Genomic DNA, 57,671 nt, shown 5'->3' on the forward strand with positions numbered 1-57,671 from the left:
GCTCGGCGTCGACCCGCACGATGGTCAGGCCCATTTCAGTATGACGCTCGGCACCCATGTGGCCCGGCATCTTCTTGCCCTTGATGACGCGCGACGGATCGGTACCCGGGGAGATGGAACCCGGCTTCCGGTGCCGCGTGTTACCGTGCGAAGCCGGACCACCGCCGAAACCGTAGCGGTGCACGACGCCCTGGAAGCCCCGGCCCTTGGTGGTGCCGGTGACCTTCACGAGCTCGCCCGCTGCGAACATTTCGACCGTGACCTTCGCGCCACGCTCCAGCGCCGTCTCCCCAGCAGGGAACGAGCGCACGATCTGCGGGGCGTAGGTCAGGCCCGACGCCTTGGCGTGACCGACTTCGGCCGCCGTGGCGCGCTGCGCCTTCTTCTCGCCCCATCCGAGCTGCGACTGCGACGCGCTCACCTGCAGCACGTGGCACGGTCCAGCCTCGATCACCGTGACCGGCACCGCAGTGCCGTCTTCGGCGAACACCCGCGTCATGCCGAGCTTCCGGCCAATGATTCCCGTAGCCATGATCAATCGACCTTGATCTCGACGTCTACGCCGGCTGGGAGATCCAGCTTCGTCAGCGCATCCATCGTCTGGGGACGGGAGTCGTGAATGTCGAGCAGACGCTTGTGCGTCCGCAGCTCGAACTGTTCACGGCTCTTCTTGTCGACGTGCGGGGACCGCAGCACGGTCCAGCGCTCCATCTTCACGGGCAGCGGAATCGGGCCCGATACCTGGGCGCCGGTCTTTTCCGCCGTGCGCACGATATCCGCCGCGGCCTGATCCAGCACCACGTGGTCGAACGCCTTCAGGCGGATCCGGATTTTTCCAGCCATCACTTAGTCCTTTCGTTTGCTCATCATGACCAGGGATTGTCCCGGGTCACTGCCGCTTCGCTCCATTTCGGAGCTTGTATGTGCCGCCCTGGGGCGGCACGGTTCCAGCCTTCCAGAGATCGGGCTGCGCGAGCGCAGCGCCACTCCGATGGTGCGTCGCGCGAGCGCGACGCCTACTTCAGGATCTTCGTGACGACGCCGGCGCCGACTGTGCGGCCGCCTTCGCGGATCGCGAACCGCAGCCCCTCGTCCATCGCCACCGGGATGATCAGTTCGATCGTCATCTGGATGTTGTCGCCCGGCATCACCATCTCCACGCCCGCCGGCAACTCGCACGCGCCCGTCACGTCCGTGGTGCGGAAGTAGAACTGCGGCCGGTAGCCCTTGAAGAACGGCGTGTGACGGCCGCCTTCATCCTTGCCCAGCACGTAGACCTCGGCCTCGAACTGGGTGTGCGGCTTCACCGACCCCGGCTTCGCCAGCACCATCCCGCGCTCGATTTCCGCCTTTTCCACGCCGCGCAGCAGCAGGCCGACGTTGTCGCCCGCGACACCCTCATCCAGCAGCTTGCGGAACATTTCGACGCCCGTGACAATGACCTTCTTCTCGGCGCCGAAGCCGACCAGCTGCACTTCTTCCTGCACCTTCACGCGGCCACGCTCGATACGCCCCGTCGCCACCGTGCCACGACCCGTGATCGAGAAGACATCCTCGACCGGCATCAGGAACGGCTTGTCGGTCTCGCGCACCGGCTCCGGGATGTAGGTATCCAGGGCGTCGTACAGCTCGTCGATCTTGGCCACCCACACCGGGTCGCCCTCGATCGCCTTGATGGCCGAGCCCCGGATCACCGGCGCATCGTCGCCATCGAACTGGTACTGGCTCAGCAGCTCCCGCACTTCGAGCTCGACCAGGTCCAGCAGCTCGGCGTCGTCGACCAGGTCGCACTTGTTCAGGAACACCACCACCTTCGGCACGTTGACCTGGCGCGCGAGGAGGATGTGCTCACGGGTCTGCGGCATCGGGCCGTCGACCGCGCTCACCACGAGGATCGCGCCGTCCATCTGCGCGGCACCCGTGATCATGTTCTTCACGTAGTCGGCGTGGCCCGGGCAGTCGACGTGCGCGTAGTGGCGATTCTTCGTCTCGTACTCGACGTGCGAGGTCGCGATCGTCAGGATCTTCGTCGCATCGCGACGCCCCTGCGACGCCGAGGCCTTCGCCACTTCGTCGTACGAGATGTACTTGGTGCCCCAGCCGCGATCGGCCGACACCTTCGTCAGCGCGGCCGTCGTCGTCGTCTTGCCGTGGTCAACGTGGCCAATCGTGCCAACGTTCACGTGCGGCTTGGTCCGGTCGAATTTCGCCTTGGCCATTTCTACGATCTCCAAAACTGCGTTGTGGTCTTCGTCAGTATGGGCGCCGCTCGCGGCGCCCGTACGTTGTGTTCCGTGTTACCCGCTGCTCCGGGTTACTTCGCCGCCGCGTTCTTCGTGATGATCTGCTCGGCGACAGCCTTCGGCACTTCTTCGTAATGATGGAACTGCATCGTGTACACGGCGCGACCCTGGGTGGCGCTGCGCAGCGTGGTCGAATAGCCGAACATTTCGGCCAGCGGCACCATCGCCGTCACGACCTGCGACTCACCGCGCTGGTTCATGCCGCCAACCTTGCCGCGACGCGACGACAGATCGCCGATGACTGCCCCGAGGAAGTCTTCCGGGCAGACCACTTCGACGTCCATGATCGGTTCGAGGATCACGGGGCCGGCCTGACGCGCCGCCTCCTTGATGGCCATCGAGCCGGCAATCTTGAATGCCATTTCCGACGAGTCGACATCGTGGTACGAACCGAAGACCAGCTGCGCCTTCACGTCGACCATCGGATAGCCGGCCAGGATGCCGTTCTCGAGCGCTTCACGCATACCGGCCTCGGCCGGCTTGATGAATTCGCGCGGGACGGTGCCGCCGACGATCTTGTCCTCGAAGGTGAAGCCCGTGCCCTGCTCGCCCGGCATGATGTTGATGACGACGTGGCCGTACTGACCCTTGCCGCCCGACTGCCGGATGAACTTCCCTTCGACATCATCGACGCGCTTGGTGATCGTCTCGCGGAACGCGACCTGCGGACGACCGACATTGGCCTCGACCTTGAACTCGCGGCGCATGCGGTCGACCAGGATTTCCAGGTGCAACTCGCCCATGCCGGCGATGATCGTCTGCGAGGTCTCCGGGTCGGTCCGCACGCGGAACGTCGGATCTTCCTCGGCCAGCTTCTGCATCGCGATCGCGAGCTTGTCCTGGTCGGCCTTCGACTTCGGCTCGATGGCCACGTCGATGACCGGCTCCGGGAACTTCATCCGGATCAGGATGACCGGATTCTCCGGATCGCACAGGGTATCGCCAGTGCGGGTTTCCTTGAGGCCGATCGCTGCGCCGATGTCGCCGGCGAGCACTTCGCTGATTTCTTCGCGCTTGTTCGCGTGCATCTGGAGCAGGCGCGACGTGCGCTCACGCTTGTCCTTGCTCGCATTGTAGACGTAGCTGCCGGCCTCGAGCTTGCCCGAGTAGACGCGGAAGAACGTCAGGCGGCCGACGAACGGGTCGGTCGCGATCTTGAAGGCGAGCGCGGCGAACGGCTCATCGTCGGACGGATGCCGCTCGATGACCTTGGTCTCGTCGTGCAGGTCGTGGCCGACGATCGCCGGGATGTCCATCGGCGACGGCATGTAGTCGATGACGCAATCGAGCAGTGCCTGCACGCCCTTGTTCTTGAACGAGGCGCCGCAGAGGACCGGGACGAACTGCATGGCCATCGTGGCCTTGCGGATCGCGCGGTGAATCTCGTCGATGTTGAGCGTCTCGCCGCCGAGGTACTTCTCCATCAGCTCGTCGTCGAACTCGACCGCGGCCTCGATGGCCTCGTGACGCGCCAGCTTGGCGGCCTCGAGGAACTCGGGCGGGCAGTCGACGACCTTGAACTTCTTCCCCATCGTCGAGTCATCGAAGATGTACTGACGGAGGGTGAGCACGTCGATGTGACCGGTGAAGGTCTCGCCGGAGCCGACCGGGAGCTGCAGCGCGAAGGCGCGGCGGCTGAGGCGGTCCTTGATCATCGCCAGGCAGCGCTCGAAATTCGCGCCGACGCGGTCCATCTTGTTCGCGAAGATCATCCGCGGCACGCCGTAGCGGTCGGCCTGCTTCCAGACGGTCTCGGTCTGCGGCTCGACGCCGGCGACGGCATCGAGGAGCGCGACCGCGCCGTCGAGCACGCGCAGCGACCGTTCCACTTCGACGGTGAAGTCGACGTGGCCCGGGGTGTCGATGATGTTGATGCGATGCTCGGCGCCGGTACCCTGGGAATCGCTCTCGCCATGGCGGGTCCAGAAGCACGTGGTCGCGGCCGACGTAATCGTGATGCCGCGCTCCTGCTCCTGCTCCATCCAGTCCATCGTGGCCGCGCCATCGTGGACTTCGCCAATCTTGTGGCTCTTGCCCGTGTAGTACAGGATCCGCTCGGTCGTAGTCGTCTTACCGGCATCAATGTGGGCCATGATGCCGATGTTCCGGTACAGTTCGAGCGATGTGTGACGCGCCATAAGCAGCCTTTTCCCCAGCGAAAAAGCGGGGCGACCGGGCCGGGCCCCGAAGGGCCCGCGGTATCGCTCCGCGCCAGTCCGGGGCGAACCCCGAGACTAGGATGTCACATGGACATCCCGGCGATTGTCGAAGGCATCAGAGGTGGGAGGCGGACTGCCGCTCACGTGACACCGATTTAACTACTTCAGCGATGATCGTCGAGCGATCACCGCGTGATCAGACCTACCAGCGGTAGTGAGCGAACGCGCGGTTGGCCTCGGCCATCCGGTGCGTGTCTTCCTTCTTCTTGATGGCGTTGCCCTCGCCCTTGCTGGCCAGGATCAGTTCCGCCGCCAACCGCTCCGCCATCGTCTTCTCACCACGGGCCCGCGCAAAGCTGATCAGCCAGCGCATCGCCAGCGCCGTGCGGCGCTCGGGACGCACTTCGACCGGCACCTGCAGCGACGCACCACCAACGCGACGGCTCTTCACCTCGACCGCGGGCTTGGTGTTGTTGACTGCCTGCTTGAAGACCGCCACACCCGGCTGACCGGTGCGCTCTTCAATCATGTCCATTGCCTTGTAGAAGATCCCCTCGGCGAGGCTCTTCTTGCCGTCGTTCATCAGGTTGCTGACGAACTTCGACACCGTCTGGCTGTCGTAGCGCGGATCCGGTGGAACGGTGCGCTTCACCGCAGAATTGCGACGGCTCACTTCTTACCTCCCTTGCCCGTAGCAGCCGCGCCGGCCTTCGGGCGCTTGGCGCCGTACTTGGAGCGGCTCTGGCGACGGTCGTTCACGCCGGCGGCGTCGAGCGTGCCGCGGAGGATGTGGTAGCGCACACCCGGCAGGTCCTTCACACGGCCACCACGAATCATGACGATCGAGTGTTCCTGCAGGTTGTGACCTTCACCCGGGATGTACGCGATCACTTCGATCCCGTTCGTCAGGCGCACCTTGGCGACCTTCCGGAGAGCCGAGTTCGGCTTCTTCGGCGTGGTGGTGTACACGCGCGTGCACACGCCCCGCTTCTGCGGGTTTCCCTGAAGATGCGGCGCCTTGCCCTTGTAGATGGGCTCTGAGCGGCCGTGACGGAGGAGCTGGTTGATCGTCGGCATACACCCGTTCGTTTGAAAGCCTGGGTCCCAATCCCAAAAAAGTTGGGTTTGGCGACAGATCTGCAAGATACTGGCGTACTTACGGCAGGTCAACCCGGCCTAAAGCCTGAGACTAGAGATGAGCGACTAGAGACTAGAGGAGCTCAGAGCCGGCGTGGATTTATCGCCAAGGACGGCTTTCTCTAGTCTCCAGTCGCTCATCTCTAGTCTCTGTGCGCAAAACGGCGCCCCCTTGCGAGGAGCGCCGTTTCACTACGAAACGCAAACTACCGCGTTCAGGCTTCTACTTCTTCCGTGGCAAGTACCACTTCCAGCGGCACTTCCTCGATCGGCTCCGGCGGCGGCGGGGGCTCGAAGCCCTCGGGCGGCTGGATCTCGAGGTCGACATACCGGTAGTGACCGGTGCCGGCAGGAATCAGGTGGCCGATGATGATGTTCTCCTTCAGCCCCTTGAGGTCGTCTCGCGCCCCGCGGATAGCCGCATCGGTCAGGATCCGGGTCGTCTCCTGGAAGGAGGCGGCCGAGATGAACGACTGCGTGGTCAGCGACGCCTTGGTGATGCCGAGGAGGACCGGTTCCGCCGTCGCCGGCGCACCCTTCCGCTTCATCACCCGCTCGTTCTCCTCGCGGAAGCTGAGACGATCCACCGTCTCGGCGTCGAGGAAGGTCGTGTCGCCCGGATCGGTGACGCGGACCTTCTGGAGCATCTGGCGCACGATCACACCGATGTGCTTGTCATTGATGCGCACACCCTGCAGGCGATAGACCTCCTGCACTTCGTTCAGCAGGTATTCCTGCACCGCGCGCGGACCCTTGATCTGCAGGATCTCGTGCGGCGACACCGGGCCTTCGGTCAGACGGTCACCAGCGCGAACGCGGTCACCCTCGTGCACCCGGAGGTGCTTGCCGGCCGGCACTTCGTACACCCGCGCTTCCATATCCTCCGGCACGGTGCCGTCGGGAGCGGTCGGGAAGACGTAGATCTCGCGCTTGCCGCGCTTGATCTCGCCGAACTTCACCACGCCGTCGATTTCCGACATCGTTGCCGGATCCTTCGGGCGACGCGCCTCGAAGAGTTCGGCCACGCGCGGCAGACCACCGGTGATGTCGCGCGTCTTGTAGGCCTGACGCGGAATCTTCGTGATGGTGACACCCTTCGACACCTTGACCGGCGGCGAGAGGAAGACCGTCTTGTCCTTGCTCTCCTTCTTCGTCTTGCTCGGCCACGCCACGTTGATCGGATGCTCAGTGACCTTGAACTGCTCCGACCACGGGTTGGCTTCCGGCGGCATGTTCATGGCGCGCGAGACCGGATCGGTCGGCGAACCAAGAATGATGCGTGACCCTTCGGCCAGCGTGTACTCCTGCGGATCCTTGCGGTTCGCCTGGTACACCAGCACCGACGGATGCAGCTCGCGATCCGGGTCGGTGACGACGACGACCGAGCGGAGTCCGGTGCCTTCGTCGAGTTCTTCGCGCAGGGTGACGCCCGGCACCAGGTCCTTCCAGCGCAGTTCACCATCGGTCTTGATGATGCTCGGTGCGTTGTACGGGTCCCAGGTGTAGAGAATGCTTGCGCGCTTCTCGTTGTCGCCCTTGGTGCCGAGCTCCCCTTCCTTGACCTGGAGCAGTGCGCCTTCCGGGACGGCGTAACGATTGAGCGCCCGCTTGTGATCCTTCGGGTCGACGATGACGATGCCGGCCTTGGTTTCTTCGGTGGCCGATTCCGTCTCGCGCGTCAGCGCGATACGGATCGACGACTTGATGCCGTCTTCGTACTCGACATCCACGTCGGCCCACTCGAGGTCGCTGGTGTACGTCACCAGACCATCGGTACGGGCGCGACGCTCGGCCTCTTCGGCGATGCGCGACGAGGTACCACCGATGTGGAAGGTTCGCAGCGTCAGCTGCGTACCCGGCTCACCAATGGACTGCGCCGCGAGAATGCCGACCGCTTCGCCCAGGTCCACGACTTCCATCGTGGCCAGGTTGCGGCCGTAGCACATCCGGCAGACACCACGCTTCGACTCGCAGGTGAGCACCGAGCGGATCTTGACCTTCTCGATCCCGGCGTCGTCGATCTTCTGCGAAATTTCCTCGTCAATCGGCTGGCCAGCCTGCACCAGCATCTTCGGATCGCCGAACTCGTCGAGCTCGTGCGGATCGGTCACGTCGTCGGCTGCCACGGTGCCGAGAATCCGGTCACGCAGCGGCTCGATGATGTCCTCGCCTTCCTTGAGTGGCATCATCTCGAGACCCATCACGGTCCCGCAATCCTCTTCCGTGATCGTCACGTCCTGCGCCACGTCGCAGAGACGACGCGTGAGGTAACCGGCGTCGGCCGTCTTCAGTGCCGTGTCGGCGAGACCCTTGCGGGCACCGTGCGTCGAGATGAAGTACTCGAGCACCGTGAGTCCTTCACGGAAGTTCGACTTGATCGGCGATTCGATGATTTCGCCGATACCGCCGGTGAGCTTCTTCTGCGGCTTCGCCATCAGGCCGCGCATACCGGCGAGCTGACGGATCTGGTCACGCGAACCACGGGAACCCGAGTCGTACATCATGAAGACCGGGTTGTAGCCCCCGCGCGACTTCCGCATATGGGCAAGCATTGCCTCGGCCACGTCGTTGTTCGCGTGGGTCCAGGCGTCGATGACCTTGTTGTAGCGTTCGCCGAAGGTGATCTGACCGGTGTTGTAGGCCTTCTGGAAGCGCTCGACGCGCTTCTGGGCCTCGGCCAGCAGTTCGACCTTCTCCGCCGGAATCTGCAGGTCTTCGATACCGATCGAGATACCACCACCTGTCGCGAACTCGAAGCCGAAACGCTTGAGGCGATCGAGGAACTCGACCGTCTCGCGCAAGCCGGCACGACGGTAGCTCTGCAGCACCGTCTCCGAGAGCTGCTTCTTCTTCATCAGCTCGTCGCGGAAGCCCAGCTCGGCCACCACGCGACGCGGCACGATGTTGTTGAACAGCACCCGGCCCACGGTGGTCTTGACCCACCGCGAACGGGCGTCGAGCGATTCCGAGGGCGGCACGAACCAGAAGTGGATCGCCGTCTGGTGGAGCACGGTGCCGTGCAGCAGCGCCATCTCCAGTTCGGCAATCGACGCGTAGTACTGCGCGTCCTTCCAGAGCTTCGCCTTCACTTCCTCGAGCTTGGGGCCGGTGACACGCATCGCCTCTTCGAAGCCCGCAGGGAGCTTGGTGAGGAAATACGATCCGAGCACCATGTCCTGCGACGGCTCGGCCACCGGACGACCGTCCGACGGCTTCAGGATGTTGTTCGACGACACCATCAGCACGCGGGCTTCGAGCTGCGCCTCGAACGAGAGCGGCACGTGCACGGCCATCTGGTCGCCGTCGAAGTCGGCGTTGAACGCCGCGCAGACGAGCGGGTGGATGCGGATCGCCTTGCCTTCGACCAGCTTCGGTTCGAAGGCCTGGATGCCCAGGCGGTGCAGCGTCGGTGCGCGGTTCAGCAGCACCGGGTGGTCCTGAATGATCTCCTCGAGGATCTCGTACACCTCGGGGCTCTCACGCTCCACAATCTTCTTGGCGCGCTTGACGGTCTCGGCAATACCCTTCTCCACCAGCTTGTGGATGATGAAGGGCTTGAAGAGTTCGACTGCCATCGTCTTCGGGAGACCGCACTGGTGCAGGCGGAGCTCCGGACCGACGACGATGACCGAACGACCCGAGTAGTCGACGCGCTTGCCGAGCAGGTTCTGGCGGAAGCGACCCTGCTTCCCCTTCAGCATGTCGGAGAGCGACTTCAGCGGACGCTTGCCGCGACCACGGATCGCCTTCGAGCGACGGCCGTTGTCGAACAGCGCGTCGACCGCTTCCTGCAGCATCCGCTTCTCATTCCGGAGAATGACTTCCGGCGCGCGATGCTGGATCAGCTTCTGGAGACGGTTGTTCCGGTTGATGACACGCCGGTACAGGTCGTTCAGGTCGGACGTGGCGAAGCGCCCGCCGTCGAGCGGCACCAGCGGCCGCAGGTCGGGCGGGATCACCGGGATCACGTCCATGATCATCCACGCCGGGTCATTGGCAGACTCGCCATTGTCACCCGAGCAGAGGAAGGCGTCAACAATCTTGAGGCGCTTGAGCATCTGCTTCTTGCGGTGCTGCGAGGTCTCCACCGCGACGCCAGCCCGGAGTTCCTCGGCCAGGGTCTTGATGTCGAGTCCCTTGAGCAGCTCTCGCACGGCCGGCGCGCCGATCTCGGCACGGAAGGCAGTGTCGCCCTCCTGCGCGGCCTTGCTCCGCATCGTCAGGTACTCGTCCTCGTCGAGCAGCTGCTTCTCCTCGACTTCCTGCTTGCCGGCATCGAGCACGATGTAGGACGAGTAGTAGAGGACGCGCTCGAGTTCCTTGAGCGTGATGTCGATCAGGTTGCCCATCGGCGACGGCAGCGTCTTGAAGAACCAGATGTGCGCCACCGGCACGGAGAGCTCGATGTGACCCATCCGCTCACGACGCACCTTGCTCAGCGTCACCTCGACGCCGCAGCGATCACAGATCACGCCACGGTAGCGGATGCGCTTGTACTTCCCGCAATGGCATTCCCAGTCCTTGACCGGACCGAAGATGCGCTCGCAGAAGAGGCCGTCCTTTTCCGGCTTGAACGAGCGGTAGTTGATCGTCTCGGGCTTGGTGACCTCGCCCCAAGACCACCAGTACCGGGAGCCCTGCAGCTCCAGGCGCTCGCGTTCCTTCGGATCGCGCGGGCCCCGGATCTCCTCGGGGCTCGCAATCCGGATGCTGATGTAGTCAAAGCTCGAGCTCTTGGGCTCGCGGCCGCTGCGGAAATCGATCATGGTCTTACTCCTCGCCCGCTTCGGTGGTGCCGAGCGTGACCTTCAGGCCGAGAGCCTGCAATTCCTTCACGAGTACGTTGAACGACTCGGGAATGCCGGGCTCAGGCAGGTTCTGCCCCTTCACGATGGCTTCGTACACGCGGCTGCGGCCGTTCACGTCGTCGGACTTGACGGTGAGCATCTCCTGCAGGACGTGCGCGGCGCCGTAGGCCTCGAGGGCCCAGACTTCCATTTCGCCGAAGCGCTGGCCGCCGAACTGCGCCTTGCCGGCGAGCGGCTGCTGCGTCACGAGCGAGTACGGCCCGATGGACCGGGCGTGGATCTTGTCGTCGACCAGGTGGCTGAGCTTCAGCATGTAGATCGTGCCGACGGTCACGTCACCCTTGAACTCCTGACCGGTGCGCCCGTCACGCAGGCGCGCCTTGCCAGCCGGCGTGAGCCCGGCGTGACGGATCAGCTTGTCGACTGCTTCACCGATGACTTCGCCCGTGGCCGAACCGCCAATGGCCGCGGCCAGCGTCTCGAGCCCCATCCCCTTGAGGAAGGTGGCATCGTCGCCCTTGGCCTGCGCCGCCAGCGCCTTGCGGGCCGTCTGCAGGTGCGCCTTCTCGTCACCTTCTGCTTCGGCGATGAGCGCATCGTGCATCGTCATTTCGGTCTCGACCTGCGACCGCTCACGCTTGACGAGTTCAGCCGCTGCGGCATCGAGGAACTTCTCGACTTCCTTCGCCAGCGCGGTGGTGCTCTTCGAGGCGCCCTTCATCCACAGCGCTTCGACACCGGTCGCATCAAGCAGGTGGCCGACGTGGTGCGCCGAACCCTTGAGGTCCTTCACCAGCGCTTCGATGGTGCCGACATCAGGGGACGGTGCCTCGACCGGCAGGCGCAACGCCGACCCGGCCCAGCTGAGCCCGGCCAGACGGAGCAGCACGCCGATTTCGTTCTCTTCGGCGCCGCGGAACACCGGCGTCTTCGCCTTGAAGCCGAGAATCCGGCCGCACCAGCCGAGGTGCGTCTCGAGAATCTGCCCGACGTTCATGCGGCTCGGCACGCCGAGCGGATTGAGCACGATGTCGACCGGCGAACCATCCGGAAGGAACGGCATGTCCTCTTCCGGCACGATGCGCGCAACGATGCCCTTGTTACCGTGACGACCGGCCATCTTGTCGCCGACGGAAATCTTGCGCTTCTCGCCGATGTACACCTTCACCAGCTGAATCACTCCCGGCGGGAGTTCATCGGGCTGGAGGATCTTGTCGATCTGGTCTTCGGCCTTCTCTTCCACCTTCGCGCGTTCGCGCGTGGCGGCATCGAGCGTGGCGCGAATCTTCTCGTTGGCGTGCTTGTCGGCCACGCGCAGCGTCTTGAGGTCGACATCGCCCAGGTCGATCGACTCGAGTGACCCCTTGCTGAGCTTGAAGCCCTGCGGCTTCAGCTCCTCGACGGTGCCGGCCTTGAGCATCAGCCCGACTTCCTGACCTTCGAGCTTCTCGGTCAGTTCCTCGAGCATCGCCTGCGTGATGCGGGTCTTCTCCTCGGCCTCGTGCCGGCGGACATCGCCGATCCGCTCGCCGCGGTCCTTGTCGACAACCGGACCTTCGACGCGCGAGAAGATCTTGACGTCGATCACGGTGCCCTTCATCCCGGGCGAGACCTTGAGCGACGAATCCTTCACGTCCTTCGCCTTCTCGCCGAAGATCGCCGTCAGCAGCTTCTCTTCCGGTGACAGCTCGGTCTCACCCTTCGGCGTGATCTTGCCGACGAGGATGTCGCCCGGCTTGACGTGCGCGCCGATGCGGATGATCCCGCGCTCGTCGAGGTCGACCAGCGCCTCGTCGGAGACGTTGGGGATTTCCCGCGTGATTTCTTCCTGGCCGCGCTTGGTGTCGCGGACGTGGAGTTCGAGCTCCTGGATGTGGATCGACGAGTAGACGTCGTCCTTGACCAGGCGCTCGGAGAGCACGATGGCGTCTTCGAAGTTGTGGCCGTACCACGGCATGAACGCGACCAGCACGTTCGAGCCGAGGGCCAGTTCACCGGCCTCGGTGGCGGCGCCGTCGGCGATGATCTGGCCGGCGGTGACCCGCTCACCCTGCTGCACCAGCGGACGCTGGTTGATGGCGGTGTCCTGGTTGGTGCGCCAGAACTTCTTGACCCGGTACCGGTCGATCCGCGCGAGGCGGCCAAGCGGCATCGTGGCATCGGTGCCTTCGACGCCGGCGTCGATGATGATTTCGTCGGCCGTGACGCGAGTGACCACACCGCCACGACGGGCGAGGATCACGGCGCCGGAGTCGACGGCGACCTTCTGCTCGTGCCCGGTGCCCACCGTCGGCGCCTGCGGGAAGAGCAGCGGCACCGACTGGCGCTGCATGTTCGAGCCCATCAGCGCGCGGTTCGCGTCGTCGTGCTCGAGGAACGGAATCAGGGCGGCGGCGATGGAGACCAGCTGCTCCGGCGCCACGTCCATGTAGTCGATGCGGGCCGGCGGGAGCAACGGATAGTCGTCGCCCTTACGGGTCAGCACCAGTGAATCGACGAACGAGCCGTCGGCCTTGAGGCCGGCGTTGGCCTGCGCCACGGCGAAGTCTTCTTCGTCGGAGGCAGAGAGCCAGTGCAGTTCGCCGGTGACCTTGCCGGCCTTCACCACGCGATACGGCGTCTCGATGAAGCCGAGCTCGTTGATGCGCGCGTAGGTCGAGAGCGACGTGATCAGGCCGATGTTCGGTCCTTCCGGCGTCTCGATCGGGCACATCCGGCCGTACTGCGAGTAGTGCACGTCGCGGACTTCGAAGCCGGCGCGCTCACGCGTGAGGCCGCCAGGTCCGAGGGCCGAGAGACGACGCTTGTTGGTCAGCTCGGCGAGCGGGTTGGTCTGATCCATGAACTGCGACAGCTGCGAGCTGCCGAAGAACGCCTGGATGACTGCCGACACCGTGCGGGCGTTGACGAGGTCGTCGAGCGAGATCTTCTCCGGATCGGAGTTGATGCTCATCCGCTCCTTGACGAGCCGGGCCATGCGCGAGAGGCCGACCGAGAACTGGTTGGCGATCAGCTCGCCGACCGACCGGATCCGGCGGTTGCCGAGGTGGTCGATGTCGTCGGTGTAACCGCGACCATCGTGCAGGTCGATCAGGTAGCGCACGATCTGGACGAAATCGTCTTCCGTGAGCACCGTGTGATTCGGATCGACCTTGAGCCGGAGCCGCTGGTTGATCTTGTAGCGACCGACGCGGCCGAGATCGTAGCGCTTCGGATTGAAGAAGAGCTTCTGGATCTGCTGGCGTGCGGTTTCGAGGTTCGGCGCATCGCCCGGACGCAGCAGGGCGTAGATCTGTTCCAGCGCCTCCTGCTCCGAGTGCGTCGGATCCTTGGAGAGCGTGTTGCGGATCAGCGGCGACTCGCCCTTGCCGGCCGGCAGCAGGATCTCGACCTTGGTCACCCCGGCCTTCACCAGCTTGGCGCGGAGCTTGTCGGTGAGCTCGCTGGAGCCCTCGGCCAGGACTTCACCCGTCTCGGGATCGGCCACGGCAAACGCGAGCACGTGATTCGCGCGCTCGCGATTGGAGGTCGGCAGTTCGTCGTCGCGCAGGTCGATCACGGTGTAGCCGGCGAAGACGCGCACCAGCTTCACGCCGACGTGACGCATCGCCAGGAGGCGCTCCGGGGTCAGCTCTTCGCCGAGCTTGCCCAGCGGTTCGCCGCCCTTGTCTTCCGGGTTCGGCACATCGGCCGCGAGCATCGCGCCGACGATTTCACGCCGTTCCTGCCGCGAGTCGGCACGGCCGGTGATGTCGAGCACCTTCTCGGCGAAGAACAACCGGAGGATGTCGGCATTCTGGCCGTAGCCGAAGGCGCGCAGCAGCGCGGTCGCCGGGAACTTCTTCTTCTTGTCGATATGGACGTAGATCACGTCGTGAATGTCGATCGTGAACTCGACCCATGATCCGCGGAACGGGATGATGCGTGCCGAGAAGAGCCGCTGGCCGTTCGGGTGGGTGTCTTCCTCGAAGACCACGCCCGGCGACCGGTGCAGCTGCGACACCACGACGCGCTCGGCGCCGTTGATGACGAAGGTGCCGAGCGGGGTCATGATCGGCAGCTCGCCGAGATAGACCTCCTTCTCGATCGCGTTCTTGAGCCGGCGCTGGCCGTCCACTTCCTCGAAGACGTCGAGGCGGAGCTTGGTGCGAAGGGGCGCGGCATAGGTCATGTCGCGCTCGATGCACTCCTCGACGGAGTACTTCGGCTCGCCCAGCGAGTAGCCCACGAATTCCAGCGAGTACTTCCCGTTGACGTCGGAGATCGGGAAGAGGTCTCGGAAGACCCGCTCCAGCGATACGTCCTGACGGTCCCCGTCCACGTCGTCGGGCACGAGGAGGGACTGGAAGGCCTTGGTCTGGATGTCGAGCAGATGAGGCATGTCCATCGCCCCCTGCATCGACGAGAATGAAATTACCGGCAGCGTCTCAGGCATCGCTACATCCCTTGCAAATGGCGACGGCAGAGCCACGACCCCCACTCCGAGTGGGGGCCGGCTCTGTCGTCATCCGGATTTCGAGGTCGCGTACTGTTGGCATCGCGTCTCACTGAAAGTGACCGTTGCGAAGGGGGGAGATCCTTCGCCGACCGCGAATGCGGCCGGCTCAGGATGACCCCTTCGGGGTCACTTCAGTTCGACGGTCGCGCCCTGATCCTCGAGTCGCTTCTTCATTTCCTCGGCCTCGGCCTTGGACACGCCTTCCTTGACGGTGGAGGGCGAGCCATCGACCAGGTCCTTGGCTTCCTTCAGGCCGAGCGAGGTCAACTCGCGGACGACCTTGATGACGTTGATCTTCTTCTCGCCACCAGCCTTGAGGATGACGGTGAACTCCGTCTGCTCCTCGACCACGGCTGCCGCCGCGCCGCCTGCACCGCCGGCCGGAGCCGCCGCCGCAACCTGCACGTTGAACTTGGTGGTGAACGCTTCGATCAGGTCGGCCAGTTCGAGAACAGTCTTCCCGCCGATCGCGTCGATGATTTCGTCATTGCTGAGCATCGTTGCCATTGTATGTATCTCCGTGTGTTACTGGGCCGAACCGGCCGAGCGCTGTTCGTGGAGCGCCTTGAGGGCGCCAACCACCTGATAAAGGATCCCGTTCAGCGAGCCGGCGAACTGCGCCAGCAACACTTCGCGGGGCGGGATCTCGCCGAGACGCTTGACGTACGCGGGTGCGACGGCCTTGCCGTCAACCCACCCCGCTCGGACCGTCGGCTTTTCGTGCTGCTTCGCGAACTCGCCGATCACCTTGGCGGTGGCCATCGGATCCTTGCCTGCGAAGACAAGGCCGGTGTTGCCGGCAAGATGTTCATCGAGATCCGCGATCTTGTTCGCGGCCAGTGCCCGCTGCGCCAGCGTGTTCTTCACCACGACGTACTTGCCGCCAGCTGCACGCAGCTTGCGACGGAAGTCCGTCATCTTCAGGACGTTGAGTCCGTTGAAGTCGGTGACGAAAATGTCCGGCGACGCCTTGATGTCGGCGGTGAGGGAATCCACCTCCGCCTGACGTTCGATCTTGCTCATCGATACCCCGCCGTGTCGAGCGTCACGCCAGGTCCCATCGTGCTGGTAACCGTGGCAGAGCGCAGGTAGGTGCCCTTGGCTGCTGAGGGCTTCGCCTTGACGATGGTCTCGAGGAAGGCCTGCAGGTTCTCCGCGAGCTGATCGGCAGAGAACGACACCTTGCCGATCGGGGCGTGCACGTTCCCCGTCTTGTCGACGCGGAACTCGATCTTGCCCGCCTTGATTTCCTTGACGGCCTTGGCCACATCCATCGTGACCGTGCCCGCCTTCGGATTCGGCATCAGGCCGCGGGGACCGAGGATCCGGCCCAGCGCACCCAGCTGTCCCATCACGTCCGGCGTGGCGACGATGACGTCGCACTCGAGCCAGCCGTCTTTCAGCTTCTGGAGATACTCGATACCCACGAAGTCAGCGCCTGCGGCCTCGGCATCCTTCGCCCGGTCGCCCTGCGCTACCACGAGCACGCGCACCGTCTTGCCGGTGCCGTGCGGGAGAATGACGGTCCCGCGGACCACCTGGTCGGCGTGGCGCGGGTCAACCCCGAGCCGGACCGCGACATCCACCGTCGCGTCGAACTTCGTGTAGGAGGTCTGCTTCACGAGGTTGACGGCATCCTGCGCCGTGTACTCGCGCCCAGCCTCGACCTTGGCAGCGGCATCGCGATACTTCTTGCCGTGAATCGCCATCAGTCAATGACCTCCAGGCCCATCGAACGGGCCGTGCCGGCGATCATCCGCATCGCCGAATCGAGGTCTGAGGCATTGAGGTCGACCATCTTGATCTCGGCGATCTTCTTGACCTGCGCCGAAGTCACCTTGCCGACCTTGGTACGGTTCGGCGCCGCGCTTCCCTTTTCGATCCCGGCTTCCTTGAGGAGCAGGTTCGGGGCAGGCGGCGTCTTGGTGATGAAGGTGAAGGTACGATCGCCAAAGATCGTGACCACCACCGGAATCACCATGCCGGACTGCGCCTGGGTGCGGGCGTTGAACTGCTTGCAGAACTCCATGATGTTGACCCCGTGAGGGCCGAGCGCAGTACCAACCGGCGGCGCGGGATTAGCCGCTCCGGCCGGGCACTGCAGCTTCACCATGGCTACGATCTTCTTGGCCATGTCGCTCCTTTCACGACGCCCACTGGCAAGGCGGGTCGCCGAATGACGGAACGGTCAGAGACCGATCCTGCCGCCAACACATCCCCGGGCGGTCGCAGGGCGGAGAGGAGATCTCTCCGGGACTACATCCATCATCCATCCTCCACCATCCACACAGGATCATGGATGATGGATCATGGATTTTCTAGCTAGTGGCCCCGCAGCTGGAGGTAATCCAGTTCCACGGTGGTCGGGCGTCCGAACAGCGACACCGAGACCTTCACCTTGCCCTTGTCGGCCAGGACATCCTCGACGACGCCGTTGAAATCGGAGAACGGCCCCTCGGTGATCTCGACCGCCTGCCCGACGAGGAATGGAATCTCCTCTTTCGGCGCAGCATCAGCTTCCGCCTCGGACTTGCCGAGGAGTCGGGCGACTTCGTCATCACGCAGCGGTAACGGGGCCTTGCTGGTCCCGACGAACTTGATCACGCCCTGGATCGAGTTGACCACATGCTGCGCTTCCTGACTCATCCCCATCTGCACGATCACGTAGCCGGGGAACAGCTTCCGCTCGACCGTGACCTTCTTGCCGTTCTTGATCTCGACGACATCCTGCGTCGGGACCAGCGCCTGGGCGACCAGCTTCTGCCCTTCCGGGCGCGGGTCGTCCTGGATCCGTCGTTCGAGCAGCGAGCGCACCTTGTTCTCGTGCCCCGCCGTCGTCTGGATCGCGTACCAGCGATACTCCCCGCCCACTACCGGACTCGTCATCGCGCCAACAGGGCGACGCCGTCGACCAGCAGCTTCTGGAGCAGCCAGTCGAGCACGCCGATGGCGACGCCGAGCATCAGCGAGCCGATGATGACCGCACGCGTCGCCTTGATCAGCTCCGGCTTCGGCGGCCAGCTGACCTTGTCCATCTCGGCGCGCGCTTCGACGAGGAATTCCCGCGTCGCCGCGAGCTTGCCCGCCTTCGGTGCCACCAGTTCGGTTCCGGCCTGCTCAGTCATTCGTCGTCCTCTCGCTAGCCTCGGTGGTGCCGCCCTGGGGCGGCACCGGTATTCGCTGCGTAACTACGTCCTTGTGCTCGACCGACGGTGAGACCGGTGCGGCGCAAGCGCGGCACGACCTCAAATCGAGCGTCGCGCAAGCGCGACGCCTACTTCAGGATCTTCGTGACCACGCCGGCGCCGACCGTGCGGCCGCCTTCGCGGATCGCGAACCGCAGCCCCTCGTCCATCGCCACCGGGATGATCAGTTCGATCGTCATCTGGATGTTGTCGCCCGGCATCACCATCTCCACGCCCGCCGGCAACTCGCACGCGCCCGTCACGTCCGTGGTGCGGAAGTAGAACTGCGGCCGGTAGCCCTTGAAGAACGGCGTGTGACGGCCGCCTTCATCCTTGCCCAGCACGTAGACCTCGGCCTCGAACTGGGTGTGCGGCTTCACCGACCCCGGCTTCGCCAGCACCATCCCGCGCTCGATTTCCGCCTTTTCCACGCCGCGCAGCAGCAGGCCGACGTTGTCGCCCGCGACACCCTCATCCAGCAGCTTGCGGAACATTTCGACGCCCGTGACAATGACCTTCTTCTCGGCGCCGAAGCCGACCAGCTGCACTTCTTCCTGCACCTTCACGCGGCCACGCTCGATACGCCCCGTCGCCACCGTGCCACGACCCGTGATCGAGAAGACATCCTCGACCGGCATCAGGAACGGCTTGTCGGTCTCGCGCACCGGCTCCGGGATGTAGGTATCCAGGGCGTCGTACAGCTCGTCGATCTTGGCCACCCACACCGGGTCGCCCTCGATCGCCTTGATGGCCGAGCCCCGGATCACCGGCGCATCGTCGCCATCGAACTGGTACTGGCTCAGCAGCTCCCGCACTTCGAGCTCGACCAGGTCCAGCAGCTCGGCGTCGTCGACCAGGTCGCACTTGTTCAGGAACACCACCACCTTCGGCACGTTGACCTGGCGCGCGAGGAGGATGTGCTCACGGGTCTGCGGCATCGGGCCGTCGACCGCGCTCACCACGAGGATCGCGCCGTCCATCTGCGCGGCACCCGTGATCATGTTCTTCACGTAGTCGGCGTGGCCCGGGCAGTCGACGTGCGCGTAGTGGCGATTCTTCGTCTCGTACTCGACGTGCGAGGTCGCGATCGTCAGGATCTTCGTCGCATCGCGACGCCCCTGCGACGCCGAGGCCTTCGCCACTTCGTCGTACGAGATGTACTTGGTGCCCCAGCCGCGATCGGCCGACACCTTCGTCAGCGCGGCCGTCGTCGTCGTCTTGCCGTGGTCAACGTGGCCAATCGTGCCAACGTTCACGTGCGGCTTGGTCCGGTCGAATTTCGCCTTGGCCATTTTTTCAAATCTCCGCTACTGCGTGGTGATCTTCGTCGTTATGGGCGCAGCATGCTGCGCCCCTGCTACGTCATTCCGAATCGCGTCATCAACATCTCGTTGACACAACGCGCCGGGCACGCGGAAACTGTCCGCCGGCCCGGCGTGGTTGGACGCCGCTGCGTCCGATACTTCAACAACGTGGTCGGTGGACTGGCCACGCGACCGGGCTCTCAGAGCTCGCGATCGGGATTGAACCGATGACCTCATCCTTACCAAGGATGTGCTCTACCAACTGAGCTACGCGAGCAACCCACAGAGCGGGCGACGAGACTCGAACTCGCGACCCTCAGCTTGGAAGGCTGATGCTCTACCAACTGAGCTACACCCGCAATCCCGCGTTGCCTTCTTCCGCCTTCAAACCATGGTGGGGGTAGGATTCGAACCTACGTAGGGCGTAGCCCGGCAGATTTACAGTCTGCTGCCATTAGCCACTCGGCCACCCCACCGCGTTCTGCCCTTCCGAGCCACGTCACCTGCTCACTGGAGCTGACGGCGGGAATCGAACCCACAACCGCCTGATTACAAATCAGGTGCTCTACCAGATTGAGCTACGTCAGCCAAAAAGCCCGGTCCCCCGGCAGACACCCAAGTTACTGGAGGCTCAAGTCAGCGTCAACGGGGGAGTTACGGCGGGAAAAGGGTGATGGGTCACGGGTCATGGGGAAGGAGGGGCCGCGCTGTCATCCTGAGCGGAGCCCGCGAAGCGGGCGAAGTCGAGGGAGCCTGAACTCCGCCCCCTCGCTTCGCTCAGGGTGACACAACGACCCCCTTCCCCGTGACCCATCACCCATCACCCTTTCGCGCTTCAACTCCTCACCAGTCCCGCGCTTCCATCACGATTATCACGCGTTTCCCACCCATTTTGGGCCAAAAGTGCCCGAATTCGATCAGATTCGGCGAAATTCTTCGATTTCTTTGCCGCCAGTCGCCGCCCGGCCCACGCCATCGCCCAGCTTTCCGCGGCGGCCGGGTCAGCGGGAGGCGCGTCGGCCAGGTCGCCCTCGTCCGCCGTGGCCTCGATCCGGGCCGAGCCGACCTGATTCGGCAGGACCTGAAGTACCCCGGTCGCCCGCTCCCAGGCCGAGCGGAAGCCGGCGGTCGGTTCGGCCCCGCTGTCGAGGAGCCGGTTCCCCTCCCGTGCCGCCTCGAAAAGGGCGGCCAGGGCCCGCGGCGCGTTGAGGTCGTCATCCATCGCGGCGGTAAAGTCATCGTGGAGGCGTTCGCCCGCCCGCTCGAACTCGGCGCTCGCCCCGTTGGGCACCACGGCCAGGCGCCCGGCAAACTCCCCGAGACGGCGCGACCCTTCCTTCGCCGCGTCGAGCGCCTGATCGGTGAAGTCGAGTGCCTGACGATAGTGCGTCGTCGCGAAGAGCGTCCGCACCGTCCCGGCGTCGACCCGTTCCTCGCGGAGGTCGCGTGCCGTGAGGATGTTCCCGAAGCGCTTGGACATCTTGGTCCCCGACATCGTCAGGAACTCGCCGTGCATCCAGACCCGCGCGAAATCGCGCTGCCCGGTGTGGGCGCAGCTCTGGGCGATCTCATCCTCGTGATGCGGGAAGATCAGGTCGACCGCGCCGGCGTGAATATCGAGCACGTTGGTGCCGAGCTGCTTGTCGATCAGGTCGAGCGCCATCGCGGAGCACTCGAGGTGCCATCCCGGGCGGCCGCGGCCGAACGGTGTATCCCACGCGGCGCTCACCGCCTCGTCTTCGGGACGCACCGCCTTCCAGAGCACGAAGTCGCGGGCATCTTCCTTGGCGTACTCGTCGGCGCTGACTCGGCCGCTCGCACCGGTCTGCAGTTCGCGCATATCGAGATGCGAAAGCTTGCCGTAGTCGGGAAAGCGTTCGATCGAGAAGTAGACCGAGCCGTCATCGCCCTTGTAGGCGTTGCCCTTTTCCAGCAGCGACTCGACCAGCGCGATCTGTTGCGCGATGTAGTCGGTCGCCCGCGGATAGGCCTGCGCCGACAGGATGCGCAGATAGTCGCGATCGGCGAAGAACGCCTCGATGTACGGGATCGCCAGCTCGCCGATGGAGATCCCCTTGGCGCCGGCCCCCTTGATCATCTTGTCGTCAACGTCGGTGAGGTTCATCACGTGGAAGACGTCGTAGCCACTCGCCATCAACCAGCGCCGCAGCATGTCCTCGAAGAGGAAGGTGCGGAAATTCCCGATATGCGCGTAGTTGTAGACCGTGGGGCCGCAGGTGTAGAGCGACACGTGCGGGGCGTTGAGCGCGACGAACTCGTCGGTCGAGCGCGTCATCGTATTATAGAGTCGCAGTGTCATGCCCCACCTGCCGCTGCAATGTCTGTCGCAATGTCGTCGCCGCCCGTCGGCGCGCTGCTCCCCGGCCCGCTGTGCTTCACGTGCACCATCCGCTGGGGATACGGAATGTCGATCCCTTCGTGATCGAGCCGCACCTTGATCCGGCGGCGGAACTCGCGCGCGACTTCCCACTGCATCCCCGGCTGCGTGCGCAGCATCACCCGGATCGACACCGCGTTGTCGCCGAGCGACTGCACGCCAACCACCTCGGGTGGTTGATCGAACTTGACGCCGTGCACCGTGTCGGCTCCGAGCTTTGCCGCCTCATCGCGGATAATGTCGAGCGCGAGATCGACATCGGCATCGTAGCCAATGGCTACATCGACCACGGCTCGCGACCAGCCGCGAGTCTTGTTGGTGGCCGTGGTGATCTGGCCGTTAGGAATGATGTGCACCGCGCCATCGATGTCGCGCAGCATTACCACGCGCAGCGTCATCCGTTCGACGGTACCGGTCTTGCCTGCTGCCTCGATCACATCGCCCACGGCGAACTGGTTCTCGATCAGGATGAATGTTCCCGCAATCACATCCTTCACCAGCGACTGCGCCCCGAACGAGAAGGCGAGGCCAAGGATACCGGCACCCGCGAGCAACGGGGTGATATCAATGAAGAGGCGCAGGGTGAGCAGCAGGCCGAAGATCAGGATCAGGACCTTGCCGACACTCCGGAGTAGCTGAGCGACGGTCTGGGCGCGCTTCTCCTGATACGACAGCCGCGAGTCATCGCCATCATCGGCGTGGATCACGATCCGTCGGGCAATCAGCTTCACCAGCTGCCACGTCCCGTAGGCGAGCGCCCAGATGAGCACGAAACCGAGCGCCGTCGAACGCGCCTTGACGAGGTCGGCGCCGAAGAGGCGGAGGAATCGTTCGACCGAATCCTGAATATCGAGGAGCGAGCTGCCGAGGAGAGCCTTCATGGCTGGCAACTTGGGGGAGGTTGCGGGGTGGGTCAACTCTGCTGGGTCAGGGGGTGAACATCTCCTGGAGCACCTCCAGCACGTTCCTCTGCACCGCCGGCGTCAGTTTGCCGAGTGGGCGAATCAGACGAGTCCGGTCGACCGATCTCAGGTGGTCAAGTAGTACTCTGCCGGCCTTCCCCTGGAAGCGGCATTCTACTCGGAATGGGGCGGGGCGGGTCCCACTCGTGAGCGGGGCGATGATCACCAGACGACTCTGCCCGTGCATCTCGTCCGGCGACACGATCAGCGCGGGTCGAGTCTTCCTGATCTCGTGCCCGTGCGTTTCGCCGAGCGCGACGAGGTAGACCTCGCCACGCCGGGGGTCGGGGCGGTTTACCACACCCAATCCTCGTCGTCGCTCTCGTTGTTGAAGTAGGGCCAGACCGGTCCGTCATCTCCGGACTCAGCGAGAGCCTTCGCCGCCTCGGCCCACCCTTCCCGCACCCGCTTGACGCGCCGGATCACCAGCTCGCCATCGCGCACCTCAATATCGACCTCATCGCCGAGACCGGCTGCTTCGATCAATGGCTTCGGCAGCCGGATCCCGCGGGAATTCCCGATCCGGATCAGCTTGGCCTTCATTGCGACATCCCTGAGAGAGGTAGTCACAATGTAATTACCTCGGAACGCCGCGGGCTAGGCATCGATCACCCGCGATTTCCGGATCGCCACTCCCTCGGCCAGCAGCGTCGCGAGCGCTTCCTCCACGGTGATGTCGACCAGGGGCACCGCGGCCCGGCCATCGGGGAGTGGCAGCAGCACCAGTGGGGCGATGCGGGGAGTAACCGGAGCGGACACGGCGAGTTCGAGGAGGAGGAGTCGGCGGCGAGACATGAAGCAACGGAAACGCCCCGACGAGTGCGATGACTCGTCGGGGCGCCGCCGCGGGGAACCAGTAAACGCGAGTCAGGGTCGCGGTGCGGCTTCTCCCGGTATCGGCGCCTGGTCGGTGGTCACGGTGAGGCCGAACTCGTCGTGACGAATTTTGCCGCCTTCCCAGCCGGCCCAGCCGAGGATGCCGGCGGTGACGACGAGACCGAGAAGCACGCCGTAGGTCGCGGTGCGGTGTGGTGGCTTGCCACCGCGCGCCATCACCAGCACGGCGAGGGCGAGGACGCCCGTGGCAATCGCCGCGATCTCGGCCTTCTCGGCGACTTCTTCGTGCTCGTGGATTCGTTCACGCGAGACCCAGGCATACTTGGCGTCCTTGACCTCGTCTTCGGCCTTGCCGCCGGTGAGGTCAACGACCCAGGTCGCCGCGCCCATTACGACGGTAGCGAGGAGGGCGAGGCGAACCATCGCCTCGTTGAGCCTGGCGAGGCCCCAGAGAAGCAGGATGGCGACCATCGGCACGCCGATGATCGGGATGTGATTGAGGAGGACGTGCCAGTGGGCGGCGTTGATCATCATTGGACGGTCCGGTAAGAGGGACGGGTTCGGGGCTAATGCAACGCTATTTCTGAACAGGACGCTGCCGAACGAGGGTAGCACACGATGAGTGAAGAAACAGGAGCACTTGGCATGAAGACTCCTTTGCTGACGTCACCGCAGCAGAAGCGGTACCGTCCGCCTCAGGGTAACGCCGGCCTTCCGGTCCCGGACTACAACCTCCAGCCGGTAAGCGCCCTTGTCGAGCCGCGAGATGTCGAGTTCCCGAAGCGACTCATTGAGGCTGGCCTCCAGCGACCCGGTGGAGCGCACCTCGAGCGACGGCTTGTCGGATGGCTTCTCGGTGAGGTAGAGCGCGATCGTCGTCTCCACCTCGGCACGCCGTGCTTCGCTCAGGATCTGCCAGTAGAGCGACACCGGTTCCTTTCGATTGAACGTGCCGAGCGAAGCCACCGGAACCTTGCCACTGGGGCCTGTCCAGACCTGACGTTGCTTCGGCGCCCCGAGGATCAGGTCCGACATTTCCAGCGTTCCTGCCACGAGCGAGGGCATTCTGGTTCCCCATCGTCCTCCGGCACGAATGGAGTCTTGCCGGATCATCAGACTCCACGATGAGATGGCGGCGCCGGTCGCTGCCTCGATCAGTCCGTTCACTCGGGCATCGGGGCCCGTTCCTGCGGGAATTCTGAGCCGACGAAGTTCTGTAGTATCGATCCATCGTTCGGCGTTCTCGTCCCACTGGCGCAGTTCAATCATGAGCGTTGCCACCGAGCTCGAATCAACGAGCAGGTCGCCGGCCCGGACTGACCAGGGGATCACCGCCACAAGGCGTCCGTCCTTCCATTCACGCTGGAGCCGGGCCGATGTTTCCAGGCCGTGAGCAAACCGACGGGAATTGTCATCCTGTGTCGTCGCCAGCTTGATGAAGGCGGCATCCTCTGTGCGGATGCGTTCGAGGTGCTCCGCCTCGACCGCCCGCCCACCCATCCGCTCGGCGTTCTCCGAAGTCGTGGTCAGGAAGCAGCGATACGTGTCGAGGCCACAGAGGTACGAGCCGAGCACGCCTTTCACTAGCCTGGTCGGCTTCGTCGTCGCGGTAAAGGCCTCAGGTTCAAACTGCAGCAGCAGGCGCGATCCGCCGATGTCATATTGCCACACGGTCCGGCTGTTGGTTCCGAAATACTCCAGCTGCTGTTTTTTCAAGGAAGGGCGCACGGTGTCGATCCCGCTCCACTCACGGGTATTTCCAGGGGCTCCAAGCCGCATCCACACCGTGGCCCGGTCATCATAGAAGCCGGTCCACCGTTCCGTCGGGCGGAGCAGATCGGCGTGAATGAGGCCGGGCTCCCAGAACATCGCGAAGTTCCCCGGGACGCGACTCTCTGGCGTCGCGGGATACAGAAATTTCAACTGTCCCTTGCGAGACACGGCGAGACGAAAGTGGGCGATGACGTAATCGAGTCGGGCGAAGTGTTCCACCAGACGACTTCCTGAAGGGCGCGCGTCGCGAATGTCACGCAACGCGAACGTGTTCAGCACCCAGCGCTGACGCGACGAATCGGGGAGCGTCTGCCATTCGTCCCATTCATCGGGCTCCACGAACCACTTCAGCTGCCAGCCGACTTCGTCCCATGAGCCACGATCGTGCGCGGAGTGCAGGGCTTCGTGGAGTCGCAGAAGGGCCTGGGTCGTGTCGGCCGTTCGCGCGGCCGCACGCGCCAGGTAGAGCTGTTGCCAGGTAGAGTCGACCCCGGCGGCGAGCGCAGCTTGCGCACACGCCGCGGCACGCGCCGGCTTCCCGCCGCGCTCGCTCAGATCCACACAGCTCCGGGCTGCTGCCGCCGATGCAGTCCCGGGGCCTACAGCACCCGCGAGGGCCACCGCGACGGAATCAAGCAAGGGCGAGAGTTCGGCGTCGTACGCGAGTGCGCCGAGAATCTCCGCCCCGAATGCTGAGGGTGCCAGGGCGAGCCCACGAAGGAGCGCGCGCTCCGATCCGGCAGTCCAGCTGTCCCCCAATGGCATCAGGAAGCCCGGCCGTGAAATCGTCTCCAGCGCGGAGAGTCTGGCCCGCACGCAGGCGAGCGAGATCAGGACCCTGGCGTCTGCGGTCGGCCCGTGGTCGGCGAGAGTTCCCTCCTCCTTCAACAAGGCGCCCTGAGTTCCCAGCGCTCCACAGAGGGCCACAATTCGTTGATTGTAGCGTGGGATCTCGTCGCGGATGCCGAAAGCTGGGGCGAGGAGTTGCGGGGTCAGGATGTCCGGCCCGCGTTGCGCCAGGAGGTTGCCGGCCAAACCCACGCCAAGCACCAGATAGAGCACGAGCAGCTTGAGTCGTCCGCCGATGTGGTAGCTCACGGCACCACCAGCCGTTGGGTCCGCTCGACTTTCACCGTCGGACTCAACTCCGCTGTCACCCGCAATTCATACGAGCCGCTCTTGAGCGACCCGATCCCGACACGCTGCGTTCGGAATGCGCGCGCCGTGGGCGGCCGATCGACAAACCGCACCGTCACCGCTGGCGCGACACCGTCCTTGCCCACTTGCGTCACCGTGACCGTGAGGGGAACGTCGCGCCCGGCCGCGCCGCTCAGGATGTAACCGAGGCCCACGAACTTCGCGCGTCCAGGGGAGAGCGCCGGGGAGAGCCGAACGGGATTGCCCTCGATTGCGGTCGGTGCACCCTGTTCGCCATCGGGGAGGAGCACCAGGTCGGAGATGTCCATCGGCGCATCGGGATCGCCGATCACTAGCCCGCTGTGTGAATACTCGGCGCCCACGCGGCCGGCGCTGTCGGAGACTATCATCTTGACTTCGTAGGCACCACCTGGAAGCGGCACCTCGAGCAGCGCCGTGAGATAGCCGTCGAGATTGGAGCCATTGCCAAGGGCTGGCAACCGGAAATGTCGCATCGTGTCGATCGACACGACCCATTCCTTCGCGGCGTTGCGCACCCGTAGTTGCCAGCGCAATGAGAGGTGGCTCGAATCTTCGGCACCGTACCGCGTCAGGTCGCGCAGCGAAATGTCGAGGGCAGCCGTCAGCATCCCGGGCTGGCGGCCCAGGCCCACAGCGGAGGCCGCCAACCGCAACTTGTTGTCGAACCGGCTCGGCGCGCCGTCGTGACTCGCGAGGAATGCCTGATCTTGCGCGGCCAGCTCCTTGACCCGGACGATGCGTTCCTGCGAAAGCGACTTGAGAGATTTCCGGGCCTCGAGCACGCAGTAGAATGCGGCAAGCTGACAGGTCGCCATCCAGTCACCAGTGCTCAAACTGGTCGCAAACATTCCGGACAATACGCGATCCAGCCTGGCAAAGTGTGCGAGGGCGGGCCGCTCGCGGAGGGTGTAGAGCCACGACTCGGTGCCCGATGCCTGAGTGCCGGGGTAATTCGCTCTTGCCGGCGGCTCCCCGTGCCGCAGGTAGGTCAGACCGCGATCGTCCAGAAGTCGGCCGCGGAGGTCGAGACCGCCCAACGAGCAAAAGGGGGTCGGGGCACCACCATCAGCCGTGTTCCCCTGTTCCTTGCAGGCCGCCAGCACGGCGGTTCTGTCGGCCGGAAGCTTTCGCAACAGCTCGTCCCGGTCGGCAACGCGATAGTGCTGGAGCACTACGCGCCATCGCCGCGCGTGCTCCGCGAAGCGGGCGCCAGCGAAGTGACCGTCCTCGAAGTCGCGATCGAGCCAGAATCCCTCCACCCACCTGGCGCGTTCGCTGAACGGGAGCGCCACGAATGCCGCTGAATCGGAGCTGCCACCGACAAGCGCGAGGTCGCGGGCGACCCACTGCTGGTGCTCCCCACCGCCCGAATCGGCGCTGGCTGCGGCATAGAGACGCGTCGCCTCCCGAGCCGACCCGGCGTTCGCCTCGACGAATGCCAAGAGGTAGTTCCGTTCGCCGCTGGTGAGCACTTGTGGCCCTGCGCGCGTGATGAGTGCGTGTCCCTCGCCCGCGTCTCCCTGTTCAAGCGATAGCTGGAGGCGAAGGCGTTCGAGTTGCCGCTGCACCGCAGCGGGAAGCCCCCCTCGGACGAGGGCGCCATTCACACCGGCAAGCTCGCGCTGCGCAGTTGCCCACACCCTGGGATAGGGGACGATCAGATCAAGATCAGCGATGGTCGGTGCGAATGCTGAGTCTCGGTCGAAGGAACCGAGGTATGCCTCATAGGTGCGACGACACCAATCGAGAAATTCCCTGGTGTTGACGCCATCGATCGGACCACAGCTGCCACGCTCCGCCTGCAAGGCGCGGGCAAGCGCAAAGCCTCCCCAAGGATTCCGGTAGGCCCAGCCGTAGGAAAGCGACGCGGCGGTATCGAGCACTGCTGCGAGGATGCGCGGTTGCTTGAGCGTCGCGTCGCCGCGTCGATTAGTCGGCAACAGGGCCGTGGCGACGGAAGCATCGGTGAGCGCGCGAAGGGCCGGAGCAGTGCCCAACCACCTTGCCCAGGCTGCAACCGTGTCGGGTGCGGCCTGGGAAACAGCGCGCGCGGGCACAAAGAGGGCGCCCAGCACGACAACGAGAGTAACAACGGAATTGCGGCGGGAAGGAACCATCGGTGCCAGCCTCGTGGGGGAACGGGCAGAACCAGGATTCCACAATGATACAGCGCGTAGGCGCGGAGCGCACTGGAGAGGCGCCTCGCGCGAGAGTAGCAGGGTCGTCCTAGTGCCGAGCCGACACCAGCAGAGGGCGTTCGCGTTGCACGCGTCTTCCCGCCGACTCAATGGTGACAATCAGTCGGTAGCTCCCTGGCTTCAGTCGAGCGAGCGCCAATGACTTGCGCACGCCGTTCACGGCGCCGGAGGAACGCTCGGTTCCCTGGATCCTGATCCCCTCCATAGACTTCGGATCGGAAGACCGAACCTCCACGATGCTGCGATAACTCTCGCGGGGTGGAATGCCGCGTACTTCGTAATACAGCTCCACTGTTCCACCCACCGGCCACGCCCCGAGCGTGTTGAGCGCGAAGAGCCCGGCGAGAGAATTCCAGGGCGTTCCGACGTCAGCAATTCCGGTCACGATGTCGCTCAGCGCAAGGCCGTTGCCACCACTCACAGTCACGCGTTTGGCGAGGGCATACGCTCCCGCGGAGTCGTTCGACTGTTTCGCCCGCACCGCTACTTGCCAATCTCCGCCCATGACCGGCAGCTCGAACCATCCGGCGAGGTGCTCCCCCGCCTTGAGCGAATCATGCCGCATGAAACGACGAACAGTGTCGATCGCGATGGTACTGTCGAGCATGCGATTGTAGGCAACCAGCCGGAAGGTGATCGGATATACCAGCTGCCCCTCAGGGCCAGCGTCTGCGTGGAGCCCGCGTCCGGGAATCGCGAAGGTGACCAGCACTCGACCACTGCCGTCGCCGCCGTCGCCGACGCCGAACGTCTGGACAACAGCATTCCACGGCGTCGTGATCAGGGGCGAATCGCTGTCGGTGCGCGCTCCAACGAGTGCGTCTTCCCGGCTCTGCGCAATCACATCGCAACGGCGGTAGTCCGTCGCTTTGGTTCCGCCACTGAGAGACATCCGGACAGCAGCACCCGCGTATTCGGGGAGGAGCCGAGCGCGCAACGCCCAGTCCTCGGGAAAATCCACCGGCAGGAAACTGGTCATCGTTGTGGGGGCCATATAGCCAAGCGCCTGGCTCCCGCGAAAGTGAATGAGTCGCCAACGTCCATCGATCCAGTAGAGCCACGACTCGTTCTGTTCCATCGAGCGCGCGATGCGCTGGCGCAGGAAGGGAGGCGGAGGCTCCTGCTGCCCGACGCTGACACCGCTGAGTGGCCCCATTCCAACAGCTTTCCCCGCGGGCTCACCGTGCCTGAGGTAAATCACCCCTCGATGGTCGAGGAGCGACTCCCTGGCGCGAATGTCCCCAGGAAGCGTCGGCTGAGCCCGGGCAAGCAATTCGTAGAGCGAGGTCCCGCTACCTGGGCACGGAAGATCGAGGCCCTCGAATCCAAATTCGACACGGGCAAACTGTGCTCGGCGCCAGGGGTCAAGGGCACGATACTGCCCGAGTGCCACGTTCCACCGTCGCAGTTGTTCGAGAAGGCGCGACCCCGGCCTCGCCGCGGCCGCCGCGTCGCGCTCGGCCCAGAACCGGTGGACCCAGGCAAGCAGGCGACCGTCCGGGATCGAATCAAACGTCTGGAGAGAATCAGGATCGAGCATCCAGCCGAAGTCTTGCCGGTAGAGCGCTCGACCTGCCGGAGTGAGTGGAGAGAAACCGGCCCAGTAGGCACGGGTCGCACCGGTCGAGTCGCCGATGGCCGACAGACTTCGCGCGCGCTCCAGTGCGATGCGCGATAGATCTCCGCCGAGCTCGGCACTATGGTCGAAGGCCGCCAGGGCGCTGTCGTTCTGTCCTTCGGCGCGCAGGTGCCGACCCCACACGAGAAGCAGATCGGCTTCCGGTCGATCGCGGTTCAGCATCCGCCCAAGAATCTCGACCTGATTCCGGCGCATCAACCTATCGCCCGACGCCACTGCAACCTCCAGCACGAATCGCCTGGCCGGATCGAACTCCGGGTCCTTGCGAAACGCATCGCGCAGATTGCGCCAGGCGCTCTCCTCGTGACTTTCGCCCTCGAGCGAGCCTTCCGACAACAGGACCGGTGCCCGCGCCTTTGCCAACTCGGCGAATGCTCGCGCGAGGGCAAAGTTCGGCCACGCGCCGAGGTCGGCCCGGCCTGTCAGACGCGAGAGTGTGAAGAGATTCCGTTCGAGGGTTGGGCGATCGTTGGATAGCTGAGAGGTGCGTAGTTCGCGGACGGCCTGCCAGAGCACCAGCTCCGGGCCCTGCACGGGCGGGGTTGGCACCGACGCGACTGCGCTCGGCGTGGTAGCCTGCTGCAGCCGCTCATAGGCAGCATCGAGTCGGGGTGTGGCCACGATGAGTTGGGCAAAGCAGACGAACCCACCTATCAGCATACACACCGGCCTCGTGGGGGGAAACGGGCAGTGCACTATCCAGCAAGCATTTTACCACCCGGCCGACGCAGGCGCGACGGCCGGCACCTCAGAAGCTACTTCCTCGCCCCCGCAATCGCATCCAGCAGTGGCGCCGGATCGAAGCGCACCGGGTCGGTGCACGGCAGGCCGGTCTCCTTCGTGGCGGCTTCGCACGCCGCCCGCGCGGCAGCATCATCAAGATCGTAGGTGTTCATCGCGATGCCGATGACCTTGGTGGGATGCACCGCACCACCGATCTCCTCGTACCACTTCACATACTGCGACAGCGGCGGAATCCGCAGCCAGCTCGCCTGACGATAGTCGCCGATGTATTCGCGCGTCGCCTGGTGACAGAGAATCATCGCATCGGGACAGGAGCCGTGCAGCAGGCCGAGCGTCACCCCGCTGTACCCCGGGTGATTGATGCTCCCCTGCCCCTCAACGAGCACCACGTCGGCACCCTCGGCGCCGCGCACCGTGATCTGCTCGGCCGCACCAGCGATGAAGTCGGCGACGACAGCATCGACACCGATCCCCCACCCTTCGATCATTATCCCGGTCTGGCCAGTCGCCACGAAATTGGTCTTGATGCCGCGCTCGTTGAGCTTTCCCACGAGCTGCAGCTGCGCCGTCATCTTGCCGACGTTGCAGTCAGTGCCCACCGTGAGAACGCGCAACGCCTTGGTCCCCTTCGCCAGGCCGCTCGCAATCGGCAGGTTCGCCGGCGGGCGACGAATATCGGTGATGCTCCGCCCCGCCGCCTTCGCGGCCTCGGCAAGCTTCGGATCATCATTGAGGAAAGTGTGCAGTCCGCTCACAATGTCGCAGCCGGCAGCGAGTGCCTCGCGCAGCCACTCGCGCCACTCGTCGGGGAGGCGTCCGCCCGCCGGCGCGATGCCGATGAGCACCGAGTTCGCACCGTGGTCGAGCCCTTCGCGCATCGAGGCGACGACCGGGATGTCGCCGCCGAAACCGAGCACCTGCTGCGCCGTCTTGCCGGCGTTCTGCCGGTCGAGCACCGCTACCACCCGGTCGGGCTGGTAGCGGATCACCGAGTTTGCGGTCTTCGATGTCATCGGGCCGAAGTCACCATCGGCCACAATCAGGTGACGCAGCACGCTCACGACTTCCCCTCGCCGCCACCCTGGCCGAGCTGCTTCGGTGCCTCGGTGGTGCCGGACTTGAGCGCGCCCATCCGCGCCTTGAGCTCGAGCAGCTGCTGATCCGAAGAGCCGTGGTATTCGAGCTGCTCGAATTCCTTCGCGAGCTTGTCGCCGGTGAACTCTTCCTGCAGTTCGGCCGCCGCGAGCGCCTTGCGCTCGTTGTTCTCGATCTTCTCCTGCATCCGCTCGAACGACTCGAAGGCACTCTTGTCGCCCATCCCCGACAGCGTCTCCTGAATCCGCTGCTGCGCCTCGGCCCGCCGCGCCCGGGCAACGAGGATGTTCTTCTTGCGCTTGGCTTCCTCGATCTTGTCGTTGAGCTGGCGCAGTGACGCCTTGAGCGATTCGGTCTCGCTCTTGCTCTTGACCCAGGTCTCGTGGAGCTGCTGCGCACCTTGCAGCGCCTCGTTGTAGCGCATCAGCGCCTGCTTCGCGAGATCGTCGCGGCCTTCCTGCACCGCGAGCATCGCGCGCCGCTCCCAGTCTTCGGACTGCTTCTTCATCGCGATGGAATCGGCCTCGAGCTTCTTCTCGTCGGCGATGGACTGCGCCACCTGCTGCCGCGCCTTGTCGAGCTGCGTACGCATGTCGACAATGAGTTGGTTCAGCATCTTCTCGGGGTTTTCGGCGCGCGAGATGAGGTCATTGAGGTTCGAACGCATCATCGTGGCGAAACGATCAAAGATTCCCATAACGATTACCTCTCCCCGAACGGCGCGAGTGCGCTCACGTGGGACGCAAGAGCCAGGGCGAGCGAATCGACGCTGGCCTCGAACTCGCTGAAGTCGAGATCGGACAATTCCATGGCATCGGTGAGGACGACGTGATCTCCCTCGATGCCGTACGACCCGTGCACCAGGTCATGGGCGTTGTATTCGAGCAGGCGCCGGCAGAGCTCGGCCGACTTGGTCGCGTCGGCGGGCAGTGGCATCACCCGGACGCGGAGGACCAGCACCGGCGGCGCGAAATGCACCACCAGCTCGGCGTCCTCGGGCGTCTTCACGCGCCACATATCGTGCGCGACCAGCTCGACCGGCAGGTCGAGTCGATCGAGATAGGCCTGCACGTCTTCACGTGATGTCATCGAACTTCCTCCAACCCGGGGGATCCGGGGGTAAGACGGGAAACGTAGTCCGGGCCATAACGGCCCGGCAATCAGGCCGGCGGGTTGCTGTCCTGCTTCGCCAGCAGCCGCTCCGAGAAGTCCACGCGCTCTTCCAGTTCGCCTACCCGGGCACGCAACTCATCGAGTTCGGCGTAGAGCTCGTCGGGCACCTGCGCGACCATATCTTCGGCGTCGATCTGGCTCCGGCCGGCGATCCGGTCGGCGAGTGCCTTGCCCAGCGGGCCGCGGAGCGCGTAGGCGGCGCCGCCGACCGCGATGAACCAGATCGGAATCGAGGCAGGGCCGAGCCGCTGGCTCACCTCGGTCAGTCCGCTGAAGAGAGCGATGACCGTGACGCCTACCAGAATGAATGGCCATCCCGATCCGCGATTTCGCCCGTTATCAACTCCCACGACCCACCTCCTTCATCGGCTCGTTCTGCACCTGCGCCAGCAACCGTTCTGTGAAATCGAGTCGGTCCTCGAGTTCGGCGATCCGGCCAAACGCGGCCTCCACTTCCCCACTCGTCAGTCCGTGCTGCTCCAGATACGCCAGGCGCGACTCGAGGTTGCCCTGCATCACGGCGTCGCCCTGACGATCCCCTTCAAGCATCCCGGCGAGCGCTTTTCCCACCGGGCCACGGAAAATCAACCAGAACAGCCCCATGGCGCCGCTGATGCTGATCATCGCCATGCGGGGGTCGCCCCCGCGGCGCGAGTCCAGCGTCACACTGGCAATGAACGCGAGCCCAGCGAGCCCCATTCCGAGCGCCAGGCCGACGCCAAGGAAACGGGAGAAGCGATTGCCGTTGCTCATTGGCGCTCACCCGGCGGGAGCGCTTCCCGCTCGCGTTGCGAGATCATCCGTTCGGTGAAGTCGAGACGATCCTCGAGCTCGGCCACGCGAGACTGCTCCATTGTCAGTTCGGCGATGCGCGCTTCAAGATCCTCCACCCGCATCGCAAGCTGATCATCGGCCGGGGGATCACCCTCGAGCATCTTGCCGACGGCCTTGCCGATCGGGCCGAACATCAGCGCTGCGAACAGGACGCCCCCCGTCAAGAGTGCGAAGACGGGCATCGGGTTGTCGATGTTGCGGCCTTCATCCATCACGAAGGCGAGATACATCAGCCCCATCGCCGTGACACCGAGCGTGAGCATCAACCCGATTCCGCGCGATCCTCCCTTGTTGCTCACGGCAGCCGCTCCTGTAGCGTAGGATCCACGCGCGCCAGCAGGCGCTCGGCAAAGTCGAGTCGATCTTCCACCTCGGCGAGTCGCGAGAACTGCGCCTCGACCTCTCCAGAGCTCAGGCCGCGCGTTTCCATATTCGAGAGTCGCGCTTCGAGTTCCTCGAGCCGCATCGTGGCGAGATCATCGCGCGGGCCGGCCTCGAGCATCCCCTTGATGGCCTTGCCGACCGGGCCGAAGAGCAGCGAGCCGAAGATCGCCGTGCCCAATGCGAGCACGAAGATCGCCATCCCGTCGACCTCGCGTGGGACCTCGCGATGCATGTAGGGCTCGGCCACAGCGAACACGAACACCAGTGCCATCGCCGAGAGGCCGAGCGCCAGCACCATGCCCATGAAGCGCGAACCACGGCCGCTCACGGTTCACCTGCCGTCATGTGGCCTTCACCCTTGGTGAGCATCCGCTCGGCAAAGTCGAGCCGCTCTTCCACTTCGGAGAGTCGGGTGAACTGCGCCTCGACTTCGCCGGAGGTGAGGTTGCGCTGCTCCATCGATGCGAGTCGCGCCTCGAGATCTTCGACCCGCAGCGCCAGTTCCTCGTCGTGCTCGTCGCCCTCGATCATTCGTCCGAGCGAGCGGCCGAGGGGGCCACGCAGTGCGAACCACGACACGGCACCACCACCGGCGAGCGCCGTGAGGAGGTACTCGAAGCCTCGGCGACCGGGTTCATCGATGGCCCATGCGACGAACACCATGCCCATCACCGCCATGCTGATCGCGATCACCATTCCTGCAATGCGGGAGTTTCGCATACTCACCCCTCCCCTGCCGGGAGTGACGACTCGGTACGAGTGATCATCCGTTCGGCGAAGTCGAGCCGCTCTTCGACCTCGGCGAGCCGGTGGAACTGGGCTTCGACTTCACCCGATGTGAGGCCGCGGGTCTCGAGATCCGCGAGTCGGGCCTCGAGGGCCATGACCCGCTCGTCACCCGGGCCGGTCTTGGCATCGATGCGTCGGGCGAATGCCTTGATGATCGGCCCCATCGCCGACCAGAAGGCAAACTGGCCCAGGCCCATCGCAATCCAGAAGGCCAGATCGCCGATGCCGTCGCCCATCAGGCCCCTCCCTCACGCGGCAAGCGGATGACATCCTCCCGTTGTGCCAGCAATCGTTCAGCAAAGTCGACGCGCTCTTCCAGCTCCTGCATCCGCGCCACCTGCCCTTCGAGATCACCAACGCGCTCGCGCAGGTGATTCACTTCATCAATCAGATTCGGATCCATCGCGCCGGCTTCGTGCCGCCGCGCCCACGCGCGCGCCATCGGATAGAGCAGGATGCAGGCGATGATCGCGACCAGCGACATCACGATGACTGGGGCGAGCCACTCTGGCGGGCCGGCCGAGCCCGTGTCGACGACAATCCGGCCGAGGTCCGGCGGCGGAACGGGGGCCTGTGGTGCGGGAAACTGGATCACGATCCCCCCTGGTGGGCGTCTTCACGCCCCTTGGCGAGCAAGCGCTCGGCAAAGTCGAGCCGTTCGTGGACTTCGAGCAATTCGGCGCGCGCCTGATCGACATCGCCACGCAACTGCTCCATCTCGGCGGAGAGCTCTTCGAACTGTTCGCGAGTGGAGGCACCCTTGTCGGCGCCACTGTTGTGACGAATGGCGTCGGCGATCGCGAGCCCGATCGAACTCTTCGACACCACCACGACGAGTGGGATGCTCAGCGCGATGATCGGAATCAGTAGCGCGTTCATTATTGCCCGCCCCGGGCAGCGGCATCCTGAGACTCGTCGCTGCCCTTCGACAGCAGCCGTTCGGCGAAGTCGACTCGCTCCTGCAGCTCGGAAACATCAGTGCGGAGACGGTCGAGCTCGTCATAGATCTCGTGATCGACTTCGGGAGGCGGGAGCTGCTGGACCCCGTGGCGGAGACGGTCGGCAATGGCCCGACCCAGTGGCGAAAACGACAACCCGACGACGGTCGCCCCACCGAAGATCAGTACAATCGCCAGAATGTCTTCCACGGACGGCCTCCGGATAGAGGGAACGCCCCCATTTACGGGGGCGCCTGCGAGAATGTTTCAGCCAGAAACGACCGGATCAGCTCCCCTTGCGAGGCTTCAGCTGGACCAGCCGCTCACGGGCAAGACGCCTTCCGGTCGGGGTGGCCGCAAGCCCGCCGCCCGCGGTCTCCCGATAGCGGACGTCCATATCGCGTCCGATCTGCCCCATGGTATCGACCACTTCGTCGGCGGGGATCGGGAATTCGACGCCAGCGAGGGCCATCTCGATCCCGGCGAGCGCCATCGCCGCGCCGGTCGCGTTGCGGTAGACGCACGGCACCTCGACCAGACCGCCGAGCGGGTCGCAGACCAGACCGAGGGTACCCTGCATCGTCACTGAGACCGCGTGGATGGCTTGCCACGGTGTGCCACCGAGCAGCTCTACCCCGGCCGCTGCCGCCATTCCTGCCGCGGCGCCGGTCTCTGCCTGACAACCGCCTTCGGCGCCCGAAAGCGAGGCGCGCACGGCGACGACGGCACCCACCAACCCGGCGGTGGCGAGGGCGCGTACCAGGTCAGCATCGGAGACATTGCGGTGCTTCGACAGTGCCAGCAACACGCCAGGGAGCACGCCGGCGCCACCGGCCGTGGGCGCCGCGACAATCACGCCCATCGCGGCGTTGACTTCCTGCACCGCGAGTGCGGCAGCCAGCGCATCGGTGAAGATGGTGCCGGCGAGCGGACCCTTCGCATTGGCGAGCTTGGCGGCGTCGCCACCGACCAGCCCCGACACCGAGTAGAGATCTCCCACCAGCCCGCGCTCTACCGCGCCACGCATCACCGCGAGCGCACGCCCCAGAGAGTGTTCCACCTCTTCGCGGGTGCGCAGCCCTTCGGAGACTTCCGACTGCAACGCCAGCTCACCGAGCGAGATTCCCTGAGCGGTCGCGTCCGTCGCGGCTTCAATCAGCGAGTCGTACATCAGGCCACCCGATCGACGACGCGAATGGTCTTCACCGCCCGCAGGGCGCGGATTCGCTCGACTGCCGCGTCGCTCGGAGGCGAGTCGAGTTCGTAGACGTGAATGGCATCGCCACCCTTCTGCCGCCGCGACACCCGCATGGTGGCGAGGTTGACGCTCTGCTCAGACAGGGCCGTCGCGACGTTGGCGACAATACCCGGCTCGTCGTGCGCGACCACGACCATCGTGGTGTAGGAGCCGGTGACATCCACCGGGAAGCCGTCGATCGCCGTGACGAGGATGCGGCCGGCACCGAGTGACGAGCCGACCATCGTGGCGCTGCGTCCGTCACGCGTCACGGTGATGCGCGTCGTGTTGGGATGGTGGTCGCCGCGCAGCTTGACGTTGTCGAAGGTGATCACCATCCCGGCAGCGGCCGCGGCTTCGAGAGATTCACGGAGCCGTTCATCGTCGGGCTGAAATCCGAGCAGTCCACCGGCGATGGCGCGATCGGTCCCGTGCCCCGTGCCAGTTCGCGCAAAGGAGCCGTGGAGTTCCACCTTTGCTGTATCGGGAGTCCCGCCCACCAGGGCACGAGCGATCAGGCCCAGACGACAGGCGCCGGCCGTGTGCGAGGACGAGGGGCCCACCATGACCGGGCCGATGATGTCGAGCAGTGAGACCATAGGTGTCAGACCAGTTCTGCCGATTGGATTGCTTCCAGCGAGACGCCGATTTCGGTGTCGTCGTTGTGGAGCGGTCGGAGGAAGACTTCGTGCGCCGTGATATGGAGATCGACCACCGTCGGAACGCCGTGCACCTCGGTACCGTCCCGCAGCACCAACTGGACCGGAAGCTCCTGTCCGTTGGCATAGCGCAGGGTTTCGATGATCAGATCGAGCGTCATCGCGAGCTCCTGACAGGGATACTGGTAATGTAGCGGGAAATCGCTCGCCCGGGCCTCAGCCCAGGCCGCTGGCGAGGGCGCGCTTCAGGAATCGGCCGGTGTGGCTCGCTTCGACCAGCGCGACCTGCTCGGGCGTTCCCTGGGCCACGATGTTGCCGCCCCGGACGCCGCCCTCGGGGCCCAGATCAATGACCCAGTCGGCCGTCTTGATGACGTCGAGGTTGTGCTCGATCACCACAACGGAATTCCCCTTCTCCACCAGCCGGTGGAGCACGTCGAGCAGCAACCGGACGTCTTCGAAATGGAGGCCGGTGGTCGGCTCATCGAGGATGTAGAGGGTGCGACCGGTGTCGCGCTTGGCGAGTTCGGTCGCGAGCTTGACGCGCTGTGCCTCGCCGCCCGAAAGCGTCGTCGCGGGCTGGCCGAGATGGAGGTAGCCGAGCCCGACATCGTTGAGCAGTTCCAGTCGCTCGGCGATACGACCCTGGGCCGAGAAGAAGTCGAGCGCGTCCTCCACGGTCAGTTCGAGGACGTCGGCAATGCTCCGCCCCTTGTAACGCACTTCGAGGGTTTCGCGGTTGTAGCGCTTCCCCTTGCACACCTCGCACGGCACGTAGACGTCGGGGAGGAAGTGCATCTCGATCTTCACGAGTCCATCGCCCTGGCACGCTTCGCAGCGACCACCCTTCACATTGAATGAGAAGCGGCCCGGCCCGTACCCGCGGATCTTCGCCTCGGGCAACTGGGTAAAGAGTTCGCGAATCGGTGTGAAGAGCCCCGAGTAGGTGGCCGGGTTGGACCGTGGCGTGCGACCGATCGGCGACTGGTCGATCTCGATGACCTTGTCGATGAGGTCGAGCCCCTCGATCCGCGAGTGCGCACCCGGAAGCACCTTGGCCCGGTAGAAGTGCCGCGCCAGCGACTGATAGAGAATGTCGGTCACGAGGGTCGACTTGCCCGATCCGGAGACGCCGGTCACGGCGACGAAGAGCCCGAGCGGCACATCGACATCGAGCTTGCGCAGGTTGTTCTCGCGCGCGCCCACGACCCGCAGCCGCTTGGCCGGATCGCGTTGACGACGCACGGCCGGTACCGGAATCCGGAGTTCGCCGCGCAGGTATCGTGCGGTCAGCGAATCGGGATGCTTGAGGATCTCGTCGATCGTCCCCTCGGCCACGACTTCGCCACCGAAGCGTCCGGCGCGCGGCCCCAGGTCGACGATGTGATCGGCGGCGCGAATGGTGTCTTCGTCGTGTTCCACCACGATGACCGTGTTGCCGAGATCGCGCAGCCCCATCAAGGTCTCGAGCAAGCGCTCGTTGTCGCGCTGGTGCAGGCCGATGCTCGGTTCGTCGAGAATGTAGAGCACGCCGACGAGGCGCGAGCCGATCTGCGTCGCCAGCCGGATGCGTTGTGCTTCACCGCCTGAGAGCGAACCGGCCGCACGACCGAGCGTGAGATACTCCAGTCCGACATCGCGCAGGAAGGAGAGGCGCTCCACGACTTCCTTGAGGATCGGCCCGGCAATATCCGGATCGACCGCGCCGGCCTTGCCACGACCAACCGGGATCTTCTCGAAGAATGAGACCGCATCATCGACCGAGAGATCAACCACATCACCGATGCTCTGCTTCGCGATGAGCACCGACAGCGATTCGGCCTTGAGGCGCTTGCCGTGGCAGACGGGACACGGCATCTCGACCATGTACCCCTCGAGGTCGTGCCGCACGGCATCGCTTGAGGATTCCTTCCAGCGCCGCTCGACGTTGGTGAGGATCCCCTCCCATTCCCCTTCGACCTCGCGCCCCCGGCCACCTTCGGCGGCATAGGTGAGCTTCTTCCCCGGTGCGCCGTGGAGCAGGATCTTCTGCGCCGCTGCGGGAATCTTCTTCCAGGGCGAGTTGAGATCGAACTTGAAGACCCGTGCCAGCGTCGGCAGGACCACTTTGCGCAGGTAGCCACTCGGCTCGCCCCACGGCAGCACCACGCCCTCGAGGATCGAGATGGTTGGATCACCCAGCACCAGTTCGGCGTTGGGAATGCGCGAGGTGCCAACGCCGTGGCACTCGGCGCAGGCACCGAATGGTGAATTGAACGAGAACTGCCGCGGCTCGAGCTCAGGGAGCGAAAGCCCGCACGTCGGACAGGCGAAGCGCTCGGAAAACATCGTGCTCTTGCCACCCGGATGACGCACCACCTCGGCGACCCCTTCGGCCACACGCAGCGCGGTCTCGAGCGAATCGACCAGGCGCGAGCGATCTTCGCTTCGCACCACGAGACGATCGACGATGACCGCGATGTCGTGGTTCGATCGACGCGCGAGCGCAGGTACATCGGCGAGGTCCATCGTCTCGCCATCGACGCGGACGCGCACGAAGCCCTGCTTGCGCAGGTCCTCGAAGAGTTCGCGGAATTCGCCCTTGCGTCCCCGGACCATCGGTCCGAGCACTTCGATCTTGGTGCCCTCGGGCCAGCCGAGCACAGTGTCGGCAATCTGCCCCGCGGAGGAGCGGGTGATCGGAGTGCCGTCGTTGGGGCAGTGTGGCACACCAGCACGCGCCCAGAGGAGGCGCATGTAGTCGTACACTTCCGTCACGGTGCCCACAGTGGAACGCGGATTCTGACCGGTGGTCTTCTGCTCGATCGAGATCGCGGGCGAGAGTCCCTCGATCGCATCGACGTCGGGCTTCTCCATCAGTCCGAGGAACTGCCGGGCATACGCCGAGAGTGATTCGACGTAACGACGCTGACCCTCGGCATAGATGGTATCGAAGGCGAGCGACGACTTCCCCGACCCCGAGAGGCCGGTGAAAACGGTCAAGGCATTCCGGGGAATCCGGACGCTGACATTCTTGAGATTGTGCTCGCGGGCACCGCGGACGACGAGAAACTCTTCAGCCATAGCCCCGAATGGTAAGGTGGTAGGGGAAACGCGAGCAACGCGGACCCTTCCGAGAAGGCCCGAGCCTTGCTACAAGAGGCCTCCATGCGCCAACGCCCCCCCTCCATGAGAGCCCTCGCCGGGGTCGCGGTCCTGACGGCCTGGGCTGGCACCCTTGTCTGGCTCGGGATCCGCACCACCGGCCAGACGGAAGCCACCACCCTCTCGAATGAGGCGTCGCTGCGGCTTTCTCCCACCGCCGGGTGGTTTGCGGTCTACTCCGGTGACGAACAGATCGGCAGTGCCGGCGTCACCCTCGACACCCTCTCGCCGGGGTACCGGATCAGGGAAACGGTGACGCTCGAGTTGTCGGGCGAGGGTGCCTTTCACCGTGCAACCCGCCTTACCGAAACCCGACTGGGCGCGACCCTCGCCCTCCAGGATGTTCGGTCACGCTACTCCTTTGGCGCCAGGCAGGTCGAATGGACCATCAAGCCCGGGGCAGATTCTGCGGTCGTCGGTTACGGCGCCGGGTCGATCCTCGTCACCGCGCGCTTCAAGCCAGCGACCCCTGGAGTCACCCTGGGGGCGATGCCCTATCGGCTGGCGCTGACCGGTGGCCTGAGTCAGGGTCGGTCGCGCCAGATGCTCCTCTATGGCGGCTGGCCACCTTCGGCCCGGTCTGGACTCATCAAGGTCGGGCGTGATTCGACCGTGGTCTTCGCGGACAGCGCCCAGGCCGACAGTGCCTCAGGACGATTCGTCGAAGCGCACCGCGATTCGGTTCGTGCCACCGAGGTGCTGATCGACTCGCCATTGGGGCCATACCGGCTCTGGGTCGATGCGCGCGGTGGCATCGCCGGCCTCGACTGGCCGCTTGGGGTGCACTGGGTGCGATCCGATTTCGACATTGCGGTGCAACAGTTCCGACGCGATGCGCGCGCCAGGCCTGCCGCCATCACGAATGCACTGGGCCAGCTCTCACCTCTCGCGAGTCCGGGCAACCGACCGGATACGGCAAGCGGCGAGCGCCACTTTCGCGTCGAGCGCCGCGACGGGCGCGCGGTGAGTGGCGTGATGCTGGTCTACCTCAACGGTGGACGGCAGCTGATGCGCGGCGGTGTGCTCAACGTGCTTTCGGTGTCGTTGCCCGGCCCGCGCAGCGCCGGCATCGACCGCACCTACGACCCGCTGGCGCAGGAACAGGCGCCGGAGATCCGGGCACTCGCCAAGGAGATCCTCGCCGGTGAGACCGGCGGCGAGGCGCTGCTGCGCCTGGTGAGTGCCATTCCGAAACTGGCCACCGTTGACACCGCTGTCTCCGCAGCCGACGATGCACTCAGCACACTCATGGCGCACCGGGGACGCCCGGACGGTCTGGCACGGCTCTATGTCGCGATCGCCCGGGCTGGCGGAGTGCAGGCGCGCTACGTCGTCGGCGTCGCGCCCCGAGGGGAGACACTCTTCACCCACGCGTGGGCCGAAGTGTGGGATGCTGCGAACAACTCCTGGTTCGCTGTCGACCCGGTATTCGGGCGCCCCGTGGCAGGCGCAGGATTGATCCGGATCGGCTATGCTGGATCCAGTCACCCGGATGATCTTCGTCCGATACTGGCGCAGGCCAAATTCACCCTACTCGATTCGACGGAGGCGCCGTGATCGTATTGCGCGGCGTAGTGAAGAAGTACGGCTCGTTCGCAGCGGTGAAAGGGATCGACCTCGAGATCACCAAGGGCGAACTCTTCGGCTTCCTCGGCCCCAACGGCGCCGGCAAGACGACGACGATGCGGATGATCGCCGGGATCCTGGCGCCCACGGCCGGCACCATCGAAATCGGCGGGGTCAACCTGCTACGCGATCCGATGGGTGCCAAGGCAAAAATGGGGTTCATCCCCGATCGCCCGTTCGTCTACGACAAACTCACCGGCGCCGAGTTCCTCCGTTTCACGGCAGCGCTCTATGGCGAGGATGGCCCGGATCTCGAGTCGCGGATCGACGAACTGCTGACCCTCTTCGAACTCGACCGCTGGAAGCATGAGCTCACCGAATCGTACAGTCACGGCATGCGGCAGAAGCTGATCATCTCGAGCGCGCTGGTGCACCGCCCCGAGGTGATCGTCGTCGACGAGCCGATGATCGGCCTCGATCCGAAGAGCGCCCGGCTGTTGCGCGAACTCTTCCGCCGTTTCGTCGACCGGGGCGGCACCGTGCTGATGAGCACCCACACGCTCGAGATCGTCGAGGGGTGGTGCGACAGGATCGGGATCATCCGCCAGGGTGAACTGGTCGCGTGCGGGACGCTCGATGAACTCCGTCACGACGCTTCAGCTCACGGCGCGGGACTCGAGGAACTCTTCCTTCGTCTCACTGGTGAACACGTCGACCACGACCTCGATGCCATCCTTGGCTGAGGACGCACGACCGAAGCAGCCCGGCTTCGCCACGCTGACGTCACCCAAGTGGCGCAGCGCGCTCGCGCGGTTCCGCCGCCGACCGGGTGACGCTCCACGGGGCCGGGGCATTCTCCTCTTCGTGGCCGCTGCCCTCTTCTTTGCGGCCGCGTTCTACATCGCGTGGCGCGTCGTCAGCTACTTCAAGGGCGTGCCGGAAATCGGCACTCCGCTCGCCGGCAAACTCCTCGGGATGGCATTCCTCTCCTTCATCTCGATTCTGCTGCTGTCGAATCTCGTCTCGTCGCTGTCGACATTCTTCCTCGCGAAGGACCTCGACATGCTGGTCGCGGCGCCGGTGGACTGGGGTCGCTTCTACCTCGCCAAGCTCGGCGAAACCATCATCCACTCGTCGTGGATGGTCGCCCTGCTCGCCGTGCCACTGCTCGCCGCCTACAGTGTGGTCTGGGGTGGCGGCTGGCTCTTCCCGATCGTGGCCATCGGCGCGCTGTTGCCGCTGTTCATCATCCCGGGCGTGATCGGCTCGGCCGTGACGATGGTGCTCGTCAATGTGTTTCCCGCACGACGCGCGCGGGATCTCCTTGGCCTCGTCACCATCGTCGCCGTCGGTGCCCTGGTTGTAGCGCTGCGACTCCTCCGCCCCGAACAGCTGGCGCGCCCCGAGGGATTCCAGTCGCTGGTCGATTTCATCGCGGTGCTGCGCACGCCCAGCTCGGCGCTGCTCCCGAGCGAGTGGGCCAGCAGCATGCTGATGAACTGGCTGACGCGCGTGGGCGACCCGCTGCCGATCGCCCTGCTCTGGACCACGGCAGGTGCATTCATCGTCATCGGGGCGTCGATCCACCGCCGGCTCTATGTGTCAGGCTTCGCGCGGGCGCAGGAGGGCGCGGAAGAGTTCGTCCGTGGTGCGCGCTGGGACGGCATCGCGCGGCGGTTCCTGCGTGGCATGTCGCCGATCCGCCGGGAGTTCATCCTCAAGGACCTGCGGCTCTTCTTCCGCGACAGTACGCAGTGGAGCCAGCTCATCCTGCTCGGCGTGCTGGTGATGGTCTACCTCTTCAACATCCGGGCGTTGCCGCTCTTCACCGGCGAACAGGTGCCGCTCCTCCTGGTCACGTTGATCGTCTTCCTGAATCAGGGGCTGGCCGGCTTCGTGATTGCGGCCGTGGCCGCGCGCTTCATCTTCCCGTCGGTGTCGCTCGAGGGTCGCCTGCTCTGGCTGTTGCGGTCGAGCCCACTCGATCCTGGGACCATGCTCCGGAGCAAGTACCTGGTCGGCGTGCTGCCGCTGCTGCTCCTGGCCCTTGGGCTCACGATTACCACCAACACGCTGCTTCGCGCCGACACCTTCATGATGCTTGTGAGCGTCGGTACCGTGCTCGGCTATACCCTGGCCATTGGCGGCCTGGCGCTCGGGATCGGGACGCTCTATCCGCAATTCGACAGCGAGAATGCGGCGCAGATACCGACTTCGTTCGGCGGGCTGGTGTTCATGCTGCTGGCGGTGGCGCTGCTCGCCGCGGTCGTCATCATCGAGGCGCTGCCGGTGATCCAGCACCTGCGCGCGACGCAGGACCATACTGGTGGCGGGCCCGACGCCCTGGGCTGGGCCTGCCTTGGTATCGTGGCGGTGCTTTGCGCATTGGCCGGTGTGATTCCACTCGGCCTGGCCCGGAAGCGACTGCTGCAGCTCGAAGCCTGACGCGGATTCCCGACCCCGCGCGCACTCTAAGGTCACTCGGCGACAACCACCCACTCCCGAATATGCCAACTGCGACCCGGCACCCTGCCTGGTCGCAGTTGCCGTTTCACTCCGGGAGGATGCGATGTTCCGCCGCCTGTCCTGTTTCACCGCAGTGGTGCTGTTCGGCGCCTGCGCCGATCACGACACCACGACCCTGCCCCACACCCCGCTCGCGAGCCCTGCTGCGCCCACCGTCGCGATGACGGCGCGGGAGCGGCTCGCGATGCGCCTGGCGACCGCGCTCGCCGACCCGTCCACTCGCGCGACGCTGGCGCGACGACTCGCGCGATCACATGCACCGGAAGGGAAGCTGCAATTCCAGGCGCTGGTGCGCGCCGACGAAGGCGCTCTGCTCGCGACGCTCGCGCGGCAGGGGGCGACGAGCGTCAGCGAGCTGCTGGCCGACCTCACCGCCGCGCGGAATCTCGAAATCTACCTGCCGGTCGAAGCCCAGCGTGCCGCGTGGCACGGCAGCACCGACTACCTCGTGGCAACTCAGGAACGGGATGGCGATGCGCCGGTCGCGTTCGATGCGAGCGGTCGACGCTCGGTACTCGACGCCGCACGCCCGCCGGCAACGCCGGTGATCGCACTGGTGCCTCAGGAGACCGACTTCACCAGTGGACGACCCGCGCTCGCCATGAGCTGCTATGACATGTGCACGCCGAGCGAGGGTGGGAGTGGCGGGAGTGGCGGCGGCGGCACCAGCGCCCCGGCCGGAGCCACCGGGCTGATGCTGACCCAGAGCCACTTCGACGACTACTACGAGAGCTGGATCAAGGGGAAGCCCGAGTTCGAGTATCACGTCTATGGGGTGGGAGATGGCGGCGAAGCGGTCCAGCTTGCCTGCACCGGGGAACACAGCGGCGGGAGTTACATCTGGGACCAGAATGAACTCGACTGGCGCGGCAGCGCGATGCTGCTCACGGAAAGCGATCGCGCCGCCTACGAGACCAGGCATCCCGGCTCGCCGGTGCGCATCGTCGCCTACGAGGACGATGACGAAGCGTGCGTCCCGCGCGTCGACGGGAGTCGCGTCACCACACTGCTCTCCGCGGTCGACGCGGCCTACAAGTCGGTCACCAGCGGCAAGGTCGAGCCGTGGCTCTATCGCGGCATCAAGGCAGCACCATCAGTCTTCGCGCTGCTCCGCGCCGTGCGCAACATCATCACCACCAGCGATGACCTGATCGGCACCGCTGTCGAAGCCACCGTGGCCGGCAGCGCCCCGGAGGGTGCCAACTGGACGATCAAGACGGATGGGACGCGGACGACGGGGTGGTTTACGACGGTGTATCAGCACTGAAAGATGATGGATGATGGATGATGGATGATGGATGATGGATGACAGATGACGGATGACGGACGGAACGGGTCGCCGTCGGCGAACCAGCAACCCACTTCGCGCCCCTCCCTTCTCCATCATCCATCATCCATCATCCCAATTCACTCACCCCGTCGCGCATCCGCAGCTCTCGCAGAATTTTGCGTTGGCAGGGAGTCGGGCGCCGCATTGGGTGCAGAACGCCCCACCTGTCTGCGTCGCCACACGCTCGGCAATCAGCGCCTCGACCCGGTCGCTCGCGACCGAGTCGTCGGCGAGGGTCACCAACGCCGCTGCAGTGTAGCGAGCGTGGAGCGAGGTATAGTCGGCATCGGAGAGCTTGCCGGTGGCGCGGTCGAATTCGATCTCCTTGAGCGCCAGGAGCGCCTGACCACGCGCCGTTTCCTCAGGCTCCGGGATGTCGGCGAGTTCGGGTGCTGCAGCGGTGGGAAAGAGAATCGGCTCGAGTACCAGCCAGAGCAGTGCCGCGCCGACAACCCCGGCTGCAATCGCTTCAAGCAGGATCACGAGTCAACCTCATCGAGCGCACGACGGAGCCGCTCTAGCGAATCCGCATCGGGCGCGGGCGCCGGGGCCATCGCGAGTGCCTCATCGGCCTTGGCGGCGGCGAGCACCGTCTCGCCCCGGCGGCGCGAGAGCCACGCCGCGAGCGCGAGGCCCACGGCGGCCACGGTGAGCCCCGGCACCAGGTACCCTGCCAGGTTGAAGCCGGTGGGCACCGGCGCCATCAGCATCTTCTCCCCTTCCCGCGCCACGAACGACGCCACGATCTGTTCCGGCGTCTGCTTCGCGAGCACCATCGCCACGATTTCCTTGTGGAGCGCTGGCGAGTAGGTGCAGGTGAAGTCCGTGGTCCGGCAGGTGTAGATGTCGAGGGTGCAGCCGCAGGTGCAATGGAGTCGGCGTTCGATGCCGAGCACCGTCGGGTCGTTGTCCATCGCGGTGATCGCTTCCTGCGGTCGACCGGCGAGCCACGGCTCCGCCAGCCGGTCGGCGGCAGCAATCGAATCCTTGGGAAGAACCTTCATCACGTCCTGTCCGAGGAGCTGCTGCGCCGCAAGCGGCACCGCGAGCATCGCTGCGCCGCCGAGGAGTTCCCGTCGGGTGAGCGGCCTCATTCGGCGACCCCGGCGAGCGGTACGGCGTATCCTGCCTGCACTGCCGCCCGGCGACGCGGTGTGCGCACCTGCGCGCCGCCCGGCCACATCGTGATCAGGCCGCCAAGGGTCAGGATGGCCCCACCGATCCAGAACCAGACCACCAGCGGGTTGATGAGGATCGTGAAATTCGCGCGCTCGGTGCCATCGGGCGAGGAGCCGTAGACCACGTAGAGATCTTCGCGCAGATCAGTGCGGATGCCGACTTCGGTCGAAGGCTCGAACGTCGGATTGCCGAACGAATCGATGTGCTGGCGCTTCTCGGAGGTAATGGTGCCGAGTCGCTTGCCATCACGCGAGACATCCAGGGTCGCGGCCGACACGCGCCGATTGAGCGCGGCGTACTGCGACACGCCGATATGCGTGAGCTTGTAGATCGAACCGTAGGGCGAGCGCACCGTGGTGCTCTCACCCGGCGAGAGCGTCACGCTGGTCTTCACCTGAAACGCGAGTCCCGTGAACGCGACGAAATAGACGACCACACCGATGTGCACGATGTAACCGCCGTAGCGCCGGCGATTGCGGGCGACGAGGTGCCCGAGCGCCAGCAAGGGTGATTCGGCGTGCATCGTCATCCGGGCGCGAATGCCGCGATAGAACTCCTGCAACACCGTCCCCACCACGAAGCCCGCGAGCGCCAGCGTCATCAGCGGATAGCCGTCGTGCAGACCGCGCGCGTAGGCGATCCCGCCGGTCAGCAGGAAGGCGGCCGTGGGCACGATGAACTGGCGTCGCAGATTCGCGGCCGACGCCTTGCGCCACGCGATGAGCGGGCCGACACCGGTGAGGAAGAGCAGGAAGAGGCCCAGCGGCACATTAACGCGATTGAAGAAGATCGGACCCACCGAGATCTTCACGCCGCGCACCGCTTCGGAGACGATCGGAAAGAGCGTGCCCCACAGCACCGAGAAGGCGATGCCGACCAGCGCCAGGTTGTTGAAGAGGAACGCCGCCTCACGGCTCACCAGCGACTCGAGCTCGACATCGGCCTTGAGCGACGGCCAGCGGGTGTACAGCAGGGTGAACGAGGCAATCGCGGTGACGAGCAGGAACGCGAGGAAGAACGAGCCGACATCAGACTGGGTGAACGAGTGCACCGATGCGATCACCCCCGAGCGAGTGATGAAGGTGCCGAACACCGAGAGCAGGTAGGTGCCGAGCATCAGCGACAGGTTCCAGCGCTTCAGCATCCCGCGCTTTTCCTGGATCATCACCGAATGCAGGAAGGCCGTCAGCGTGAGCCACGGGTGGAACGAGGCATTCTCCACCGGATCCCAGGCCCAGACGCCACCCCACCCCAGTTCGACATAGGCCCACCACATCCCGATGGTGATCCCGATCGAGAGGAAGAGCCACGAGGCGAGAGCCCACTTTCGCATCGCGATGATCCAGCCGGCATCGAGCGTGCGCGACAGGAGCGCCGCGATCGCGAACGCGAACGGCACGGTCAGCGAGATGTAACCGAGATAGAGCATCGGCGGGTGCATCACCATGCCGGGATTCTGCAGCTGCGGATTGAGGCCGCGGCCGTCCGGTGGTGTGAACGCGAGGCGCTCGAAGGGATTCGCGTGTTCCCCGAAGAGCATCACCGAGATGAAGAACGCCGCGACCAGCCCGGTCACGCCAGCGACATACGGCAGCAGGTGTTTGTGTCGCGTCGACGTCAGCGCCTGCGCCAGCGCGCCGAAGATGCCGAGCACCACGGCCCAGAAGAGCAGCGAGCCCTTCTGTCCGGCCCAGAACGCCGAGATCAGGTAGTAGTCGGGGAGATTGCGCGAAGTGTACGACGCCACGTACTCGATATTGAAGTCGTGGGTGAAGATCCCCTTCCAGAGGGCAGCGGCAGCGACGAGGAGCGCACCACAGATCGCGTAACTGCCGCGGGTAATGCTGAGCGCGAGGGCCGGGCGATCGTGCCAGCGCCCGAAGAACGCGAGCCCCGCGCTCCAGAGGCCGAGAAGAAAAGCCGCCCAGAGTGCGAACGATCCAAGCAGGGTCATGGGATGCTCAGGCCTTCTTGCCTTGTGCGTCCCACACGGCTTCGTACCGCGAGCCGCACTTCGCAATCACATCGGTAGCGTGGAAGACGTGGTCTCGGCCGAACTTCCCCTCGACGACGACATCGATGTCGTTGGCGTCGGTAAAGGTGTCGGGCACATCACCAACATAGGTCACCGGAAAGGTCTGGCCGCCGTCGCTGATCTTGAAGTCGACGCGGCGTGCGCTGGGGTCGCGACTGATGGACCCGCGCACGACCTTGGCACTCACCTTGAGACCGAGATTGTAGAAGGTGGAATCCGCCGTGGTCTTCTCGACGAGTTGTGTCGGCGTGAGGAAGTAGGTTCCGGTCGCCTTGACGCCTTCCGAGATCAGGAGCACCACGGCCCCGACGATCACCACCGCCCCGAGGGCAAAGCGCGTTCCCGGCTTCATGAAGAACTCCTTAGTGACTGCATCCCGAAAGATACCCCACCACTGCTGACGATGCAGTGCCGGAGCGTTACGCTTCCCCGGCCCACGTCAGCGCGGCACGCACTGCCCGCCGCCATTCGCTTCGGCGGGCTTCGCGCCAGGTGGAGTCGCTCTTTGGATTGAAAATGGTGATACCACCCAGTGCGGCCGCCGGTGGCAGCGCCCCGCCGATACCGAGGGCGGCGAGCCGTGCGGCGCCATAGGCCGTGAGTTCCACTCCGGCCGGTCGCTCCACCGGTAGGCCGAGCAGGTCCGCCTGGGTCTGCATCAGCCAGTCGTTACTTGCGGCCCCACCGTCGACACGCAGCGTGGTCACACCACCCATCGCCTCGACCAGATCGCAGGTGCCGTGCGCGATGGCCTCGAGTGTCGCGCGTGCGATGTGCGCCCGCGTGGTGCCACGCGTCAGGCCGGTGATCGTCCCGCGCGCTTCGGCGTTCCAGTACGGAGCCCCGAGTCCGGTGAAGGCGGGTACCAGCACGACACCACCGCTGTCGGGAACGCTCGCCGCGAGCGCGGCCGTGTCGCTCGCCCGTTCGATGAGACCGAGTCCGTCACGCAACCACTGCACCGCCGCACCCGCGACGAAGACGCTTCCCTCGAGCGCCCACCCGATGCCGCCACTCGCGTTCGCCGCAATCGTCGCGAGGATGCCATCGCCGGGAACTGGCGGGAGATCATCCCCGGTGTAGCGCAGCAGAAACGCGCCGGTGCCATAGGTGATCTTCGCCGCCCCCGCTGTCACGCATCCTTGCCCGAAGAGCGCGGCCTGCTGATCTCCAGCGAGGCCAGCGATCGGGATCTCGGTTCCGAACCATTCCGGCAGCGTCACTCCCACTACTCCCGCGCTGGGCACCAACCGCGGCAGGATTTGCGGAGGGACTCCGAAGAGTTCGAGCAGGTCGGCATCCCAGGTGCCAGTGCGCAGATCTGCGAGTAGCGTGCGCGAGGCGTTCGTCGGATCAGTGACGTGGAGTCCGCCAGTCAGCCGGGCGACCAGCCAGCTTTCCACTGTGCCCACGGCGAGTTCTCCCGCGTCGGCCCGTCGCCGAATCACCGGGTCGGCCAGCAGCCATTCGAGTTTCGTCGCCGAGAAGTAGGGATCGAGGAGGAGGCCGGTGCGCTGGCGGAGGCGTGGCTCAAGGCCGCGTCCGCGCAGTTCGGCACAACGATCGGCGGTACGTCGGTCCTGCCACACGATCGCCCGGCCGATCGGCGCCAGCGTCGCGCGATCCCAGAGCACCAGCGTCTCACGCTGGTTCGTGATGCCGATCGCATCGATGGCCATCCCGGCCGCGGCAATCGCCTCCCGGGCCGCCCCAACCGTGGCCTGAACCAGAGATTCCGGGTCGTGCTCCACCTGCCCGGGAGCCGGGAAGAACTGGGGTATTTCGCGGTAGCCCCGCCCGGCGACCGAGCCATCTGGAGCGATCACGAGGGCGGTCGATCCGGTGGTGCCCTGATCGAGGGCGAGAATGGTCGGCATCGGAAGAAGGTACCGTCTCCGGGGGTGCCCCGCAGGCCGCACCGAGGGCCCCGATCCGCTATTTTACAGGGATGACCTACACCACCCTTCTGTACGCCAAAGCCGAGGACGGAATCGCCACCGTCACGGTCAATCGCCCCGACAAGCTGAACGCCCTCAACGCGACGGTGATCAGCGAACTCGCCGCCGTCGCCGAGGCGATTGCCAATGATCGTTCGGTGCGTGGCGTGGTACTCACTGGTGCCGGGCCGAAGGCGTTCGTTGCCGGGGCCGACATCAGTGAACTTGCCATGGTCGATGGCGCGAGCGGTGCCGATCTCGCGGCCCGTGGTCAGGCCGCCTTCCGCGCGATCGAGCAGCTTGGCAAGCCGGTGATCGCGGCGGTCAACGGCTTCGCGCTTGGCGGTGGCTGCGAGCTCGCGATGGCGTGTCACATCCGACTCGCCTCGCCCAACGCCAAGTTCGGTCAGCCCGAAGTGAAGCTTGGCCTGATCCCCGGTTACGGCGGCACCGTGCGTCTGCCACGACTGGTTGGTCGTGGTCGCGCGCTCGAACTGCTGCTGACCGGCGCCGTCATCGACGCCGAAGAAGCCGCGCGCATCGGCCTGGTGAACCGGGTCGTGCCGGCAGAGCTGCTGCTCGAGACGGCGCACACAATGGTGCGCACCATTCTGGCGCAGGGGCCGCTCGCGGTGGCCCTCTGTCTGGAGACCGTGGATCGCGTGCTCGACACGACCATCGACAATGGCCTCGCGATCGAGGCGTCGATGTTCGGCCGTGCCTGCGCGAGCGACGACAAGCGCGAAGGCACGGCAGCGTTCCTGGAGAAGCGTCCCCCGGCATTCCGCGGGGAATAGCAGCGATGCAGGCGGCGACGCTCCTGGTGCGGAGTTTCCGTAACCTGGCGGACGCCGTGCTCGACCTGCCGGCAGAAGGGGTGGCACTGGTCGGCCCGAACGGCCACGGCAAGACGAACCTGCTCGAGGCACTGGCGTACCCGGTGCTCTTCCGCTCGGTGCGGGGCGCGGCCGATCGCGAAGTGGCCCGATTCGGTGGCCCGGGCTTTCACGTCACGGTGACGCTCGCCAATGGCAGCGAGATCGCGACCACGTGGAGCAGTACCACGCGTCGGAAGCGGATCGTGCTCGATGGCGAAGAGCAGGCGACCATCACCGGTGCACTGGGACGCTGGCTCGCGGTGGCTTTCCTGCCGACCGATCTCGCGCTGGTCCAGGGGGGTGCCTCCGAACGACGCCGGTGGATTGACCGGATGCTGTCGCTGGCCGATCGGGCCTATCTTGATGCCCTGCTCCGCTACCGCGCCGCACTGGCACAGCGGAACGCGGCGCTCCGCTCGGGGGATGCGCGGGCGGCCGAGGCGTTCGATGCTCCACTGGCGCGCAACGGGGTCGAGATCGTGCGGCGGCGGATGGCCTGGGCCGACGGGGCGGCCGGTCCGTGGCAGGCAGAGCTGGATGCGCTGGGTGAGTCGGCGGCCGTCGTGCTGCGGTATCGGGGCGATGAGGCATTGACTGATGGCGAAGCCTGGACGCAGAAGCTTGCCGCCGCGCGGCCGCGTGACCTTGCCCGCGGACAGACGCATGTCGGGCCGCACCGCGACGACCTGGTGCTCCAGCTCGGTGGTCACGCCGTTCGCGATTACGGCTCCACGGGGCAGCAGCGATCGACCGCGATCGCAATGCGATTGCTGGAGCTCGAGACACTCGCCACCGCACGGGGCGTGCGACCGGCGCTGCTGGTCGATGACGTCTTTGCGACGCTCGATGCGACGCGTCAGGCTCGACTGGCGGCCCGGCTCGTGGCGAGACCGGGACAGCGGATCGTGACGGCTCCGCGCGCCGAGGACGTTCCGAACGAGCTGTTGCTGCCGCGATGGCGCGTGGAGGATGGTGTCGTGACGCAGGGGATGTCGTGAGGCGGCGAACCGGATCGCCCGATATCAACGCCCCGGCGCGACCGGTGCCGTTTGCCGAGGCGCTGGCGTCGTGGGTGAAGCGCACCGGTTACGCCAAGCGGCTCGACCTGGCGGTCGCGGTCGACGCCTGGCCCGATGCGGTCGGGCCGCAGATCGCCGCGGTGACCAAGGCGCTGTCAATGACGCCCGATGGCACCCTGATGGTGCGGGTAGCGACCCACGCCTGGGCCACGGAACTGGGATTGATGACGCCCCGCATTCTGGCGCGGGTGAATGGTTCGAAGAAAGGCCGAGTGCAGCACATTCGATGGCTGGTTGGTCCGCTGGATCAACCCTGAACGTTTCGTAAGCGAGGCAGCATGGCGAAGGAAGAGAACGGCGCGAACGGCAATCACGATTACGGCGCAGACAGCATCACGGTCCTCAAGGGCCTCGAGGCCGTCCGCAAGCGTCCCGGGATGTACATCGGGTCCACCGGTGAGAACGGCCTCCATCACCTCGTCTACGAGGTCGTCGACAACTCGATCGACGAAGCGCTGGCGGGTCACGCCAGCCGGATCGACGTCACGATTCATCGCGACAACTCGATCACCGTCACCGACGACGGTCGCGGCATTCCCGTCGACATCCACCCGACCGAGGGAATTCCCGGCGTCGAACTGGCCCTGACGGTGCTCCACGCCGGCGGCAAGTTCGACAAGAATTCCTACAAGGTCTCGGGCGGCCTCCACGGCGTCGGCGTCTCCGTGGTCAACGCCCTGTCGGAGAAGCTCACGGTCACGGTCGACCGCGAGGGAGCCCGGCACCAGATGTCGTTCGTCCGCGGGCACACCACGCAGAAGCTGACCGTGATCGGAATGGCGGCGGGCACCGGCACCACGGTGCACTTCAAGCCCGACCCCGAAATCTTCAACGTGCTCGAGTTCTCGTGGACGACGCTGGCCGACCGTCTGCGGCAGCTCGCCTTCCTCAACGGTGGCATCAACATCATCCTCACCGATGAGCGGGACGAAATCCCGAAGACCGAGACCTTCTACTTCAAGGGCGGTCTGGTCGAGTTCGTGACCTGGCTCAACCGGAACAAGAAGACGCTGCACCCCAAGCCGGTGCACTTCTCGGCCACGCGTGATGATGTCGATGTCGACATCGCCTTGCAGTACGAGGAAGGCTATAACGAGAACACCTTCACCTTCGTGAACAACATCAATACCCACGAAGGCGGGACCCACCTCACCGGCTTCCGCTCGGCGCTCACGCGCACGATCAACGAAGTCGCCAAGAAGTCGACCGCGATGAAGAAGGAAACCTTCACGCTCAGCGGCGACGACGCGCGCGAAGGACTCACCTGCGTCCTGCATGTGAAGGTCCGCGAGCCGCAGTTCGAAGGGCAGACCAAGACCAAGCTCGGCAACGGCGAGGTCGAGGGCATCGTCCGCGCCGTCGTCAACGAGCACCTCGGGCAGTTCCTCGAGGAGAATCCGGCGGTGGGCCGGGCGATCGTCGAGAAGGCGGTGTCCTCGGCGCGCGCGCGTGAGGCGGCCCGCAAGGCTCGCGATCTTGTCCGCAAGAAGTCCGGCCTCGAGAATGCGGTGTTGCCGGGCAAGCTCGCTGACTGCTCGCTCGACGACCCGTCGCTCTGCGAGATCTACCTGGTCGAGGGTGACTCGGCCGGCGGCTCGGCCAAGCAGGGGCGCAACCGCTCGTTCCAGGCGATCCTGCCATTGCGCGGCAAGATCCTGAACGTCGAGCGGGCGCGGATCGACAAGATTCTCGGCAATGAGGAAATCCGCGCGATGATCACGGCCATCGGCTGTGGTGTGCGCGAGGATTTCAAGATCGAGGAGGCGCGCTACCACAAGATCATCCTGATGACGGACGCCGACGTCGACGGCGCCCACATCCGGACGCTGCTGCTGACCTTCTTCTTCCGGCAGATGCCGGAGCTGATCGAGGCGGGCTACATCTACATCGCACAGCCGCCCCTCTACCGCGTCGCGAAGGGGCGTGAGGAGTACTACGCCTACACCGAGGAAGAGCGGGACGCGTTCGCCAAGCGGCTCGAGAGCTCCAAGGGCAACGTGATGAGCCAGCGCTACAAGGGTCTCGGCGAAATGAATCCCGAGCAGCTCTGGAAGACCACGATGGACCCGGACGCCCGCACCATCCTCCGGGTGACCCTCGAGGACGCCGTCGAGGCATCGAAACTCTTCGACGAACTGATGGGCGACGACGTCGAACCGCGACGCCTGTTCATCGAGGCGAACGCGAAGTTCGTGAGTGTGCTGGACGTGTAGGAAGACGGATGACAGATGACAGATGACGGTTGACGGATCATTGGTGGATGATTGTCACCCTGAACGCAGTGAGGGGGCGGAACTATCACTTTCCCGGATAGCGCCGCCCCCTCGCTTTGCTCAGGGCGACAGATCTGTCATCTGTCATCTGTCATCTGATCACACAATCCCCGGCAAATTCGATCGACTCGTCCCGGGGCCCCAGTCGTCATCGTCGTGACCTTCCTCGTCGGCGAGGGCCTCGTTGATCGGCCGCGCGCCGGCTTCCCGGACTTCGCGCTCCGCCGCCTCGAGTTCGTCCTCATCCACCGGCGTGACGACATCGTCTTCGGGGGCCGCGACCGGCCGCCCCTTGCCGAGTCCGAGGAACCAGACGAGAAAGGCGGCAAGTACGGCAAAAGCGATCAGACTGCTCATGGAGTCGCTCCGTAGGGTTCGGCCCCGGCGGCGCTGACGCGCCAGGCAACGAGAGGGAGTATCGGCCCTGCAGCATCGCCGATGGTGGTGGCAGCAAGCACGCCCTGCTCTGCTGCGAATGCGGCCTCGGCCGTGCGCGCATGGACAACCGCGAGGCGATCGCCACGCGAAACCGCAGCGCCGGGTTTCGCGAACACCTCGAGCCCGACATCGGGGAGCACCGAGTCGGTGGCGACTTTACGACCGCCACCAAGCTCGCTGATTACGCGCCCCAGCGCACGCGGCTCGACCTGGCTCACGATGCCGTCGCGCTCGGCCAGCACCTCGCGCTGGACCGGCGCCCGCGCGAGGCGTTCAGGGTGATCGACTACCGCCGGATCTCCGCCCTGCGCCTCGACCATCTGTCTCAGCACGTCCAGCGCGGCGCCCGAGCTGATGGTTCGCTCCAGCCGAGCACGAGCGGCGGCGGCATCGGTCTCGAGCTTCGAGAGGAGGAGCATCTCGATGCCGAGCGCATAGGTGACCTCCATCAGGTCGTCGGGGCCATGGCCGCGCAACCCCTCGATCGACTCGACGATTTCGATGGCATTACCGCAGGCGACGCCGAGCGGACGGTCCATCGCCGTGATCAGCACGACCGTGGGACAGCCTCGCGCCTCGCCAAGTGAAATCATCGAACGCGCCAGTTCGAGCGCCCGAGATTCCTCGGGGAGGAAGGCGCCGGAGCCGATCTTCACATCGAGGACCAGGCCGGTGAGCCCTTCGGCGAGCTTTTTCGACATGATGCTCGCACTGATGAGCGGGATCGACTCCACCGTGGCGGTCACGTCGCGCAAGGCATAGAGCTTTCGGTCGGCGGGGACGACTTCTGCCGTCTGGCCGAGCATCGCGGCGCCGATGCGCCGGACCTGCGCTTCCGCTTCCTGCAACGAGAGCGAGGTGCGGAACCCGGGGATTGCCTCGAGCTTGTCGAGCGTGCCACCGGTATGCCCCAGCCCGCGACCCGACATCATCGGCACGAGCACGCCGCATGCCGCCAGCATTGGCGCCAGCAGGAGCGACGTCTTGTCGCCGACACCACCGGTGGAGTGCTTGTCGACTCGCGGTCGTGTCTCGCCCGTGAAGTGCAATCGA

55 protein-coding genes and 4 tRNA genes (2 of these 59 cut by a window edge) are annotated in these 57,671 nt (G+C 65.3%); 8 read left to right on the forward strand and 51 right to left on the reverse strand.

Features of this window, described 5'->3' with window-relative positions; translation table 11 throughout:
- The 44 genes from rplC to uvrA form a co-directional block, all read right to left on the reverse strand.
- Positions 1–532, reverse strand: the 5' portion of a protein-coding gene (rplC, locus tag V4558_01145) for a 50S ribosomal protein L3 (GenBank protein ID MES2304081.1). 92 nt of this gene lie to the left of the window's left edge; the window shows 532 of its 624 coding nt (coding positions 1–532); its start codon is at positions 530–532; the stop codon falls past the left edge of the window.
- A 2-nt stretch (positions 533–534) separates the two neighbouring features.
- Positions 535–846: a 30S ribosomal protein S10 gene (gene rpsJ, locus V4558_01150; GenBank protein MES2304082.1), complete on the reverse strand. Its 312-nt coding sequence runs from the start codon at positions 844–846 to the stop codon at positions 535–537.
- Between the two features lie 170 nt (positions 847–1,016).
- The gene (gene tuf, locus V4558_01155) at positions 1,017–2,219 is read right to left on the reverse strand and encodes an elongation factor Tu (GenBank protein MES2304083.1); all 1,203 of its coding nucleotides are present in this window, start codon (positions 2,217–2,219) and stop codon (positions 1,017–1,019) included.
- A gap of 95 nt (positions 2,220–2,314) precedes the next feature.
- A complete protein-coding gene (gene fusA, locus V4558_01160) occupies positions 2,315–4,441 on the reverse strand; it encodes an elongation factor G (protein ID MES2304084.1) in 2,127 nt (708 codons plus the stop codon).
- Between the two features lie 223 nt (positions 4,442–4,664).
- Positions 4,665–5,135, reverse strand: a complete 471-nt coding sequence (rpsG, locus tag V4558_01165; GenBank protein ID MES2304085.1) for a 30S ribosomal protein S7 — start codon at positions 5,133–5,135, stop codon at positions 4,665–4,667.
- Entirely contained in the window at positions 5,132–5,539 is a 408-nt protein-coding gene (gene rpsL, locus V4558_01170; GenBank protein MES2304086.1) for a 30S ribosomal protein S12, read from the reverse strand. The genes rpsG and rpsL overlap by 4 nt, the downstream gene beginning before the upstream one ends.
- Before the next feature lie 275 nt (positions 5,540–5,814).
- Positions 5,815–10,365 (reverse strand): DNA-directed RNA polymerase subunit beta', encoded by a 4,551-nt coding sequence (gene rpoC / locus V4558_01175; protein ID MES2304087.1) that lies wholly within the window; start codon positions 10,363–10,365, stop codon positions 5,815–5,817.
- A gap of 4 nt (positions 10,366–10,369) precedes the next feature.
- Entirely contained in the window at positions 10,370–14,842 is a 4,473-nt protein-coding gene (rpoB, locus tag V4558_01180) for a DNA-directed RNA polymerase subunit beta (GenBank protein ID MES2304088.1), read from the reverse strand.
- 189 nt (positions 14,843–15,031) lie between these two features.
- On the reverse strand, positions 15,032–15,412 hold the full coding sequence (rplL, locus tag V4558_01185) for a 50S ribosomal protein L7/L12 (GenBank protein MES2304089.1): 381 nt from the start codon (positions 15,410–15,412) through the stop codon (positions 15,032–15,034).
- A gap of 18 nt (positions 15,413–15,430) precedes the next feature.
- On the reverse strand, positions 15,431–15,928 hold the full coding sequence (rplJ, locus tag V4558_01190; protein MES2304090.1) for a 50S ribosomal protein L10: 498 nt from the start codon (positions 15,926–15,928) through the stop codon (positions 15,431–15,433).
- On the reverse strand, positions 15,925–16,614 hold the full coding sequence (gene rplA / locus V4558_01195; GenBank protein ID MES2304091.1) for a 50S ribosomal protein L1: 690 nt from the start codon (positions 16,612–16,614) through the stop codon (positions 15,925–15,927). Before rplA ends, rplJ begins: the two co-directional genes overlap by 4 nt.
- Positions 16,614–17,039 carry a 50S ribosomal protein L11 gene (rplK, locus tag V4558_01200; GenBank protein ID MES2304092.1) on the reverse strand — a complete coding sequence of 142 codons (426 nt, stop codon included), beginning with the start codon at positions 17,037–17,039 and terminating at the stop codon, positions 16,614–16,616. The genes rplA and rplK overlap by 1 nt, the downstream gene beginning before the upstream one ends.
- A 188-nt stretch (positions 17,040–17,227) precedes the next feature.
- The gene (gene nusG, locus V4558_01205) at positions 17,228–17,791 is read right to left on the reverse strand and encodes a transcription termination/antitermination protein NusG (protein ID MES2304093.1); all 564 of its coding nucleotides are present in this window, start codon (positions 17,789–17,791) and stop codon (positions 17,228–17,230) included.
- Positions 17,788–18,030 (reverse strand): preprotein translocase subunit SecE, encoded by a 243-nt coding sequence (gene secE / locus V4558_01210; protein ID MES2304094.1) that lies wholly within the window; start codon positions 18,028–18,030, stop codon positions 17,788–17,790. Before secE ends, nusG begins: the two co-directional genes overlap by 4 nt.
- A 149-nt stretch (positions 18,031–18,179) precedes the next feature.
- Positions 18,180–19,382 carry an elongation factor Tu gene (tuf, locus tag V4558_01215; GenBank protein MES2304095.1) on the reverse strand — a complete coding sequence of 401 codons (1,203 nt, stop codon included), beginning with the start codon at positions 19,380–19,382 and terminating at the stop codon, positions 18,180–18,182.
- A gap of 216 nt (positions 19,383–19,598) precedes the next feature.
- Positions 19,599–19,671 (reverse strand) — tRNA-Thr (locus V4558_01220).
- 9 nt (positions 19,672–19,680) lie between these two features.
- Positions 19,681–19,753, reverse strand: a tRNA-Gly gene (locus V4558_01225).
- Positions 19,754–19,786: 33 nt separating this feature from the next.
- Positions 19,787–19,870, reverse strand: a tRNA-Tyr gene (locus tag V4558_01230).
- Positions 19,871–19,905: 35 nt separating this feature from the next.
- Positions 19,906–19,982 (reverse strand) — tRNA-Thr (locus V4558_01235).
- Between the two features lie 247 nt (positions 19,983–20,229).
- A complete protein-coding gene (gene cysS, locus V4558_01240; protein ID MES2304096.1) occupies positions 20,230–21,714 on the reverse strand; it encodes a cysteine--tRNA ligase in 1,485 nt (494 codons plus the stop codon).
- Positions 21,711–22,673: a mechanosensitive ion channel family protein gene (locus V4558_01245; protein ID MES2304097.1), complete on the reverse strand. Its 963-nt coding sequence runs from the start codon at positions 22,671–22,673 to the stop codon at positions 21,711–21,713. The genes cysS and V4558_01245 overlap by 4 nt, the downstream gene beginning before the upstream one ends.
- 46 nt (positions 22,674–22,719) lie before the next feature.
- A complete protein-coding gene (locus V4558_01250) occupies positions 22,720–23,055 on the reverse strand; it encodes a type II toxin-antitoxin system PemK/MazF family toxin (GenBank protein MES2304098.1) in 336 nt (111 codons plus the stop codon).
- The gene (locus tag V4558_01255) at positions 23,049–23,297 is read right to left on the reverse strand and encodes an AbrB/MazE/SpoVT family DNA-binding domain-containing protein (GenBank protein MES2304099.1); all 249 of its coding nucleotides are present in this window, start codon (positions 23,295–23,297) and stop codon (positions 23,049–23,051) included. The genes V4558_01250 and V4558_01255 overlap by 7 nt, the downstream gene beginning before the upstream one ends.
- Before the next feature lie 54 nt (positions 23,298–23,351).
- Positions 23,352–23,549 carry a hypothetical protein gene (locus V4558_01260; GenBank protein MES2304100.1) on the reverse strand — a complete coding sequence of 66 codons (198 nt, stop codon included), beginning with the start codon at positions 23,547–23,549 and terminating at the stop codon, positions 23,352–23,354.
- Positions 23,550–23,621: 72 nt separating this feature from the next.
- Positions 23,622–24,122: a hypothetical protein gene (locus V4558_01265; protein MES2304101.1), complete on the reverse strand. Its 501-nt coding sequence runs from the start codon at positions 24,120–24,122 to the stop codon at positions 23,622–23,624.
- Between the two features lie 135 nt (positions 24,123–24,257).
- On the reverse strand, positions 24,258–26,462 hold the full coding sequence (locus V4558_01270) for a hypothetical protein (protein MES2304102.1): 2,205 nt from the start codon (positions 26,460–26,462) through the stop codon (positions 24,258–24,260).
- On the reverse strand, positions 26,459–28,660 hold the full coding sequence (locus V4558_01275; protein ID MES2304103.1) for a hypothetical protein: 2,202 nt from the start codon (positions 28,658–28,660) through the stop codon (positions 26,459–26,461). Before V4558_01275 ends, V4558_01270 begins: the two co-directional genes overlap by 4 nt.
- Before the next feature lie 109 nt (positions 28,661–28,769).
- Positions 28,770–31,040, reverse strand: coding sequence for a hypothetical protein (locus V4558_01280; protein ID MES2304104.1), 2,271 nt, complete (start codon positions 31,038–31,040; stop codon positions 28,770–28,772).
- 95 nt (positions 31,041–31,135) lie between these two features.
- The gene (locus V4558_01285; GenBank protein ID MES2304105.1) at positions 31,136–32,185 is read right to left on the reverse strand and encodes a DUF1611 domain-containing protein; all 1,050 of its coding nucleotides are present in this window, start codon (positions 32,183–32,185) and stop codon (positions 31,136–31,138) included.
- Complete coding sequence (locus V4558_01290) at positions 32,182–32,916, reverse strand: PspA/IM30 family protein (protein MES2304106.1); 735 nt, start codon at positions 32,914–32,916, stop codon at positions 32,182–32,184. The genes V4558_01285 and V4558_01290 overlap by 4 nt, the downstream gene beginning before the upstream one ends.
- A gap of 5 nt (positions 32,917–32,921) precedes the next feature.
- A complete protein-coding gene (locus V4558_01295) occupies positions 32,922–33,308 on the reverse strand; it encodes a hypothetical protein (protein MES2304107.1) in 387 nt (128 codons plus the stop codon).
- 71 nt (positions 33,309–33,379) lie between these two features.
- Entirely contained in the window at positions 33,380–33,742 is a 363-nt protein-coding gene (locus V4558_01300) for a hypothetical protein (protein ID MES2304108.1), read from the reverse strand.
- Positions 33,732–34,145: a hypothetical protein gene (locus V4558_01305; protein MES2304109.1), complete on the reverse strand. Its 414-nt coding sequence runs from the start codon at positions 34,143–34,145 to the stop codon at positions 33,732–33,734. The genes V4558_01300 and V4558_01305 overlap by 11 nt, the downstream gene beginning before the upstream one ends.
- Complete coding sequence (locus V4558_01310) at positions 34,142–34,525, reverse strand: hypothetical protein (protein MES2304110.1); 384 nt, start codon at positions 34,523–34,525, stop codon at positions 34,142–34,144. Before V4558_01310 ends, V4558_01305 begins: the two co-directional genes overlap by 4 nt.
- A complete protein-coding gene (locus V4558_01315) occupies positions 34,522–34,938 on the reverse strand; it encodes a hypothetical protein (GenBank protein ID MES2304111.1) in 417 nt (138 codons plus the stop codon). The genes V4558_01310 and V4558_01315 overlap by 4 nt, the downstream gene beginning before the upstream one ends.
- Positions 34,935–35,330, reverse strand: coding sequence for a hypothetical protein (locus V4558_01320; protein MES2304112.1), 396 nt, complete (start codon positions 35,328–35,330; stop codon positions 34,935–34,937). Before V4558_01320 ends, V4558_01315 begins: the two co-directional genes overlap by 4 nt.
- A 2-nt stretch (positions 35,331–35,332) precedes the next feature.
- On the reverse strand, positions 35,333–35,635 hold the full coding sequence (locus V4558_01325; GenBank protein MES2304113.1) for a hypothetical protein: 303 nt from the start codon (positions 35,633–35,635) through the stop codon (positions 35,333–35,335).
- Positions 35,635–35,994 (reverse strand): hypothetical protein, encoded by a 360-nt coding sequence (locus V4558_01330; GenBank protein MES2304114.1) that lies wholly within the window; start codon positions 35,992–35,994, stop codon positions 35,635–35,637. Before V4558_01330 ends, V4558_01325 begins: the two co-directional genes overlap by 1 nt.
- Positions 35,991–36,278, reverse strand: a complete 288-nt coding sequence (locus V4558_01335) for a hypothetical protein (protein MES2304115.1) — start codon at positions 36,276–36,278, stop codon at positions 35,991–35,993. The genes V4558_01330 and V4558_01335 overlap by 4 nt, the downstream gene beginning before the upstream one ends.
- Positions 36,278–36,547, reverse strand: a complete 270-nt coding sequence (locus V4558_01340; GenBank protein ID MES2304116.1) for a hypothetical protein — start codon at positions 36,545–36,547, stop codon at positions 36,278–36,280. Before V4558_01340 ends, V4558_01335 begins: the two co-directional genes overlap by 1 nt.
- A 76-nt stretch (positions 36,548–36,623) precedes the next feature.
- On the reverse strand, positions 36,624–37,508 hold the full coding sequence (gene sdaAA, locus V4558_01345) for an L-serine ammonia-lyase, iron-sulfur-dependent, subunit alpha (protein ID MES2304117.1): 885 nt from the start codon (positions 37,506–37,508) through the stop codon (positions 36,624–36,626).
- On the reverse strand, positions 37,508–38,173 hold the full coding sequence (sdaAB, locus tag V4558_01350) for an L-serine ammonia-lyase, iron-sulfur-dependent subunit beta (protein MES2304118.1): 666 nt from the start codon (positions 38,171–38,173) through the stop codon (positions 37,508–37,510). Before sdaAB ends, sdaAA begins: the two co-directional genes overlap by 1 nt.
- Positions 38,174–38,178: 5 nt before the next feature.
- Complete coding sequence (locus tag V4558_01355) at positions 38,179–38,394, reverse strand: hypothetical protein (GenBank protein MES2304119.1); 216 nt, start codon at positions 38,392–38,394, stop codon at positions 38,179–38,181.
- 55 nt (positions 38,395–38,449) lie between these two features.
- On the reverse strand, positions 38,450–41,296 hold the full coding sequence (gene uvrA / locus V4558_01360; protein MES2304120.1) for an excinuclease ABC subunit UvrA: 2,847 nt from the start codon (positions 41,294–41,296) through the stop codon (positions 38,450–38,452).
- A gap of 105 nt (positions 41,297–41,401) precedes the next feature.
- Here uvrA and V4558_01365 point away from each other — a divergent pair, with 105 nt between their 5' ends.
- The 4 genes from V4558_01365 to V4558_01380 all read left to right on the forward strand — a co-directional run bounded on the left by V4558_01365 (position 41,402) and on the right by V4558_01380 (position 46,736).
- The gene (locus V4558_01365) at positions 41,402–42,934 is read left to right on the forward strand and encodes a transglutaminase-like domain-containing protein (protein ID MES2304121.1); all 1,533 of its coding nucleotides are present in this window, start codon (positions 41,402–41,404) and stop codon (positions 42,932–42,934) included.
- Positions 42,931–43,686: an ABC transporter ATP-binding protein gene (locus tag V4558_01370; GenBank protein MES2304122.1), complete on the forward strand. Its 756-nt coding sequence runs from the start codon at positions 42,931–42,933 to the stop codon at positions 43,684–43,686. Before V4558_01365 ends, V4558_01370 begins: the two co-directional genes overlap by 4 nt.
- A complete protein-coding gene (locus V4558_01375; protein ID MES2304123.1) occupies positions 43,670–45,388 on the forward strand; it encodes a hypothetical protein in 1,719 nt (572 codons plus the stop codon). The genes V4558_01370 and V4558_01375 overlap by 17 nt, the downstream gene beginning before the upstream one ends.
- Positions 45,389–45,512: 124 nt before the next feature.
- Positions 45,513–46,736 carry a hypothetical protein gene (locus tag V4558_01380; protein MES2304124.1) on the forward strand — a complete coding sequence of 408 codons (1,224 nt, stop codon included), beginning with the start codon at positions 45,513–45,515 and terminating at the stop codon, positions 46,734–46,736.
- Positions 46,737–46,880: 144 nt separating this feature from the next.
- On the opposite strand, the gene V4558_01385 is transcribed toward V4558_01380, so the two are convergent.
- From V4558_01385 to glpK, 5 genes are all read right to left on the reverse strand, one after another.
- Entirely contained in the window at positions 46,881–47,282 is a 402-nt protein-coding gene (locus V4558_01385) for a zinc ribbon domain-containing protein (protein MES2304125.1), read from the reverse strand.
- A complete protein-coding gene (locus V4558_01390; protein ID MES2304126.1) occupies positions 47,279–47,893 on the reverse strand; it encodes a cytochrome c-type biogenesis protein CcmH in 615 nt (204 codons plus the stop codon). Before V4558_01390 ends, V4558_01385 begins: the two co-directional genes overlap by 4 nt.
- Positions 47,890–49,932 carry a cytochrome c-type biogenesis CcmF C-terminal domain-containing protein gene (locus tag V4558_01395; protein MES2304127.1) on the reverse strand — a complete coding sequence of 681 codons (2,043 nt, stop codon included), beginning with the start codon at positions 49,930–49,932 and terminating at the stop codon, positions 47,890–47,892. The genes V4558_01390 and V4558_01395 overlap by 4 nt, the downstream gene beginning before the upstream one ends.
- A 7-nt stretch (positions 49,933–49,939) precedes the next feature.
- Complete coding sequence (locus V4558_01400; protein ID MES2304128.1) at positions 49,940–50,365, reverse strand: cytochrome c maturation protein CcmE; 426 nt, start codon at positions 50,363–50,365, stop codon at positions 49,940–49,942.
- A 67-nt stretch (positions 50,366–50,432) separates the two neighbouring features.
- Positions 50,433–51,890 (reverse strand): glycerol kinase GlpK, encoded by a 1,458-nt coding sequence (glpK, locus tag V4558_01405; protein ID MES2304129.1) that lies wholly within the window; start codon positions 51,888–51,890, stop codon positions 50,433–50,435.
- Positions 51,891–51,961: 71 nt separating this feature from the next.
- Here glpK and V4558_01410 point away from each other — a divergent pair, with 71 nt between their 5' ends.
- The 4 genes from V4558_01410 to gyrB are packed head-to-tail and all read left to right on the forward strand — an operon-like array spanning position 51,962 to position 56,120.
- Positions 51,962–52,747: an enoyl-CoA hydratase-related protein gene (locus V4558_01410; GenBank protein ID MES2304130.1), complete on the forward strand. Its 786-nt coding sequence runs from the start codon at positions 51,962–51,964 to the stop codon at positions 52,745–52,747.
- 5 nt (positions 52,748–52,752) lie between these two features.
- Positions 52,753–53,826 carry a DNA replication and repair protein RecF gene (gene recF / locus V4558_01415; GenBank protein ID MES2304131.1) on the forward strand — a complete coding sequence of 358 codons (1,074 nt, stop codon included), beginning with the start codon at positions 52,753–52,755 and terminating at the stop codon, positions 53,824–53,826.
- Positions 53,823–54,164: a DUF721 domain-containing protein gene (locus V4558_01420; GenBank protein MES2304132.1), complete on the forward strand. Its 342-nt coding sequence runs from the start codon at positions 53,823–53,825 to the stop codon at positions 54,162–54,164. Before recF ends, V4558_01420 begins: the two co-directional genes overlap by 4 nt.
- Before the next feature lie 21 nt (positions 54,165–54,185).
- Complete coding sequence (gyrB, locus tag V4558_01425; GenBank protein ID MES2304133.1) at positions 54,186–56,120, forward strand: DNA topoisomerase (ATP-hydrolyzing) subunit B; 1,935 nt, start codon at positions 54,186–54,188, stop codon at positions 56,118–56,120.
- 159 nt (positions 56,121–56,279) lie between these two features.
- On the opposite strand, the gene V4558_01430 is transcribed toward gyrB, so the two are convergent.
- Together V4558_01430 and V4558_01435 are read right to left on the reverse strand one after the other, a co-directional pair.
- Positions 56,280–56,537, reverse strand: a complete 258-nt coding sequence (locus V4558_01430) for a hypothetical protein (GenBank protein MES2304134.1) — start codon at positions 56,535–56,537, stop codon at positions 56,280–56,282.
- Positions 56,534–57,671, reverse strand: the 3' portion of a protein-coding gene (locus V4558_01435) for a thymidine phosphorylase (protein ID MES2304135.1). Its footprint extends 200 nt past the window's final position; only the last 1,138 of its 1,338 coding nucleotides appear in the window; its start codon lies off the right edge, out of view; the stop codon is at positions 56,534–56,536. Before V4558_01435 ends, V4558_01430 begins: the two co-directional genes overlap by 4 nt.

This window comes from Gemmatimonadota bacterium, from assembly GCA_040388535.1.
Classification (GTDB): domain Bacteria; phylum Gemmatimonadota; class Gemmatimonadetes; order Gemmatimonadales; family GWC2-71-9; genus Palsa-1233.

Bases quoted from the DNA above. Each gene is read 5' to 3' on its own strand.
- tuf (MES2304083.1), bottom strand. From the start codon at position 2,219: ATGGCCAAGGCGAAATTCGACCGGACCAAGCCGCACGTGAACGTTGGC.
- fusA (MES2304084.1), bottom strand. From the start codon at position 4,441: ATGGCGCGTCACACATCGCTCGAACTGTACCGGAACATCGGCATCATG.
- rpsL (MES2304086.1), bottom strand. From the start codon at position 5,539: ATGCCGACGATCAACCAGCTCCTCCGTCACGGCCGCTCAGAGCCCATC.
- rpoC (MES2304087.1), bottom strand. From the start codon at position 10,365: ATGATCGATTTCCGCAGCGGCCGCGAGCCCAAGAGCTCGAGCTTTGAC.
- rpoB (MES2304088.1), bottom strand. From the start codon at position 14,842: ATGCCTGAGACGCTGCCGGTAATTTCATTCTCGTCGATGCAGGGGGCG.
- rplL (MES2304089.1), bottom strand. From the start codon at position 15,412: ATGGCAACGATGCTCAGCAATGACGAAATCATCGACGCGATCGGCGGG.
- rplJ (MES2304090.1), bottom strand. From the start codon at position 15,928: ATGAGCAAGATCGAACGTCAGGCGGAGGTGGATTCCCTCACCGCCGAC.
- rplA (MES2304091.1), bottom strand. From the start codon at position 16,614: ATGGCGATTCACGGCAAGAAGTATCGCGATGCCGCTGCCAAGGTCGAG.
- rplK (MES2304092.1), bottom strand. From the start codon at position 17,039: ATGGCCAAGAAGATCGTAGCCATGGTGAAGCTGCAGTGCCCGGCCGGA.
- nusG (MES2304093.1), bottom strand. From the start codon at position 17,791: ATGACGAGTCCGGTAGTGGGCGGGGAGTATCGCTGGTACGCGATCCAG.
- secE (MES2304094.1), bottom strand. From the start codon at position 18,030: ATGACTGAGCAGGCCGGAACCGAACTGGTGGCACCGAAGGCGGGCAAG.
- tuf (MES2304095.1), bottom strand. From the start codon at position 19,382: ATGGCCAAGGCGAAATTCGACCGGACCAAGCCGCACGTGAACGTTGGC.
- cysS (MES2304096.1), bottom strand. From the start codon at position 21,714: ATGACACTGCGACTCTATAATACGATGACGCGCTCGACCGACGAGTTC.
- V4558_01245 (MES2304097.1), bottom strand. From the start codon at position 22,673: ATGAAGGCTCTCCTCGGCAGCTCGCTCCTCGATATTCAGGATTCGGTC.
- V4558_01255 (MES2304099.1), bottom strand. From the start codon at position 23,297: ATGAAGGCCAAGCTGATCCGGATCGGGAATTCCCGCGGGATCCGGCTG.
- V4558_01260 (MES2304100.1), bottom strand. From the start codon at position 23,549: ATGTCTCGCCGCCGACTCCTCCTCCTCGAACTCGCCGTGTCCGCTCCG.
- V4558_01265 (MES2304101.1), bottom strand. From the start codon at position 24,122: ATGATCAACGCCGCCCACTGGCACGTCCTCCTCAATCACATCCCGATC.
- V4558_01275 (MES2304103.1), bottom strand. From the start codon at position 28,660: ATGGTTCCTTCCCGCCGCAATTCCGTTGTTACTCTCGTTGTCGTGCTG.
- V4558_01280 (MES2304104.1), bottom strand. From the start codon at position 31,040: ATGCTGATAGGTGGGTTCGTCTGCTTTGCCCAACTCATCGTGGCCACA.
- V4558_01290 (MES2304106.1), bottom strand. From the start codon at position 32,916: ATGGGAATCTTTGATCGTTTCGCCACGATGATGCGTTCGAACCTCAAT.
- V4558_01295 (MES2304107.1), bottom strand. From the start codon at position 33,308: ATGACATCACGTGAAGACGTGCAGGCCTATCTCGATCGACTCGACCTG.
- V4558_01305 (MES2304109.1), bottom strand. From the start codon at position 34,145: ATGAGCAACGGCAATCGCTTCTCCCGTTTCCTTGGCGTCGGCCTGGCG.
- V4558_01320 (MES2304112.1), bottom strand. From the start codon at position 35,330: ATGCGAAACTCCCGCATTGCAGGAATGGTGATCGCGATCAGCATGGCG.
- V4558_01325 (MES2304113.1), bottom strand. From the start codon at position 35,635: ATGGGCGACGGCATCGGCGATCTGGCCTTCTGGATTGCGATGGGCCTG.
- V4558_01335 (MES2304115.1), bottom strand. From the start codon at position 36,278: ATGAACGCGCTACTGATTCCGATCATCGCGCTGAGCATCCCACTCGTC.
- sdaAA (MES2304117.1), bottom strand. From the start codon at position 37,508: ATGTACGACTCGCTGATTGAAGCCGCGACGGACGCGACCGCTCAGGGA.
- sdaAB (MES2304118.1), bottom strand. From the start codon at position 38,173: ATGGTCTCACTGCTCGACATCATCGGCCCGGTCATGGTGGGCCCCTCG.
- V4558_01355 (MES2304119.1), bottom strand. From the start codon at position 38,394: ATGACGCTCGATCTGATCATCGAAACCCTGCGCTATGCCAACGGACAG.
- uvrA (MES2304120.1), bottom strand. From the start codon at position 41,296: ATGGCTGAAGAGTTTCTCGTCGTCCGCGGTGCCCGCGAGCACAATCTC.
- V4558_01365 (MES2304121.1), top strand. From the start codon at position 41,402: ATGAGAGCCCTCGCCGGGGTCGCGGTCCTGACGGCCTGGGCTGGCACC.
- V4558_01375 (MES2304123.1), top strand. From the start codon at position 43,670: ATGCCATCCTTGGCTGAGGACGCACGACCGAAGCAGCCCGGCTTCGCC.
- V4558_01380 (MES2304124.1), top strand. From the start codon at position 45,513: ATGTTCCGCCGCCTGTCCTGTTTCACCGCAGTGGTGCTGTTCGGCGCC.
- V4558_01390 (MES2304126.1), bottom strand. From the start codon at position 47,893: ATGAGGCCGCTCACCCGACGGGAACTCCTCGGCGGCGCAGCGATGCTC.
- V4558_01395 (MES2304127.1), bottom strand. From the start codon at position 49,932: ATGACCCTGCTTGGATCGTTCGCACTCTGGGCGGCTTTTCTTCTCGGC.
- V4558_01400 (MES2304128.1), bottom strand. From the start codon at position 50,365: ATGAAGCCGGGAACGCGCTTTGCCCTCGGGGCGGTGGTGATCGTCGGG.
- glpK (MES2304129.1), bottom strand. From the start codon at position 51,890: ATGCCGACCATTCTCGCCCTCGATCAGGGCACCACCGGATCGACCGCC.
- V4558_01410 (MES2304130.1), top strand. From the start codon at position 51,962: ATGACCTACACCACCCTTCTGTACGCCAAAGCCGAGGACGGAATCGCC.
- recF (MES2304131.1), top strand. From the start codon at position 52,753: ATGCAGGCGGCGACGCTCCTGGTGCGGAGTTTCCGTAACCTGGCGGAC.
- gyrB (MES2304133.1), top strand. From the start codon at position 54,186: ATGGCGAAGGAAGAGAACGGCGCGAACGGCAATCACGATTACGGCGCA.
- V4558_01430 (MES2304134.1), bottom strand. From the start codon at position 56,537: ATGAGCAGTCTGATCGCTTTTGCCGTACTTGCCGCCTTTCTCGTCTGG.